Here is a 57086-nt window from a genome sequence, read left to right on the forward strand (position 1 = left end):
GCCCTGGAACAGGTGCACGAGGTCCACGCCGAGTTGCTGGACCTGACGGCGACGATCGGCGAGGGCCACCTCAAGGAGCGCTTCCACGAGGTGTGTTCCCTGCTGGAGTCGGGCTGCTGCTCCGAGCGGGCGTCACATGAGCCGGCGGCGCGCCTGTCGCCGCGCGAAGTGGACGTCCTGGCCGCGGTCGCCGCAGGTTGCACCAACCTGGAGATCTCCGGCCGGCTCGACATCGGCCTGGAGACCGTGAAGGGCTATCTGCGTTCGGTGATGCGCAAGCTCGGCACCGGCACCCGGCTCGAAGCCGTCACCGCGGCCCGCCGGGCGGGACTGCTTCCGTAGAGCCGCGCTCCGTCGGTCCCCTCTCGCGCCGTTCGTCTCAGCCTCCGAAGCGCGACGAGCCGAGCGTCACCTGGTGACCGACGAGGCTGATCTCGACGCCGTCCGCGGTGGCGCGCGCCGCCTCGAAGCCGACGCCCTCCGGGAGGCCGACCCGCCAGACGTTTCCGGCACTCTCCACACCGGGGACCGTCAGGGACAGTTCTGTGCCCTGCGCCAGAAGTGTTCCCGTGGCGTTCAGGGCCGTCCCGCCGACCGTGCCCGAGACCTGGACGCGTGCCGCCTGGCCGTTCGATCCCGGCGCCCGGGAGACCCGCAACGGGCCGCCGTCGCGCGTGAGCCGGGACAACACGCCGGACAGTTCCTCGTACGAGAGGGTCAGGGTGCCGGTGACGAGGTTCGCTTCGGCACTGCGCGCCGTCAGCGACGTCACCCGCACATCACGCAGGTCCAGGTGGAGACGGTCGACGTGCAGATAGCCGCCCTGGAGGTTGGCCGTGGTGTCGATGGTGAACCGGCTCGCGGTCAGCTTCACATGGCCGAAGTTCTCGCCGGCCGCCTGGGTCAGGAAGGGAAAGCCCTGGATCGTCACGTCCACATGGCCGTCGGTGGTGTTGGCGTAGCCGTACTTCTGCTCGGCGAGCCGCGTCGCTTCCTTGTGGGCGTAGTGCACCGCGGTGCGGTCGGCGGCCGTGAACAGCGCGGCGAGCACCACGACCGTGATCAGCAGAACCTTCACCCATCGACGTCTCACGCCGATCCCCCCGTGTTGTGGTGAGCCGAGTACAGGGCGCTCACACGGAGGCCGGAGGAGACTCCAGGGTGCCGTTGGACATGGGCGGACGTCCGGTTGTTCAAAGCAGCGTCAAGGCGTCCGTCGTCGATGGAGGGCTCGGCGGGAAACGGCAGGAAACCGCGGGGGACGCCTCGCCTGGGTGGCCGGGAGCCCAGGAGGTGTCAGACGGCGTCCAGCTCGGCCGACTCCTCCGCGGAGAGCACCAGGTCCACGGCAGCCGCCGAGTCACGGATCGTCTCCGGGCGGCTGGCGCCGGGGATCGGCACGACCACCGGCGACTTGGCGAGCATCCAGGCCAGGCACACGCGCTGCGGGCTGACGCCGTGGGCCGAGGCGATGCGGGCGAACGGGGCGTACGCCGAACCGAGACCGCCGGCCCGGGAGATGCCGCCGAGCGGACTCCAGGGCAGGAACGCGATGCCCAGCTCGTCGCACAGCCGCAGTTCCGGCTCGCTGGAGCGGAAGGCCGGGGAGAACTGGTTCTGCACGGAGACCAGGCGTCCGCCGAGGATCTCGTTCGCCTGCCGGATCTGGTCCGGGTCGGCGTTGGAGACTCCGGCCATACGGATCTTGCCCTCGTCCAGCAGGTCCCGGACCGCGCCGACCGACTCCGCGTACGGGACCTTGGGGTCGGGGCGGTGGAACTGGTACAGCCCGATGGCCTCCACGCCCAGGCGGCGCAGCGAGGCCTCGCACGCCTCCTTGATGTGCGCGGGGGAGCCGTCCAGGGTCCAACTGCCGTCGCCGGGACGGAGATGTCCGCCCTTGGTGGCGACCAGGACGTCCGGGCCGCGCTCGTGGGAGGCGAGCGCCTTGGCGATGAGGCTCTCGTTGTGACCGACCTCGTCGGCGCCCCGGTGGTAGGCGTCCGCGGTGTCGATCAGTGTCAGACCTGCGTCGAGCGCGGCGTGGATGGTGGCGAGGGAACGGGCCTCGTCCGGCCGTCCCTCGATCGACATGGGCATCCCGCCCAGACCGATCGCGCTGACCTCCACGTCACCGATGCGTCGAGTGTGCATGTGCTCGTGACCTCTTCCGGGTGTCGCGAAGTAAGGGTGCGCGCTCCAGCCTTGCTCGCCGACGCCCTGAGGTCCAATAGAGGAATACGAACGCATTCAGCACCCGCGCAGCTGAATCGGGGTGCCGCCGCTGATAAAATGGGGTTCACGCTTCGACACCGCCGGGGCCCGTGCCAAGGGGTACGGGCCCCGGGGCGTTGCGGGCGTCAGACCAGGAAGGTTCCTCATGAACGCCAGACCGTCGGGCCCCGGACACTCCCGCGCGGGCAAGCCTCAGCAGGCTGCTCTGTCGCAGGGTGAGCTCTCCACCCCGAAGACGGTGGCCCCGGGTCTGCCGCCGGCCGCCTCGTTCGGCGCGCTCGGGCTGCCGCCGGAGCTCATGGAGACGATGACGGGCCTCGGGGTCACGGAGCCGTTCCCGATCCAGGCGGCGACGCTGCCCAACGCGCTGGCCGGCCGTGACGTCCTGGGCCGCGCGCGAACCGGCTCCGGCAAGACGCTCGCCTTCGGGCTCGCGCTGCTCGTCCGTACGGCCGGCCGGCGTGCGGAGTCCAAGCGGCCGCTCGCGCTGGTGCTGGTGCCGACCCGGGAACTCGCGCAGCAGGTCGGCGACGCGCTGGCACCGTACGCACGGACACTGAACGTACGACTGGCGACGGTGGTCGGCGGGCTGTCGATCAACCGGCAGCAGGCGGAGCTGCGGACCGGCGCCGAGGTGCTCATCGCGACCCCGGGACGGCTGACCGACCTGGTGTCGCGCCGGGACTGCGTCCTGAACCATGTGCGGGTCACGGTGCTGGACGAGGCGGACCAGATGTGCGACCTGGGGTTCCTGCCCCAGGTGTCGGAGATCATGGACCAGATCCCCTCCGACGGACAGCGGCTGCTGTTCTCGGCGACGCTCGACCGTAACGTCGACCAGCTGGTACGCGACCACCTGCACGACCCGGTGGTCGCCACGGTCGACCGGGTGGCGGGCTCGGTCACCACGATGGAACACCACGTGTTGAACATCCACGCCGCCGACAAGTACGCGACCGCGACGGAGATCGCCGCGCGCGACGGCCGGGTACTGATGTTCCTGGACACCAAGACCGGCGTGGACCAGTTCACCCGTCACCTGCGTGCCAGCGGGGTACGGGCCGGCGCCCTGCACAGCGGGAAGTCGCAGCCGCAGCGCACGCACACGCTGGGCCAGTTCAAGGACGGTGCGATCACCGTGCTGGTGGCCACCAACGTCGCTGCGCGGGGCATTCACATCGACGCCCTCGACCTGGTCGTCAACGTCGACCCGCCGGCCGACGCCAAGGACTACCTGCACCGCGGCGGGCGCACGGCGCGCGCGGGGGAGTCCGGGAAGGTGGTCACCCTGGTCACCCCCAACCAGCGGCGCGACGTCAACCGGATGATGACCGACGCCGGGATTCGCCCGACGGTCGCACAAGTGCACTCCGGTGAGGAGAAGCTGACCGCCATCACCGGCGCGAAGCGCCCGCCGACCGAGACGAAGACCACCACCGGCAACGCCCCCTTCCGCGGCATCGGCACCCGCCCGGGCCGCCCCGTTGCCAAGGAGTCCCGTAAAGCCACCGAGGCCCGCAAGATCGCGGACGCCCGGGCCGCGGCCCGAGTCCGCAAGGGACGCTGACGCGGAGGTGAGGGAGGGGGCACCCTCGTTCCTCAGCCGTAGACCGGAAAGGATGCCTGGAACGCCAGGCGCCGGTCGGCCTCGTCGCCGATGCGGGCGAGGACCTCGTCGAGCGCGATGAACTCCTCCCATGCCGCTCGGCCACTGGCTTCGGTCAGCCGGGCCACGACGAGATCCTCCAGGTCGGGGACACGCTTGTTCTTCCAGATCTTGTCGGCGAGGCTGACCAGCAAGTCCTCCAGGCCGACAGGCGTGTCCGACCATGACGCGTGCGTCGCGGCGAAGCGCGCCAGGTCCGGGCTGACGCCGTGGCCCAGCAGAAGAGTCTGCCCGGCCTCCTCGTGAGCCGATCCGGGCCCGGAGAGTTCGCCGTGGTGCACTGTCTTTCCCACGTCATGAGTGGCTGCCCCGAAGAGCACCGCCTCGCGGTCGAAGTGCACAGCGGGGCAGTGCTGCTCCACCCAGTCGACCAACTGGTGCGCGACGTCGTGGACAGCGCGCAGATGAGCCGCCAGCCGGGGCGGACTTCCCAGCTCCGACAGAATTCCCGAGACACGGTCCGGCAGCGGAAGCAGGGGCGGGTCGACGGCGCCGCTCACGGCTTTCGACAGGAGTGTGTTGGTCATCACCGCGCCAGGGTACTGACGGACCGCGGTGCCCTCTTGTGGTTTCCCGGCCGGCGGCGATCCGGAGGGCGAGGATCGGTGTTCGGGCTGCTGACCGGTCGTCAGAGGGCGAACGCCTCGGTCAGGCGCACGCTGTAGCCGTCCTCCTCCATCAGGACGACGGTGACGCCGAAGGGGGAGGGGTGGTCGATGTCGAGCGGGATGAAGGAGTAGTCGACCGCGGCCCGGACCGGCGGGATCAGTTCGCCGCCAGGCTGGGGCTCTGGCGCGGGGAGCCACTGCGGTTCGAGCATGGCCTGGTCCGAGGGGGCGCCGGTGGTGGCCTGCTCGGCGTAAGGGAAGCGGTGCAGGGTGTGGCCGTCCTTCGTGGCGTGCACCAGGTTCAGGCACGGCGCTGGGTCGGTGACCGGCAACTCGCAGGTGGCGGCGACGTCCTGGGTCTCCCACGCGAGGACGACCTCGTCGGCACCGGCCGCCGCGGCGATGTTCGACAGCTGGGCGATACCGGTGAGCGCGTCCTTGCCGGTCTCGACGGGACGCAGCCAGATCAGGCCGACCAGTTCACCGCGGACCAGCGGCATGATGACCGGGCGGGGCACACCCCCCTCGCCCGGGCCCGCGATGTACGCGTTCCTCATCGAGGCGGCCAAGTCGTCCCAGGTCTGCGTATCCACGAACTTCCTCTCACCAACAGCACGTTCACGACTCGGGCGACCCTGCCATGGCAGCCGCGCCGACGCCACCTCGCTCGTACGGGACCAGCGGCAGGAGCGGTCGGGCCGGCAGGACCCGCGGAATCCGCTCCAGGACGCCGCCCGCGAACACGTCGTACAACGGCAGCGTCTCCAGGTGCACGTATCCGATGTGGCAGTCGCACACCTCCGAAGGACAGACCCGCGGGCGAAGCGCGGCACGGTAGGAACCGTCGTACAGATTTCCCAGCTCGGCGCGGACGAAATGGCAGCGGCGCACCGCGCCCTCACCGTCCACCGAGAGCACCGACTCACCCGTGCGGCATGGCAGGCCCGCCGAGCGGTGCGGGTGGCGGCTGAACGGGAAGAGCGGGTCCAGCGCACTCCACTCGCCGGCCTGCTCGTCCGTGTAGATGTGTCCTTCGGCCGCGTTCACCCACAGGTAGACATGCTCCGGCAGTTCGGCGCGCAGCCGTCGCGCGTGCTCCAGATGGTCCGGTACGCCGACGATGCCGACGCTGAAGCGGACCCCGAGGGCGGACAGCTCGTACGTCTTGGCCAGGAACCGTTCGTAGGGCGTCTGCCCGGGATGGTAGGTACACCACAGGGCGACGGTGTCGCAGTCCGCGTCCGCGAGCCAGTCGGTGCGGCAGCTCAGGTTGGTCTGAATCGCGACCCGGCGTACGTGCGGCTGGTGCGAGAGCTCCACGAGAGCGCGCCGGTACCAGGAGCGGACCAGTCCCTCGCCCCACGGGGTGAAGAGCACCGACAGCCGGTCATCCTCCCGCTGGTCGCGCGCCCACGCCGTGAACCGCTCCAGTGCCGCGCGGTCGGCGCGCAACTGCGCCGTGGTGTCGCGGCGCTTCGCGAACGGGCAGTAGGGGCAGTCGTAGTCGCAGGAGGAGAGCGGCCCGCGGTACAGCAGTGTCAGATCCATCGCACGCCTCTCACTTCGTCTCGTAGGCGGCCATGGCGTCGCGCACGCCCGGTGAGAAGAAGTCGGGGCCGATGGCGTCCGAGTGGGCCAGCCCCTCGGCGGACAGCCGCAGCCACTCCGCCCGGTCGCCGTCGAGCCAGCCACGGACGGCGAGGGTGTCCAGCTCGGCGGGGAAGTCTTCGTACGGGTCCGAACCGAACCGCAGCCGGTATTCCGCGACGGGCAGGCCCTCGGCCTGGAGCAGCGACTGCAGCAGATGCCGGCGCCGTGCCTCGTCCTCGTCGACCGGGCGCCCGTGCAGCGCGCGGGAGAAGTCCTCGGTGGCGGTGTAGTCGTCGATGATGCCGCGTATCTCCCGCATCGACACCGCGTAGTCGAAGGAGTAGTGCAGCCGCGAGGTGTACGAGCGGGCGCCGCAGCCCAGACCGATCATGCCGTCGGTCTGACAGGCGTAGTCGTCCGGACCCTGCGGCGGCGCGTCCGAGCGCCGGAACATGCGCATCGACACCTGCTCGTAGCCCTGGGAGAGGAGATGGTCGCGGCCCTCCCGGTAGCGGCGCAGGCGTTGCCCGTCCCACTCCCGGTCGGCCGTCGGCGGGTCGGTGTGGCGGCCGAGGCCGGTGAGCGGGCGGATGTAGAGGGGGTACAGGTAGATCTCCTCGGGGCGCCAGGCGAGGGCCGCGTCCAGGGAGTAGCGCCAACTGGCCGCGGTCTGGCCGTCGATGCCGTAGATCAGATCGATGTTGAGGACCGGCACACCGGCCTCGCGGATACGGGTCAGCGCCCCCTCGACATCGGACCTGTGCTGTGGGCGTACGGCGGCCCGAGCCTCCTCCTCGACGAAGCTCTGCACGCCGAGGCTGATACGGGTGGCACCCCGCTCCGCCAGCACTGCCAGCCGGTCGGCCGTGGCCGTGGACGGCGACGCCTCCACGGACAGCGGGACGGCCCGCAGGTCCACGCCCATCTCGCGCTCGGCGATGTCGCACAGCCGCTCCAGCTCTGCGGCCTCCAGGAAGGTCGGAGTGCCGCCGCCGAACGCGGCGTTGACGAACCGCGGGGGCTGTGAGTCGCCCAGGGCCTCACGGACGGCGGCGGCCTGGCGCTGCAGGGCGTCCAGGTAGCGGCCCGTCAGATCGTCCGGCGCGCCGATACGGGTGAAGAGGTTGCAGAAGCCGCAGCGGACCTCGCAGAACGGGATGTGCAGATACAGCGACAGTGAGTGCCGCGATTCCCCGGCCCACAGGTCCACGAGCCGGGGCCGGGGCGTGAGCGGCCGGTAGGCGGTCTTGTGCGGGTACGCGTACGTATAGCTCTGGTACGGCCGCGGCGGGCGGTCGGAGGTGTCTTCCGGGTTGTCCGCCGAGGTGACGGTCGGGCTGCTCATACGGACGGCTCCAGGAAGAAGTGGCCGTAGGGCACGGTCCACACGGACTCGTGACCGAGGCGGTGACCGGTGTAGCCGTCGTCCCCGTAGGCGGTGCCGTGGTCGGAGCAGACGATGGCGAAGCAGCGGCGGCGTGAACTCATCGCCGCGAACAGCCGCCCGACATGACGGTCGACGTACTCCAGCGCAGCGGCGTGGGTGAGCCGGCTGTCGCCCGCCTCGCGGGTCGCACCGGGGAGGTGGAACCAGTTCGGCTGATGCAGCGCGGAGGCGTTCAGGAAGAGGAACAATCGCTGCTCGGGAGGCAGTTCGGACACCGTCTTCTCGGCGCGTGCCACCTGCGCCTCGAAGGAGGTCGGGGAGGCCACCGAGAACTCCGGCTCCCAGTGGCTCTCCTGGAAGAACCCGGGCAGTACGTCGCCCAGGGCGCCCTGCTTGTTGAAGAAGCCGACGCCACCGACGCACACCGTGCGGTAGCCGTGCGCGGCCAGGCCGGACACGAGGTCCGGGGTGTCGAAGACGTACGTCCCCTCCGCTGTCGTCTCGCTGCCCGCGAACCGGGCCGCGAACAAGCGCCGATGCGGCCCCGGAGCCGCCGGTGTGGGCAGGAAGCCCGCGAACATCGCCTGGTGGGAGGCGTAGGTGAAACTCCCTGGCGCGTGCCGCTTCTCCCAGGTGCCGCCCGGCAGGTGCGCGGCCAGGTTGGGCAGCCGTCCGGCGGCGGCGAGTTCGACGGCCACGTCGTGACGGAGGGTGTCCAGGGTGAGCAGCAGCAGATCGTCGCGGCCCACCACCTGGTTCATGTCCGGCCCGGCGGCCGGGGCGGGAAGGGGCTCAGACGGTGGCATGTGTGTTCCTCGGCAACTCGTGCGGTCGTACGGGTGGTGCGAGTGATGTGGGTGGGGCGGCTGATGCGGCCGGACGCCGTGTCGCGGGCAGGCCGCCGGGGGTGAAGGAGACGGCCGCGGCGACCTGGGCGGCGTACGTGTCCAGGCCCTCCGCCCCGCTGCCGGGGAGGCCGGTGAGGCGGGGGAGCAGGTCGCCGAACGCGTTGACCTCGCCGACGGCGAAACGGCGCCAACCGACGGCCGGCAGCAGATCGACACCGACACACAGAGTGCCGGGGAAGCAGGCCGCGGCCCGCTCACTCGTTTCGAGGGCCGCGGCCCACCGGTCACCGGCCAGCGCCCGCACGGCCGCCAGGTCGCCGCGCGCTCCGCCCAGATGCAGATTCGTCAGCGGGAAACGGCTCGTGCGGACCACAGCGTGGGTGGCCCGGCCGCCCACGACCACGATGCGCAGATCCGCCGACCGGCCGCCGAGCGACGCCTTCGGCAGCCACCGCTCGATGTGCAGCCCGTCCGGGGCGAGAGTGTCGACGATCGCGGCGATCTCCCGCTCCTCGGTGTAGCGGCGAACACGCAGGGAGTTGTGGAGCCGGCCCTCCTCGGTCCGCTCCACGGACGTGGTCGCGCGGATGCGGCCCGACGCGGTCGTCTCGATCGCCAGGACACCGGAGGCGGACGAACCGTGCGCGAGCTTGACGAAGACGCGCCGCAGGCCCGCCTCCTCCATGAGGCCCCGTACGTCCGCCCAGTCCCGCACCGGCGAGACGCCCCCGGAGGTCGGGGACGGTGGCACCGGCACACCCGCCCGGAGGAGCCGGTCGTGACACAGTCGTTTGTCGAACATCACGGCCAGATCCACCGTGTCGTCGAGCCGTCGCCCACCGCTCAGCGAGGTCACACACTCCAGGAACCGCCCGTACCAGCGCGCGGACCCCTCCACCCGCGTCGGATCGTCCACATCGCGCAACAGGGCGTCCACCTCGGCGCTCTCCCCGGGAGAGTCGAGGCGGACGAGCTCGTCGTCGGCGAAGTGGTGTCCGCCCTCGCGCAGCACGTCGCCCCACTCGACCACCCGAGGCGTGCCGTGCCCGGCGGCCTCGGTGGCCGCGGCGAACAGACTCACCCGACGATTGTCCCCGTTGGCGACCACCGCCCACCTCGGCCGGGCGCTCCCCGTCTCCGTGTACTGCATGCCGCTCCCCATCCCCCTGCGTGCCTCGGTGTCCTCGTCCGGACGCCGGTGTGCTACTCGCCCACCGAGACGAAACGCCAGACAGTGCCGTCGTCCTCCTCGTCCGAGTCGGCGTCTTCGGGATCCGCGTCGACCTCCACACCGGCGGGCTCCAGCATCTGGAGCAGCCGCGTGCGCAGCGCCTCACTGAGGTAGTTGTGGTGCAGGTCGAGCTTCTTCAGATGCGTCAACGGCTGACCGGTCAGCAGCGCCGTCGCACCGTCGTCGGTGAGCACGCCCATCGACACGTCGAGCACCTCCAGTCGCGCCACCACCGGCGCGGACGCGAGTGCCGTACAGATGGCGTCCTGGATCTCGCTGTTGCGCAGGGCGAGCCGTTTGAGGTTCGGCAGCCTGGTGCCGGCGAAGAAGGGCTCCAGGTCGGCCACGTCGGCATCGCCGCCGTACTCGGACGTGCCCAGCCACAGGTCGAGTTCGACGAGGGCGGGCAGATCGCTGCCCGCGATGCCGCGCACCACCTCGACGGGCATGCCGCCGGTCTCCACGGTCAGTTTGCGCAGCCGCTCGTGACGGACGGCGGGGAAGACCAGCTCGTTGCCCCCGCGGACTCCGAACTCCTCCAGGTCGGGAAAGGCTGTCAGGAGGGGAGCGACATCACCCTGGTTGATCCAGGAGATCTCGCACTCCTCCGACAGGATGTCGGCCAGGAACAGCCCGCGCAGGGAGGGCAGTCGGTCGCCGGCCGCCACCAGCGCCCCGATCACACTGTCGGGGGCGTTGTCGTACACATCGCTCCACGCGCCGACGATCAGCGCGCGGACCTGCTTGGTGTCAACGACCTCCAGGAAGCGGGCGAAGGCCTCCTCCCACTGCTCCTTGGCATCGTAGGAGTCCACAGCGATGCGCCAGGCGACGGACTCGGGCGACGGAAGGGCGGACATGTCCGCCGGGGTGTCACCGGCGTCGGGAAAGGTGAAGGCCGGGAGGCCGTGGAGTTCCCCGAGGTGGCTGCCGAGTGTCATGCGTGCCTGCTCCCTGATGCTGAGACCGGTGGATCGGCTGTCGTGCTGCTCGTCCTGGCGCGCGCCGATCGCATCCAGGTAATGGAGTTCTACCAAGCCGCACTGACAACGCCGCGAACAGGGGCCTCCCAGGCGGCCCAAGGGCCCTTCGGCGCGCCGCGGCTGACCACCCGCCAGCACGGCCACGACGGCCCGGACCGGGCGCGAGGACCGATTGTCAGTGCCCGCCTCTACGGTCGTTCCATGGCACTTGGCGTGCCGCGAACGGGAGGGAGACCCATGTACCGGCAAGGAGATGTTCTGATCGTGGCGCTGGCCGAGGGCGCGGTGCCGGAGTACGCGGTCGACGCCGCGTCCGAACCGCGTGACGGCCGCGGCAGACTCGTCCTGGCCCTCGGTGAGGTCACCGGACACGCCCATGCGGTGGCCGGTCCGGGACGCCTGATCCGGGAGGCCGGGGTGTTCGGCCCGATGCTGCTGCATGTGCCCGAGGGCGCGCGTGTCGTGCACGAGGAGCACGCGGCGATCCCGCTCCCGAAGGGCTGGTACCGGGTGATCCGGCAGCGGGAGTACATCCCGGGTTCGGTGCGCGTCGTCGCCGACTGACAGCACCGGGGCACACGGGACGCGAAGGACCGGGCGGCACGGGGATGTGGCCCGGCACAGCACCACTGGGGAGAGGAACGGCGTTGAAGGATCAGGCCAGTTGGCGGGCGGCGGCGGCAGCGACGGGGCCGGGGGACCGGGCGGCGGCCGAGGAAGGCGTCCGACTCGCCTACCGGCGCGCGGGACTGCCGGAACCCGACCGCATCCTGTGGGCACGCTCGCCCCGCGAGGCGGTGCGGATGCTCATGACGGCCACTCAACCGGACGGTTCTGCACTGGGCCCTCTCGGCGCGGGTGTCCGCGATGCCGTGCTGGGCGCGCCCTGGGCCGCCGAACGGGCCCTGCTGCACGCGCGGTTGGGGCCGGAGCGGTGGAGCGGGCACTGGCGGGCCACGGGAGCGAGCCTGTGGGAGTCGACCCGCACCCTGGTCGACCGGGTGCGGGCGGGAATCGTCGAGGAACTCGCCGCCGACCGTCGGGAGGAGTCACAGGTCCGCCTGCTGCTTCTGGACGCCGCGCTGGGGCAGCACGATGCGGCCTGGCTGTGCGCGTTCGAGTCCGGCGGCGACAGTGCCCTGGCGGGCCTCGCCGCGGTGGCGCGCGACGCGGGCTGGTGGTGGCCCTACGAGAGGACGGCGATCGTCAGCGAACGCCCCCTGACCCTGCACCGCGACGAAGCGGGCCGTCTGGACCGCGGCGACGGACCGGCGCTCGGCTACGCGGACGGGTTCGAGCTGTACGCCTGGCGCGGTATGCCCGTGCCACGGGACTTCCTGGACGAGCTGACCGCGCTGACCCCGGAGCGGATCCGTGCCGAGGAGAACGCCGAGCTCCGCCGGGTGATGCTGGAGTACTACGGCTACGACCGGTACCTGGACGAGTCCGGCGCGAAACCCGTCCACCGTGACGAGACAGGCGTGCTGTGGCGGGTCGAACTCGTCGGCGACGAGGACGTGGTCATGGTCGAGGTCGTCAACTCCACACCGGAACCGGACGGTACGAGCCGCACGTACTGGCTGAGGGTGCCGCCGACGACCCGCACGGCCCGTGAGGGAGTTGCCTGGACGTTCGGTATAGGAGCGGACGTGTACGAGCCGTTGCGGCAGACATGACCCGGGCCGATGCCCACCGAGGGCGTCGACCCGCTGGTCCTAGGCCTGTTCCAGCTTCTTGATCTGGGCGGAGACCAGTTCCCCCGGTACCTCGGCGGAAGAGCCGGTGCCGCTCACGGTGTAGAACAGGACGACCGTGGCGCCGCTGCGCACGACGACCAAGGCGTCCGAGGAGTCGTCCTGGGTGTGCAGATCGAAGGCGACGGCGTCGTCGCCCGCGTCGGGCGCGGTGCCCGCCTTGGCGGTGGTACGGGCGGGTACGCCGCCCTCGTAGGCGGTGCACTTCTCAAGGGCGGTACGCAGGCCGTCGAGGATGCCCTCGGCGCCCGGCCGGTCGTAGGCCATCAGTCCGATGGTGGTGGCGGAGCCGGCCGACGAACCGGCGGTGGCGTAGGCGAGGAGGCCTAGGAAGTGCTTCGGGGCCGGGTCGGGGGAGGCGGTCCGCATGTTCTCCAGCGGCTGACAGGCGGCGGGCCGGGCGGTGCCACCGCCGGCGGGCTTCGCGGGGAAGTCGGTGATCTGGAAGCCGTCCACCTCGGTGCCGGACAGCGCCGCGGACTTCAACTGAGCGGCGCCGAGCGGGTCGGCGGGCGCCTCGGAGGTCGGCGCGGGCGACGACGCCGACGTGTCCGCGGGCCCGGAAACGGACGGTGATTCGGACGGGGAGACCTTCGCATCGGAACCGCCGTCACTGCCGCCGCCCCCGCATCCGGCCACCAGAACGGCTGTGGACAGGAAGGCCGCCAACTTGACCTGTCTGATGCGCACTTGATGACTCCTGAGCTCGATTCCGGTCGAGTGGATCATCATTGCGTCATGTGTACGGCCATGGGATGGTTTTACCGACACGTGACCTTTGTGCGGGACCTGTCGTCGCTCGCGTCAGGGCACCTGTACCGGTGTGGTCTCCAGGAGTTCGGTGGCCATCCGGCGGGCGGGGGCCTCGGTCTGTTCCGCGATGCGGTGGAAGGTCGCCTGGGCCGAGCGGGCCGGCCAGTCGGGGGGCAGGTGGCCGGCGGGGAGCCGTGGGTCCGTGCGGATGGTGTCCAGCCATTCGCTGATCACGCGCAGCCGGACACCGAGCGGGTCGTCGGAACCGGTACCGGGCCAGGTGGACCAGCGCCTGTCGAAGTCCGCGTACCGGGCGCCGACGCTGCCCAGGTCCCAGGTGTCACGGATCATCAGGCCGATGTCGGTGGCCTCGTCCGCCGAGGCATGGAAGATCTTGACGTGGGCGGCCAGGCCGAGCTCCGAGACGAGCGGGGAGGCGTCGACATCGCCGGGCGCGATCCACAGGCCGCTGTACAGGGCGCCGAAGCCCGACCAGGTGAGCCGGGAGCGCAGATCGTGCCGCTGGCGCTGCCAGGACTCGGGCAGCGAGAAGCCGAGCAGTGTCCAGGAGCCGTCCCAGTCCTCGTTGACGGCATCGGTCTGCCAGAGGCGTCGCCTGCCGTCCCAGAGGATCTGTTCCGTCTGGGCGGTCAGGCCGAAGTACATCCTGCGTCCCTGGCGCTGGCGCCGCAGCAGACCCCGGTTGACCATGCGGGTGAGGGTGGACCTGGCGGCGTGTTCCCCGACTCCGGCGCGGGCGAGTACGTCGATGACGCTGCCCGAGTACACATGGCCGAGTTCCTCCTCCAGTACGTAGCTGCCGAACAGGGCGAACATGAGTGACTGGGGGCGCGGCTGCGGTCCGGCGGGGGTCTCCTCCGCGGCCTGGGTGATCTCGTCGTGCACGTCGGAAAGGGTACGGCCGCCCGATGGTTCCCCGACGTCAGGGGGCACGGGCGGGATCACGGTGATGTCGGGCCGACGGGGCCACGGATTCGCATACGGGGCTGCACGGACGGAACTCCCTTTCGGCTGTGCCTCGTTGGCGGCGGCGGCCGTCGCTCGTCGAAGTTGTCGGGGCCTCTCTTGTCCTGAGTGCTGACATCGCGAACATAGGTGTGTACATTGCGGCCGTCAAGAAAGTGCACAACATTGGGGTCACGCAGGTCCGCGCGACTCGTTCCGTCACCTCGGAGCGTTCACCCATCCAGCGTTGCTTCCGTCAGGAGAGGCCCATGCAAAGGCGCATTCTCGGGCTTGCCGCAGTAGTGATCACGGTCGTCGGCGCGGCCGGATGCGGGTCGTCGGACCCGGCAGACAGTGGTTCGCCGTCCTCCGGCGGCACCAAGACCACGCAGGTCAAGGTCGGCATCATCCCCATCATCGATGTGGCCCCGCTCTATCTGGGCCAGAAAAAGGGGTTCTTCAGCAGCCGGGGCATCGAACTGGAGATGGTGAGCGCCCAGGGCGGCGCGGCGATCATCCCCGGTGTGGTGAGCGATCAGTTCCAGTTCGGGTTCAGCAACACCACGTCGCTGATGATCGCCCAGGTCAAGGGCGTACCGATCAAGTCCGTGGTCAACGGCGCGGCCTCCAACGGCAAGGTCGGTGGCGACGTCACCGGTGTGGCCGTCAAGAAGGACAGCGCGATCAAGTCGGCCAAGGATCTCGCCGGGCGCACGGTCGCCGTCAACACCCTGCAGAACATCGGGTCCACCACGGTGCGCGAGTCGGTCCGGCTGGCCGGCGGCGACCCGTCGAAGGTCAAGTTCGTCGAAATGCCGTTCGACCAGATGCCGGCCGCACTGGACGGCGGGCGGGTGGACGCCGCCTGGATGGGCGATCCCGCGATGACGATCGCCAAGGCGCAGGGCGCCCGCGTGGTGGCCTCGCCGTTCGCCGAGACGGACCCGAAGCTGACCGTGGCGACCTACTTCACCTCCACCCAGCTCGTGAAACAGAAGCCTGACCTGGTCAAGAAGTTCGCCGCCGCCATGAGCGAGTCGCTCCAGTACGCCACCGACCATCCGGACGAGGCACGCCAGATCCTCACCACGTACACCAAGCTCAGCGGCGATGTCCTGACCAAGGTCACGCTGCCCAACTGGCCGGCGGAGGTCGACATGGCCTCGCTGGAGAAGCTCGCCTCCCTCGGTGAGCAGGACGGACTCTTCGACGGCAAGAAGCCCGACCTGAACGCCCTGTTCTCATGACCCGCACCGCCACCACCGAGGTGAGTGGCTCCGCCGGGACCGGCACCGGTCCCGGCGGAGCCTCCGCCCGGCGGCTACCGGAGCGCGCCGTCGCCCCGCTGCGCGGCCTGGCCGGACTCGCCGGGCTCGTCGTGGTGCTCGAAGTACTGCCGCACACCGGCCTGGTGTCGGCCGACTATCTGCCCCCGGCCTCGGAGACCGTCCGCGCCCTGTGGCACCTGCTCGCCGAACAGACGTTCTGGACCGCGCTCGGTGACACCCTCACCGGCTGGGGCCTGGGCCTGGCCATCTCCGTCGTGGCGGGTGTGGCCGCCGGGCTGGTCATCGGCTCCGTACCCGTACTGCGCGCGGTCGCCGCCTCCACCATCGAGTTCCTGCGCCCCATCCCGTCCGTCGCCCTGATCCCCATAGCCGTCCTGCTGTACGGCGCCGACCTCAGATCGAAGCTGCTGCTCGTGGTGTACGCCTCCTTCTGGCAGGTCCTCGTCCAGGTCCTGGCCGGCATCCAGGACGTCGACCCGGTCGCGGACGACACCGCCCGCAGCTATCAGCTCGGCACCTGGGGGCGGCTGCGCCACGTCATGTGGCCCACCGCCCTGCCGTACGTGATGACGGGCATACGGCTGGCCGCCACCGTCGCGCTCATCCTCGCCGTCACCGCCGAACTCGTCATCGGCGCACCCGGTCTCGGCCAGGAGATCGCCGTCGCGCAGACGTCCGGCGCCGTGCCGCAGGTCTACGCCCTGGTCCTGGTCACCGGGCTGCTCGGCGTCGCCGTCAACCTGGTCGCGCGAGCGGTCGAGCGACGGGCGCTGCACTGGCACCAGTCCGTACGCACAGAGGTGGCCGTATGAGCGTCCTCACCGTCCTGCGGCGCGCTCTGCTCCTCCTGGGCCTGCCCGCCGTCCTCTTCGCCGTGTGGTGGTACGCCACCGCCGACAGCACCGACTTCTACGTCCCGCCGCTGTCCGCCATCCTGGAGGCCTTCGGGAAGGTCTGGACGGGAGAGCGGCTGCTGTCCGACGTCGTACCGAGTCTCCTGCGCCTCGCGACCGGCTATCTCCTCGCCGTGGTGGTCGGAGTGGGGCTCGGCCTGCTGGTCGGTTTGCGGCGGGTCGTGCGGGACGTCCTGGAACCGGTCCTGGAACTCTTCCGGGCGATCCCGCCGCCCGTCCTCGTACCGGTGATCATGCTGTTCGCGGGTATCGGCGACACCATGAAGGTGATCGTCATCGTGAGCGGCTGCGTGTGGCCGATCCTGCTCAACACCGTGGAAGGCGTCCGCGCCGTGGACGAGGTGCTCAGCGACACCTGCCGGTCCTACGGCATCACCGGCACCGCACGCCTGCGGCATCTGGTGCTGCGCGCGGCGAGCCCGCAGATCGTCACGGGCATGCGCCAGGCGCTGTCGATCGGGATCATCCTCATGGTCATCAGCGAGATGTTCGCCGCCACCAACGGCCTGGGCTTCACGATCGTGCAGTTCCAGCGCTCGTTCGCCATCCCTGAGATGTGGAGCGGCGTCCTGCTCCTCGGCATCCTCGGCTTCCTCCTCTCCCTGCTCTTCCGGTTCACCGAGAACCGGGTCCTGGCCTGGTACCACGGCCTGCGCCGCGCCCAGCGCAACCCCTGAAACGGAGCCGTCGATGCTCGACGTACGCAACCTGCAGAAGATCTACACCGGACGGAACCGCAACGTCGAAGCCCTGCGGAACCTGACGTTCCATATCGGTGCCGGTGAACTCGTCTGCCTGGTCGGGCCGTCGGGCTGCGGCAAGACGACGCTGCTGAAGTGCATGGCGGGACTGCTCGCCCCCACCGACGGCGAGGTGCTCCTGGACGGAAGCCCGGTCGCCGGGCCCCCGCCCGGGATGGCGGTCGTCTTCCAGGAGTACGGCCGCTCCCTGTTCGCCTGGATGAACGTCCGCGACAACGTGGCCCTGCCCCTGCGCCGCAAGAAGCTCGGCAAGGCGCGGACACGGGAGCTGGTGGACCACGCACTCGAAGTCGTGGGACTGGCCGATGCCCACCAGGCCTACCCCTGGCAGCTGTCGGGCGGTATGCAGCAGCGCGTCGCCATCGCCCGAGCCGTCGCCTTCGAACCGAAGGTGCTGCTGATGGACGAGCCCTTCGCAGCCGTCGACGCCCAGACCCGCGCCGAACTCGAGGACCTCATCCGGCAGTTGTGGCGGGAGTTGGGGGTCACCGTCCTGTTCGTCACCCACGACATCGACGAGGCGGTCTACCTCGGCCAGCGCACCGTCATCCTGTCCAAGTCGCCGACCGTCGTGCAGGAGGACCTGACCATCGACCTCCCCGACGAACGCGACCAGTTGCACACCCGCTCCAGCCCCCGCTTCGCCGAACTGCGCGCCCACGTCTACGAGCAGATCCAGCGGGCAAAACACCAGAGCGGCGACACGGCCCCTCAGGTCGCGGACCGGACACCCGAGCCGACGCTGCAGAAGACCGAACGCTGAGCGGCGTCTTGGGGGGAGCGGGAGATGGAGCAGCCGACCGGGATCGAGGAGCTCGCGGAACGGGTCGCCCTGGTCGACGCGGCTGTCCGGCCCATCGCGGAGCAGCCGGTGGACGTCACCGATCCCGACTGGGTGAAGAAGATGGGGCAGCGGCCGGCCCCGCTGGACGAGGCGGGTGTCCGGGCGGAGGCCGAGTCGGCACTGCGTGCGCTGATCGCCGTCTACGCACAGGGCGACGAGGCGCTTCGCGCTTCCGTACGGGGGCTCTTCTCCCGCTGCACCTCCTTCCGTTGGGCCACCCACCTGCCCGTCGAACCCACCCCCGAAGGCTTCCGGCAGCGCCTGCTTCATATGTCCGCCGTCGACCAGGGCTCCGACACCCGTGACGAGCTGCTCTCGCTGCGCGATCTGTGCGCGGACGCGCGGACGGCGGGGATCGACCTCGGACCGATCCTGCGTGAGGTGGCGGAACTCTCCAGCAGGGAGGACAAGTACGGGATGGGCTCCATGCGCGACATCCTGCTCGGTGTGGCGTACCCCTGACCGATTGAAGGCATTGCCGCACCTCACCGGCCGTGCGACCGGCTGACCGGTCCGCAGCGACTCTTAGGCGGCCGGCACGATCTGCAGGGTCCGCAGGCCCGCCTCGCTGTCGAGGGACGGCCGCCGACGCGTTCGAGGGGTTTGCCGGACCGCCTTCGGAGCCGTCGGCGCCCCCGGCACGGGCTCCGGGTTCGGGGCGGCGGGCGAGTCGGCGGAACGCCGGTCTCGGCGCCCGGGCGTCGCGTCTGAGCCGGGGTGTGCCGCCCGGGCGGCATCCCTCACCCGTGGTGCTCCAACTGCCGCACGGGCGACTGTGCTTGGCGTGCGGCAACCATCATGACGATGACCGCGACCAGGACGATGCCGGCGCCTACGTAGAGCGGTGCGGTGTAGCCGAGGCCCGCCGTGATGGCCAGGCCGCCGAGCCAGGCGCCGAGGGCGTTGCCGAGGTTGGACGCGGACACGTTGGCACTGGCGGCCAGTGCCGCTCCGCGGGCGTAGTCGGTGACACGGGTGATCAGGCCGGGCACACCGGCGAACCCGAACAGGCCCATCAGGAACACCAGCACCACCGACGCGGCGGCGCTGGTGGCCAGCAGTCCGAACACGGCCAGGGTGACGGCGAGTCCGAGCAGGGCGATGATCAGGGCGCGGTCACGGTCGCGGTCGGCCGCTCGCCCGCCGACCAGGTTCCCGACGACCAGTCCGGCGCCGTACACCATCAGCAGCCAGGGGACGTCCGCCGACGCGAAGCCGCCGACCTCGGTGAACGTGTAGGCGATGTAGGTGAACGCACCGAACATCCCGCCGTAGCCGAGCGCGGTGGCCGCCAGCGTCAGCCAGACCTGCCAGGACCGGAACGCGCGCAACTGGGCCCGCAAGGCGCTGGGTGGTGCAGGCTCCGAGTGGCCCGTCACCGCCGACGGCCGTGTCTCTCCCGCGTCACCGGGGACCAGGGCGACGATGCCCGCCAGCGCGAGCACACCGATCGCGGTGACCGCCCAGAAGGCCGCCCGCCAGCCCCACCGCTCACCGACCAGCGCGCCGAACGGCACGCCCAGCACGTTCGACACCGTCAGCCCGGCGAACATGACCGCCACCGCACGGGACTTCCGCTCCGGCGCGACCAGACCGCGCGCGACGAGCGAGCCGATTCCGAAGAACGAACCGTGGCACAACGCGGCGACGATCCGCCCGAGCAGCATCACCTCGTAGTTCGGCGCGACAGCGGACATCAGGTTGCCGACGACGAACAACGCCACCAGACCGACCAGCACCTGCTTGCGAGGCAGCCGCGCCGTCGCCGCGGTCAACGCGATCGCGCCGACCGCGACACTCAACGCGTACCCGGAGATCAGCCGGCCCGCTGCCGCCTCGGACACGTCGAAACTCGACGCCACCTGCGGCAGCAGCCCGGCGATCAGGAACTCGGTCAGGCCGATACCGAAACCGCCCAGTGCCAGCGCGATCAGTCCACTCGGCATCCGTCGCATGGCCATACCCTCGCCCCTGGCGCCGGACGTGTCCATGGACAAAGAGCGAGGGTGCTTGGACGGAAGTCGAGGGAGCCCGAGGGCCCTTCAGCCTGCGGTGATGCAGGCGTTCACCCGCCGAATCCAGTCCTGGTCGATTCCAGTTCCGCCCCTCGCCGGCGGTGTGGATCGACTCTCCACGGCTCTGGTCGCGGCCGGTTGTGGATCGTCTTCCTGGACGCCGATGTGGCACCGCCCCGTGGCCGCGCGCCTTCCGACCCGCACACACCATTGGCTACGCCTCAGAACATCGCCCGGATGATCCCCACAGTGCGCGCCAGGTGCGGTTCCGCGCGGTCGGCGCGGTGGGCGACGGCCAGCTCGATGCGGGCGTCGGCCCCGGCCAGCGGCAGGTAGGTGACGCCTTCGAGGGCCAGCGCGGTCACGGGCTCGGGCACGACCGCGACGCCGAGGCCGCCCGCCACGAGCGTGACCAGCGTCGAGGTCTCGCCGACCTCGTGGCGGATGTGCGGCTCGACCCCGGCGTCGCGCAGGAGGCCCAGTACGACGTCGTACATCACCGACCGGCGGCCGGCGGAGTGGACGATCAGGTCGGCACCGGCGAGGTCCGCGACGCGCAGCCGTGACCGGCGGGCGAGGCGATGGCCGACCGGTACGGCGACCACGAGCGGGTCCCGGCGCAGCGTGTGCACGGTGAGGGAGACGTCGGCCGCCGGGGGGCGCAGCAGCGCGACGTCGATCGCGCCCGTGCGCAGCGCCTCGACCTGGTCGGGCGCGAGCATCTCGCCGCGGAAGGAGAACTCGACGCCGGGAAGCTCGTCCGCGAGCCGCCGTGAGAGCGCGGGCAGGAGGCTGTACGTCGCCGAGCCCACGCACCCGATCGCGAGGTGGCCCACTGAGCCCGACGCGACGAGCCGTGCGTGGTGAGTGGCCTCTTCGACGCCGGCGAGGATCGCGCGCGCCCGATCGAGGTAGGCCCTGCCCGCCTCCGTGAGATCGACACGGCGTGTGGTGCGGTGGAGCAGCTCGACACCCAGTTCGGTTTCCAGCTGGCGGATCTGCTGGGAGAGCGGCGGCTGGGCCATGTGGAGCCGCTCGGCGGCGCGACCGAAGTGGAGCTCCTCGGCCACCGCCACGAAGTACCGGAGATGACGCAGATCCATATCTCACCCATATCAATCAGCTCGGATATGTGTACTTCAGAATATCGCGGCACGGTACTAACGTCGGTGCCATGAGTGCTTATCTGTACGCCGCGACGCGGACGCCGTTCGGCCGCTTCAACGGCGCGCTGGCCGGTGTCCGCCCCGACGACCTCGCCGCCGCCGCGATCACCTCGACGCTCGCCGGCGTCCCGGACCTCGATCCTGCCGCGATCGGCGACGTGGTGTGGGGCAACGCCAACGGCGCCGGTGAGGAGAACCGCAACGTCGGCCGTATGGCCGCGCTGCTCGCCGGGCTCCCGGTGAGCGTGCCCGGCACCACGGTGAACCGGCTGTGCGGTTCGAGCCTCGACGCGGCGATGACGGCCAGCCGGACGATCGAGTCCGGCGATGCCGAGGTGGTGCTGACCGGCGGCGTGGAGTCCATGACGCGTGCGCCGTGGGTGCTGCCCAAGTCGGCGAAGCCGTTCCCGGTCGGTGACGTCACCGCGGTCTCGACCACGCTCGGGTGGCGGCTGGTCAACCCACGCATGCCGAAGGAGTGGACGGTCAGCCTCGGCGAGGCCAACGAGCGGCTCCGGGAGCGCTTCGGCATCTCCCGTGAGCGGCAGGACGAGTTCGCCGCCCGCTCACACCAACTCGCCGACCTTGCTTGGGAGTCGGGCTTCTACGACGGACTGGTGGTGCCGGTCGAGGGTGTCGACCTGACGCGCGACGAGGGCATCCGGGCCGGCTCCACGCCCGAGACGCTGGCCGGGCTCCAGCCCGTCTTCCGTACCCCGGAGCAGGGCGGCACCATCACCGCAGGTAACGCCAGTCCGCTCAACGACGGTGCCTCCGCGGTGCTGCTGGGCAGCGAGCGGGCGGCGGTCACGATCGGGGCCGACCCGATCGCGCGTATCGCCGGCCGGGGCGTGATGGCGCTGGAGCCGCAGGCTTTCGGCTACGCCCCGGTCGAGGCCGCGAACCGGGCGCTGGCCCGGGCCGGGATCGGCTGGGACCAGGTGGGCGCGGTCGAGCTCAATGAGGCCTTCGCCGTGCAGTCGCTCGCCTGTCTCGACGCGTGGAAGATCGACCCCGCCATCGTGAACCAGAAGGGTGGCGCCATCGCGATCGGGCACCCGCTGGGCGCCTCGGGCGGTCGGGTCCTCGCCACGCTGGCCAAGGTGCTGCGCGTCACGAAGCAGCGCTACGGCGTCGCCGCGATCTGCATCGGGGTCGGCCAGGGGCTGGCCGTCGTACTCGAGAACTGCGGCGTCACGGAGGCGGGCCGGTGAGCCGGGCGGAGATCGTCGAGAGCGCCGACGCGGCGGTCGCCGGGATCGAGGACGGGGCGACCGTCCTCGTCGGCGGCTTCGGCCTGGCCGGGATGCCGTTCGACCTGATCGACGCGCTCATCCGGCAGGGGGCGAAAGACCTCACGATCGTGTCCAACAACGCGGGCAACGGCGAGGTCGGTCTGGCCGCACTGCTGGCCGCCGGCCGGGTGCGCAAGGTGCTCTGCTCCTTTCCGCGCCAGGCGGACTCCTGGGTCTTCGACGGCCTCTACCGCGAGGGGAAGATCGAGCTGGAGGTGGTGCCGCAGGGCAACCTCGCCGAGCGGATGCGCGCCGCCGGTGCCGGCATCGGCGCGTTCTACTGCCCGACCGCGGTCGGCACACCGCTGGCCGAGGGCAAGGAGGAGCGGGAGATCGACGGCCGGAAGTACCTGCTGGAGTACCCCATCAAGGGCGACTACGCGCTGATCGGCGCACATGTCGCGGATGCGCTGGGCAACCTCGTCTACCGCAAGACGGCCCGCAACTTCGGACCGGTCATGGCCACGGCCGCGACGACCACCATCGTCCAGGTCGGCGAGGTCGTCGAGCCCGGGACGCTCGATCCCGAGGCCGTCGTCACCCCGTCCATCTACGTCGACCGGATCGTCCAGGTGGCGGCCCGGCACTACACCGTCCAGGGGGCACGATGACCACCACGCCGACCGCCCGGGCGTACGCCGAGGCGCCGAGGAGCGCCGACCACCAGCTCTCGATGGAGGAGCTGGCCGCCGTCATCGCACGCGACATCCCGGCCGGCGCCTTCGTCAACCTCGGGATCGGGCAGCCCACCAGGATCGCCGACCATCTGCCGGCCGACTCCGGGGTGGTGCTGCACACCGAGAACGGCATGCTCAACATGGGCCCGAAGGCCGAGGGTGACGCGGTCGACCCCGACCTGACCAATGCCGGCAAGGTCCCGGTGACCGAGCTGCCGGGAACTGCGTACTTCCACCACGCCGACTCCTTCGCGATGATGCGTGGCGGGCACCTGGACGTCTGTGTCCTCGGGGCGTACCAGGTCGCCTTCGACGGCGATCTCGCCAACTGGACCACCGGGAAGCCCGACGACATCCCCGCAGTCGGCGGCGCCATGGACCTCGCCATCGGTGCCAAGGACGTCTACGTGATGATGACGCTCTTCACCCGCTCCGGTGAGCCGAAGCTCGTACCGCGGTGCGCCTACCCGCTCACCGGCATCGGCTGCGTCAGCCGCGTCTACACGGACCACGGCGTCTTCGACGTGGGCCCCGACGGCGTCCGGATCCGGGAGACGTACGGTATCGGCGCCAAGGAACTGGCGGAGCGCCTCGGCATCACGCTGTCGTAGGAAGCCGGGTTCACTCATGTGCTCTGAGCGTTGGGTCCCGGTGGCCGGCCACAGAGGCCGGCCACAGATGCCGCCCGGTGTCGCCCGACGTGGAGCCGGGCCGGATCTCGACGGAGATCCGGCCCGGTCCTGTGCGGGACTGCGTCTACTAGCCGATGACGCGGCCCAGTTCGATCCGGTCGATGTTCGGCGCCCACGCGCTCGCGTTCCCGAACGTCACCTTGTTGGAGCCCGCCTTCAGGTCGACGGGGACGCCCAGCGTCCAGTAGTCGTCCCAGCCCCAGGTGTTCTTGAAGGTGACCGTCCGGGGTGCAGCCGTCCCCACCGTGAGGTCCGCCGTACGGGACATGATGTCCGTGTTGTACGAGTGGCCGTTGTCGCGCCGCTCGTTGTGCGCGTAGCTGATCACCAGCAGGTAGCGGCCCGACTTGGGCGCCTGCACCGTGAACTCGGCTGTACTGGCGGCGCTGTTGCCGAGCCAGCCGATGTAGGAACCGGCGGAGGCGTACGCCGAGTCGACGAGCTTGGCGCCGCCCGCGAGGGTGGCCGAGGGACCCTCGTAGGAGAGGACGCCGGACATCGAGCCGGTGCCCGAGACGTCGAGGGAGCGGACGGAAGTGGCCTTGGCCGTCAGCGCGATGCGGTTGTTGCCCGCCACCAGATACAGCCGCAGAGCCTTGCCCGGTACCGCCGTCACCTTCTGGCCGTGCAGCTCCAGCCGCACCGGCGCCGAGGATCGCGGCACCACCGAGTAGTAGCCGTCACGCGGTGCGTAGACGTCGAAGACCGCCTTGTCGCCGGAGCGCAGTACGAGGGCGCCCGTGCCGACCCCGGTGGACGAGGAGTAGTCGTAGGAAGGCCGGCCGCTGATGTCCGCGAGCGTGGCCTCGTACGACGCCGAGGGCACGGCGGAGGTACGGGCGGTCAGGTCGATGCGGTCGAGGGTGACCTCGGTGTCTCCCTTGGCCAGTGTCAGGACGTGCTTGCCGGCCGGGAGGTCGACGGTGACGTCTTTCTTCGCGCGGTAGGTCCAGTTCTCGGTGGAGGGGTAGGAGACGGTGACCGCGGCCTGGCCGTCGACCGAGAGCTTCTGCGTGGCCGGTGTTCCGGACTGGTTGCCGTACAGGATCGCCAGGTCGTAGGTGCCGGCCTTGGGCACGTCGACCGTGAAGTCGACCTTGCTGGTGGCCTGGTTCAGCGAGCCGACGTCCTTCGTCCCGGAGGCCGCGTAGCCGTTGGCGTTGCTGACCGTGCCCTGTGTGTAGACCTGGCCGCCGGTGATGGCCGCGTCCTCGGCCTCGTACGACGCCGACCAGGGGACGGACGCGGCGGACGGGGTGCCGGAGCCGCCGGGGGTCAGGACGATCCGGTACGCGGACATCTTGTGCAGGCCGCGCAGCGGGACGGTCACCGTGCCGTCCGCCGCGACCTTCACCTTGGTGCGGGCGAGGACGCGGGGCGTCGCGTGCTGACCCTCGTAGCCGGACCAGGCGGCCTCGGCGACGGTCGCGGTGACCGTCCGGCCGAAGGCCGACCGGGAGACGTTGCGTACGACGACGTCGGCGTCACCGGCCGAGCCGCCCAGCAGCACCTGTGCCTGGCGGCGCTTCTTGTCGTACGAGGCGAGACCCTGGAGGGTGTCGACGGTGTTGGCCTGCGGCGGGGTCACCTTGACGGTGTCGCCGGTCAGCCCCGCGTACCAACGGAAGAACCACCAGCCGCCGTTGGGGATGTTGCTGCGTACGACATTGCCGTCGAGGTTGCCGGCCGCGTCCCAGTAGGCCTGGTTGGCGTACACCTTGTTCCGCTCGAACATCGCGACCCACTGGGCGAGTTGGCCCGGGACGGACAGGTCGCGGCGGTTCGCGTACTCGTCGATATTGATCTTCAGGGGCGCGATGCCGAGTTGGCGTTCGATCGAGCGGTAGTTGTCGTAGTTGCCCTGGAAGTTCTTCAGTGAGCTGGAGTCCAACTCGTGCCACGTCATGACCTGCGGCAGGACGTTCTCCCGCTTGGCGAAGGCGAGGAAGTCGGTCAGCAGGCGGGAGTGGTAGCCGGACTCGTTCGGGCCCGCGATCCTGGCGTCCGGGTCGATCGCCCGGATGCGCTCGTACACCGTCTTCCAGTCCTTGAAGAAGCGGTCGCGATTGATCTCGTACTGCGCCTGGTCGGACGTGCCGAGGTTGTACCAGATCTGGTCGGGCTCGTTGAAGGGGATGTAGACGAAGTGCTCGCTGTTGGGATCGGCCGCCACCTGCTTGACGATCTTGTCGACCTTGGGGAGGTAGTCCTCGATGCCGAGATCCTCGTACGGCCACTTCGCGTAGATGTCCTGCATCATCACGTTGATCTCGCCGCCGCCGTTGCGGAAGAACGACTTGGAGACCGTGAGTGCGTCCCCGTTGGGATGCTGGGCGCCGCCCTCCGGCTTCTGCGAGATGCTGGTGATCTTCAGGGGTGCCAGCATGGCGTCGCTGGGCACGCCGTCGTCGCTGAGCCCGTACAGGGTGCCGTTGGCTCCGAGCGTCACCCGGCCCTCGGACGCTGCCAGGTCGACGGTGAGCCGCTGCGCGGCGGCTGCTGCCGCGGGTCCCGCGGCGGGAAGGGTGCCTGCCATGGCGGCTGCTCCAAGTACGGCTGTGGCAAGGACAGTTGCGGCACGGGAACGGGATTTCGTGCGGGCTCGCGTGGGGGTGGGGGTGCTCACGCTGAGGGACCTCCGGTCATTTGACGGCTCCACTGGTGATTCCGGACACGATCTTTCGCTGGGCCACCAGGAAGATGGCGACCATGGGCAGGCTCATCACCACGACGTACGCGAAGACGAGATGCCAGTTGTTGAGGTACAGCTGGGCGCTCGCGACCTTGTAGAGGTTGAGCGGCAGGGTCGCCTTCTCTCCGCCGCCGAGGACGAAGAAGGCGTAGAAGATGTCGCTCCAGGCGTAGAGCATCACCATGATCGTCGCGGTGGCGATGACCGGCCTGAGCAGCGGCAGAATGATCTGCCGGAAGATCCGCAGCGGCGACGCGCCGTCCATCCGCGCGGCCTCCTCCAGCTCCACCGGGATGGCCCGGATGAAGCCGGTCATGAAGAAGACCGACGTGGACAGGTACATCCCGGTGTAGACGGCGATCATCCCGGGCCGGGTGCCCGCGAGCCCGAGCTGCCGCAGCTCCATGACGATGGTGATGACGGCGGGCGGCAGCAGCAGCCCGCTGATGCAGATCGCGTACGCCGCCGAGACCAGCTTCGACTTGCGGCGCGCGAAGACCCAGGCGGCGCCGGCGCCCAGGATCAGGACGAGGGCGACCGAAGGCACCACGACGAGGAGGGAGTTGAGGAAGCCGTGCAGCATCTCGCCCTGGCTGACGGCCTCCTTGTAGTTGCTGCCAGGCTGCCAGTGCCGTGGCAGGTCGAGGTTCGGGGTGATCGCCTCGGCCTGCGGCTTGGCGGAGGTGACGGCGACCAGCCACAGCGGTACGCCGACGGCGAGCCCCGCGAGCAGCAGGACGAGCGCCGGACGGCCGTAGCGCCAGGCGGGGTTGACGTCGGACGAGCGCCGGACGGCGGATGTCCGACGCGCGGCGGACACGGGATTCACGGCGGTGCTCACAGCAGTTGCTCCCTTCGGCGCAGTCCGATGACGAGCGGGATCGCGACGGCGACCACGACCAGGAAGAGGACGAGGCTCATCGCGGAGGCTTGGGCGTACAGGCCCTGTCCGAAGATCCGGAACATGTAGATGTTGAAGACCTCCGTGGAGCCCGCGGGCCCGCCGCCCGTCGTGGCCTGCACGATGTCGAAGGTGTTCATCGAGCCGATCAGCGCCGTGGTGATGTTGAAGGTGAGGGCGGGCGCCAGCATCGGCCAGCGCACCGACCAGAAGGTCCGCCACGGCCCGGCGCCGTCGCACTTCGCGGCCTCCAGCATCTCGCCGGGGATGCCTTTGAGGCCGGCGAGATAGATCAGCATGGACAGGCCCATCCACTTCCAGCCGTGGATGACGGTGACCAGGACCAGCGTCCAGGACGTCGAGCCGAGCCACGGGATGTCCGTGCCCAGGAGGCCGTTGACGGCGCCGTCCTGGTTGAACAGGGACTGGAAGATGTAGCCGGTGGCGAGCGCGGAGATGAGCACGGGCAGGAAGAAGACGGCGCGGAAGAACCGGTTGAACCGGCTGTCCGCCTCCAGCAGCAGTGCCAGACCGAGCCCGAAGCCGTTCTGGAAGACCGCCGCCAGAAGGGCGTAGAGCAGGGTCGTACGGATCGCCCGCAGCAGCGAGCCGTCGTGAGCGATGGTCGTGAAGTTGTCGAGGCCGGTGAAGGCGATGTCCGGGTGGTACGAGGACCAGTTGGTGAACGGGTAGTAGAAGTTGAGCAGGTTCGGCACCAGGAAGAAGGCCGCGAAGACGACGATCGCGGGGAGGGCGAACCACCAGGGGTGATGGACGGCGGCGCGGGGCAGCCGTCCCGCCTTTCTTGCCCGGCCCTTGGCGGGCGCCGGTTTCTGAGTGCGCGTGCGAATGGCCGTGTCCGCCATCGGGAATTCCTTGCCAGTCGGTCGGTCCGGAGGCCGGTGCGGAGGTCGACTAGAAGCCGGGCGCGGCCTGGGCCTTGGCCACCTGCGCGAACTGGTCCTGGATCGCCTGCGCGACCTGCTGCGGACTCTTCTTGCCGTAGAGCATGTCGGCGAGGTACAGGTGGGTGTCGGGCGCGACGATCGCCTTGGCCTGGAAGACACCGATGGCCGTCGGCAGCGCCTTGACCTGCGCCATCGACGCCTCGGGAAGGCCGGCGGGAGTCGGCACGGACGGCTCCACGGAGGGGATCTTCATCGTCTTGATGTAGTCGGCGTAGTCCGGACCGAGCCAGAAGGCCAGGAACTGCCGGGAGGCGTTCTGCCGCTTCTCGTCACCCGTCCTGAAGGCGACCACGCCGTTCGTCTGGTCGGGGGAGTACAGGCCGGTTGCGGAGGAGTTGGCGACCGGGAACCAGCCGATCCTCTTGTCGATCTCGGCCGTGGAGTACTTGGCCTGCAACTGGCTCTGGAACGATGTGACGTTGAGGACCATGCCTGCCTCACCCTTCCAGAGGGAGTCGGCCTGCCCGGTGAACGTGCCGGTCTTGTAGTTCTTCTGCGCGAGCCCGGCGTCGAGCAGCTTCTCCTTGTACTTCTTGATGGCGCCGACGACGACCGGGTCGGTCCACTTGACCTTGTTCTGGTTGAGGTCGGCCCACCACTGCTTGTCGAGGTCGGTGAGCTGGACCTGCATCTGCCACTGGAGCGGCCACTTGTCGCCGCCGGCCTCGTAGAAGCCGGCCGCGTCGGTCTTGTCGGTGATGGTCTTGCCGAGGGCCAGCAACTGGTCGTACGACTTGGGGAAGTCGGCCTCGCTCAGCCCGGCCTTCTTGAAGACGTCCTTGTTGTAGTAGACGCCGAGCATGGCGGGGCTGGTGACGATCGCCGCGTACCGCTTGCCGTCGATCACGCCGAGCGACTTCTCCGTGTCGCCCAGCTTCGACACCCACTCCTCCCCGTCGAGGGTGAGGAGGTTCTGCTTCGGCTGGATGAAGGGCAGCGTGGAGATGGACGGCTGCCAGAACATCAGGTCGGGCTTGTCGCCGGAGGCGAGCTTGGTCGGCACGTTCTGCTCGTACAGGTCGGGGATCGCCTGCGTCTCGACCTCGGCGCCGGTCGCCTTCTCGAAGGCGTCGATGACCTGCTTGGGCGCGTTGAGTGTGTTCTGCGCGGTCCACATGGTCAGCTTCACGCCGTCGAGGCGGGCGGTCGGGTCGACCTTCGTCTGCTTGGCACCCGAGTCGGCGGACGAACCCGAGTCGCCGGCGGTGGGGTCACTGCATGCGGTGACGGACAGGGCGGCGGCGCATATGAACGCCAGCGCGGGGAGGGCTCTTCTCGTCATGACGTGCCTTTCGCGAACGGGCTCAGGTGGGCGGATCGGGAAGCGGTCCGGCTGAGAAGGTGCAAGCGAGCGGGCGGAGCAAGTGGGCGAGGGGTGCGGGCGTGGAGAGAACGGGTTCAGCCGCGTTCGGGCGGCGGCCCCGAGCTCTCCCGCACCACCAGTTCCGGTACGGAGACGGGGTGCGGGGCGATCTGCGCGGACTCCTCCAGCACGCCGTGCAGCAGGGCGAACGCGGACCGGCCGAGGCCGGTGAAGTCCAGGCGTACGGTCGTCAGCGACGGGGTCAGATAGGCGGAGTGCGGGGCGTCGTCGAACCCGGCCACGCTCACCTCACCGGGGACCGCGCGGCCCGCCTCGTGGAGGGCGCGGATCACGCCGAGCGCGAGGTCGTCGTTGCCGCACAGGATCGCGGTGACGCCGGCGTCCTTGGCGAGTTCCAGACCCGCCGTGTGACCGCCCGCGGGGCCCCAACTCCCCTGCAGAGGAAGATGTTCCGGCGCTCCCGCCTCCCGGAGGGCCTGCTGCCAGCCGGTCGTTCGGGCGCTGGTGCGCCGGGTGCTGGAGGGGATGGCGACGTAGTGCACGGTTTCGTGGCCGAGGGAGAGCAGATGGCGGGTCGCCTCGTAGGCGGCCTCGCGGTCGTCCGCCCACACCCAGGGACGGTCGTCGCCGGGTGGGCTGGCGGGGGTCTCGACCACGCCGACGACCGGCAGGTCGGCGGGAACGGCACCCAGGGCCCGTACACCGGCCGGATCGTATGCGATCACGATCAGTCCGCCGCCCGAGTCCGCCGCCCGCTGCACCTGGGCCGCGATGGCGGCCTCGTCGGCTTCGTCGGCCGATTCGAGCACGCCGACCCCGACGCTGTACGCGGCGGCGCGGGCGGCCTCCTCGATGCCCTGGAGGATCGAGGCGTAGCCGTAGTGCGTGGTGTTGGAGGTGAGCACGGTCACGGCACGGCTGCGTCCGCTGGCGAGGGCGAGTGCGGTGGAGTTGCGCCGGAACCCCAGTTCGTCGATGGCGGCGAGCACCCTGTCTCGGGTCGACGGCTTGACGCTGGGGTGGTCGTTGATCACCCGGGAGACGGTCTGATAGGAGACTCCGGCCGCGGTGGCGACATCCCGGATGCTCACTGAGCGCCTTGTGTGACCGGTCACATTCATGCCAGGATTGTGACCGGTCACATGAGAGTCGTCAAGAGACCGTAACCATCAATTCACGCGGCAGAATCAGACCGTCGGCGCAGGCGCCATCGGGAGGGGAAGACGTTGACCGGTACGTCGGATTCGGCGGGCGCGGCCCCCCGCACCACCACTGAGCAGCACTTTGTCTGGGGCCATCGGGCTCTGGAGGCCGAGTTCGCCACCGGTGCCGACGGGGTCCTGCGGTTGGTGCGGCTGACCCGCCCCGACTCCCGGCCTCGGTCGGGCGGGGTGCCCCCCACCAGGGCATCGGCATCGGCGTCGGCGTCGGTATCGGCGTCCGAGCCCGGCCCGGAGGCCCCCCTTCACCTCGTGGAGCTCACTGCGCTCGGTCACGGGAGCGGCTGGTCGGGTCCCCGCTTCACCGGTACGGCCTTCGGCGCCCGACTGCGGCATCGGGGCCACACCGTCCGGGAAGCCGACGGCTGGACGTACCTGACCGTCGAACTCCACGATGCCGAGACCGCGTTGACCGCTTTCGTCGAGCTGTCCTCGCCCGTCGGGCTGCCCGTGCTGCGCTCCCGTGTCCGCCTCCGCAACGGGGGAGCGGAGCCCCTCGTCGTCCAGTCCGTCAGCAGTCTGCTGCTCGGCGCCCTCCCCTCTCCCGACGGTCTCGACGTCCACCGCGCCCGCAACGACTGGCTGGCGGAGTGCCGTTGGCACTCCGAGCCGCTGCGCGACACCGTCAGCGACATCCACGTCGACGTCCACCAGCACGACAGCCGGGCGGCGCTGACCCTGACCGGACGCGGCAGTTGGCCCACCGACGGGCACCTTGCGATGGGCGCGCTCACCGAACGTGGCGGCGACCGGGCCTGGTTGTGGCAGATCGAGTCCCCGGCCGGTTGGCGCTGGGACCTGGGCGAGCGCGACCACGGCACGTATCTGGCGCTGAACGGCCCCACGGACGCGGAACACCAGTGGCGCGTCCGCCTCGCGCCCGGCGTCGAGTTCACCACCGTGTCCGGCGTCCTGGCTCTCGGTTCCGGCCTCGACGACACCTTCGCCGCCCTGACCTCGTACCGCCGTGCCGTACGCCGCCCGCACCCCGACCACACCGCACTGCCGGTCGTCTTCAACGACTACATGAACACCCTGATGGGCGACCCGACGACGGAGAAACTGCTGCCGCTGATCGATGCCGCGGCCCGGGCCGGGTCGGAGTACTTCTGCGTCGACTCCGGCTGGTACGACGACAGCACCGAGGGCTGGTGGGACAGCGTCGGCGAGTGGCTGCCCTCGCCTCGCCGCTTCCCCGACGGCGGAATCCAGGCGGTCCTGGACCGGATCAGGGAGCGCGGGATGGTGCCCGGCCTGTGGCTGGAACCGGAGGTCGTGGGAGTCCGCAGCCCGATCGCCTCCGAGCTTCCCCCGGAGGCCTTCTTCCAGCGGGACGGCGTACGCATCGCCGAACAGGGCCGCCACCAGCTGGACCTGCGGCACCCGGCCGCCCGCGCGCACCTCGACAAGACGGTGGACCGCATCGTCGGCGACTGGGGCGTCGGCTATCTCAAGCTGGACTACAACATCGTGGTCGACCCGGGGACCTGCGCCCCCGGGGACATCGCGCCCGGCGCCGGGCTGCTCGGCCACGCCCAGGCATACCTGGACTGGCTCTCCGAGGTGCTGGACCGGCACCCGGGTCTGGTGATCGAGAACTGCGCCTCGGGCGGGATGCGGATGGACGGGGCCACGCTGGCCGTCGCCCAGCTCCAGTCCACCAGCGACCAGCAGGACCCCCTGCTCTGCCCGCCGATCGCCGCCGCCGCGCCCACGGTGGTCCCGCCCGAGCAGGGCGCCGTCTGGGCCTACCCGCAGCCGGGGTTCGACGACGGCCTGATCACCTTCACCCTGGGCGGGGCGCTGCTCGGCCGGATCCATCTCTCCGGCCATCTGGACCGGATGTCGGAGCGCCAGCTCGCCCTCGTGGGGGACGCGGTGGCCGTGTACAAGTCACTCCGCGGCGATCTCACGGAGGCGGTGCCGTTCTGGCCGCTCGGTCTGCCGGGGTGGACGGACGAGTGGCTGGCCCTGGGCGTGCGGGTGCCGGGTGGCCGTACGTCCTATCTCTCGGTGTGGCGCCGCGGCGGAGAGCCGGAACTCCGCCTGCCGGTGGGGCACTTGGCAGGCCAGGACGTCCGTGCGGAGATCCTGCACCCCTCCGCTCCGGACGCCGGCTCGGCGGTCTGGGAAGGGGACAGGGGCGGACTGCTGGTGTCGCTGCCGAGCACGCCCGCTGTGCTGCTGATCCGGCTCACTTCGGGCGGCTGAGGCGGACCGGAAACAGCGGCAAGCCGGATGGCGTCGGTAGATTTACGCTGATATGGGCCGCTTCGTTCATTGAAGGAAAGCGCAAGTGGCGGTCGTCGGCGACCAGAGTTCCGTCAGGGGCGCATCCGATGCGGGCCCCGGCCCGGAAGTGGTGACCATGAACGTCTCAGTCGTCCTGTTCACCGCCGACCTCCGTCTGCACGACCATCCGCCGCTGCGGGCCGCCCTGGACGGTGGCAGGGGGGTCGTCCCGCTGTTCGTGCGGGACCCGGCGGCGGACGGCGCCGGATTCGCCGTACCCAACCGGCTGGCCTTCCTCGCCGACTGCCTGCGCGACCTCGACACCGGCCTGCGCGATCGGGGCGGACGGCTGGTCGTGCGCCACGGCGACCTCGTCGGCGAGGTGTGCCGGGTCGCCGCCGAGGCGGGCGCCGACGAGGTGCACATGGCGGCCGACGTCAGCGGCCACGCGCGCCGACGCGAGGACCGGCTCCGCCGCGCCCTGGAGGCGGACGGTGTACGGCTGCACGTGCACGACGCGGTGACCGCCGCCGTCGCCCCGGGTGCCGTGGTCCCGGCGGCCTCGGACCACTTCGCCGTCTTCACGCCGTACTTCCGGCACTGGTCGCAGCAGCAACTGCGGGAGCCGCTCGGGGCGCCGCGCACGGTGCGGGTCCCGGAGAGTGTCGGATCCGGCACCCTGCCGTCCCGGAGCGGCCTGCCGGGCCTCTCGGAGGGGCTCGCCGCAGGCGGCGAGACCGAGGGCCGCGCCCGCCTCGCCGCGTGGCTCCGCAACGGGGTCGCGACGTACGAGGACGGCCATGACGACCTGGGCGGTGATGTGACCTCACGGCTCTCCCCGCATCTGCACTTCGGCACCCTCTCCGCCGTCGAACTCGTCCACCGGGCCCGCCGGGCGGGCGGACCGGGCGCCGACGCCTTCGTAAGGCAGCTCGCCTGGCGCGACTTCCACCGTCAGGTGCTCGCGGCCCGCCCGGACGCGGCCGTCTTCGACTACCGCACCAAGAACGACCGTTGGCGCCTGGGGTCGGAGGCACGGGAGGACGTCGAGGCGTGGAAGGAGGGCCGCACCGGCTACCCGATCGTCGACGCGGCGATGCGCCAGCTGCGCTACGAGGGCTGGATGCACAACCGGGGCCGCCTGCTGACCGCGAGCTTCCTCGCCAAGACGCTGTACGTCGACTGGAGGGTCGGCGCCCGGCACTTCCTGGACCTGCTGGTGGACGGCGACGTCGCCAACAACCAGCTCAACTGGCAGTGGATGGCCGGTACCGGGACCGACTCACGGCCCAACCGGGTCCTCAACCCCGTCACCCAGGCCAAGCGGTACGACCCCGACGGCGTGTACGTGCGCCGCTGGGTGCCCGAACTGCGGCCACTGGCAGGGGCGGTGGTGCACGAGCCGTGGAAACTGCGCGGCCTGGACCGCGCCGCCGTCGACTACCCGGACCCGATCGTCGGCCTGCCGGACGGGCTCGACCGCTTCAAGCGCGCCCGCGGTCTCGACTGAGCCACCGCCCGACCGCCGCGGGTGACCTCACCGGTCCTCCGAGTACACGGACTCCAGGGTGTCCAGGGCGTCCTTCAGAGACATGGGCCAGGGCATCCCGGGGTCCGATCGGCCGAGCCAGCCCGGGCCGCACGGCACCACCAGGGGGCTGCGCCGGGCGCCCTTCACACCCCACCGGGCACGCGCGACGCGCCGGGCCAGCGGCAGGCTCGCCGTGGAGCGGGCCTGCGCCCACAGGACGACGGCCGCCGGGCCGAGCCGGTCCACCGCCGCGATCAGTGCCTCCGCGGGGACCGCGGATCCGAACATCCGGGTGGGCAGGCCCCGTTCGCCCAGTCCGGCGTGGAGCGCCTCCAGTGCCAGCGTGTGCTGTTCGTCGGGCATACAGGCGAGAACCACCGGTCCGGGCGCCGAGGCGCCGCCGGATCCGGCCGCCGGGCGCGCGAAGCGGCGCAGCGTGGTGGAGACGTGCCAGGACAGAAGGTGCTCCACCTCGACGTAACGGTCCCCGGAGGAGGCCCATTTGCGGCCCACGGCGTGCAGCGTCGGCAGCATCACCTCCTGCCAGGCGACCACGAGACCGTGGGTGTCGACCGCCGTGGCAAGCTGCTGCTCCACGGCGGGTGCGTCGAGCCGTACGGCGGCACGGGCGAGCCCCCTGCACTCCAGGCGCACATCGCCCAGCGGAAGCGGGCCGGCCGCGCGGGATGCGGGTCCGGGTGCCGGTTCCGGCACCGGGGCAGGCGCCCGGCCCTCGCCCGGAGCCCCGGCCACCGTCTCCCGCGCGGCGCGGGCCGCCTCCGCCGGCGGCACACCGGTGGACGTGAGCCGGCACATCGTCTCCAGTACGGCCACGTCGTGCGGAGCCCATCGGCGGTGCCGGCCGTCGGGGCGGATCGCGGGCCCGATGCCGTAGCGGTGGTCCCAGGAGCGCAGAGTCGTGGGTGACACGCCCAGCCGACGGGCCAGCGCGCCGGTGGTCAGACCCGTCGCGATGTCCTGGGGTACGGCCCCCGAGCGGGCCGCCGCGCTGTCGCCCGTAATGCCGTCCATGGGCCGACTCTACGACCTCGCCCCGGTATACGACGCAGAATCGATGCGAGTTGCTGCCCCGCGCCCGGACTCGGACGATGGCAGGACCGTCGTACGCCGGATCGCGACGCCGGATCCGTTCCGTGCAAGGAGTCACCGTCATGAACATGTCCGAGTGCGCCGCTCCGGTCGCCCCGCCCACCGTGTCACCGGACGACGAGGAGCTGGTCCGGGGCTTTCTCGCGGGCGACGAAGCGTGCCTGGCGGCCGTGTACCGGCGTTGGTCGGCACTGGTGCACAGCCTGGCCTGGCGGTCCCTGGGAGACGTGAAGGAGGCCGAGGACGTCACCCAGCAGGTCTTCCTCGGCGTGTGGCGCGGTCGGCGGGGCTACCGGCCGGAACGCGGGCCGCTCGTCGGCTGGATCGTCGGCATCGCCCGGCACCGGATCGCCGACGCGCTCGCCGCGCGTACCCGCCGCTGCCACCTGATCGCCGCGGCGGACGCCTGGCCCGCGCCCGCCGATCCCGCCGACGACCGGTTCGAGGGGGCCCTGGATCGGGTGGTGGTGCGCGCCGAATTCGCCAAGCTGGCCTCGGCCCAGCAGCGGGTGCTGCGGCTCGCCTTCTACGAGGACCTGAGCCAGAGCCAGATCGCCGAGCGCACGGGCTGGCCGCTGGGCACTGTCAAGAGCCACGCACGGCGCGGCCTGTACCGCCTGAGGCGCGAGCTCGAGGTGGCCTTCGACCCGGAAGCGGTGTGACGGTACGGGCCGCTGACGTCCCCGGCGACGTGGGTGTGGTGGGTGTCCGGGAACAGCCGGGGCCCCGTCCCGTGTTGCCGCGAGCATGACGACGAACACGCCGAGGCCCGAGGTGCTGCGTTACACCGCCTTCTCCACCTCTCCCGACGGCGGAAACCCCGCAGGCGTTGTGCTGGACGCCACCGCCCTGGACGACAGCGACATGCTGGCCATCGCCGCCGACCTCGGATACTCGGAGTCCGCGTTCCTGACCGCGCCGCCGGAGGGTCTGGGCGGCGAGGAGGGCGGGGCGTACAGCATCCGCTACTTCAGCCCCAGGGCCGAGGTGCCGTTCTGCGGGCACGCGACCGTCGCGACCGCCGTCGCCCTCGCCGAGCGCCGGGGCCCCGGTGAGCTGGTGTTCGCGACGCGCGCAGGCATCGTGCCGGTGGTGGTGGCCGAGGAGGGCGGGACGCTCCGCGCCACGCTCACCAGCGTCGAGCCGAAGATCGAGGAGATCGCCGCCGCCGACCTCACGGAGGCACTGGCCGCGCTGGACTGGCCGGCCGCCGATCTCGACCCGGCCTTCCCGCCCCGTATCGCCTTCGCGGGCGCCCGCCATCTCGTTCTCGCGGCGGCGACGCGCGCCCGCCTCGCGGATCTCACGTACGACTTCGAGCGCCTCGACGCCCTGATGCAACGCCTGGACCTGACCACGGTCCAGTTGGTGTGGCGGGAGTCCGCCGCCGTCTTCCACGTCCGTGATCCGTTCCCCGTCGGCGGCGTCGTCGAGGACCCGGCGACCGGCGCGGCAGCTGCCGCGTTCGGGGCGTACGCCCGTGAGCTCGGCCTGGTCCCCGAGGACACCGTCCTCACCCTGCACCAGGGCGAGGATCTGGGCCGCCCCGGCGAACTCACGGTGACACTGCGCGCGGGTGACCCGCGCGTCCGGGTCGGCGGCGCGGGAACACGCATCGGCTGAAGGGTCGGCCATGACGCTGGTGCGGACCTGGGAGAGCAGGCTCCAACCCACCGTCAACGGCCCAACGCTGCCCGTCCGTACGACAGTTGATTCCCGGCTCTCCGTGATCTGCCGTAGCTGATGGTGGGTACCGTTCGAACGGTGTCGGTGGCGGCGTTTAGGCTCCCCTGCATGAGTGAGGCAGACAGAGGCACCGGGCGACGGATCGTCGACGGGCGCTTCGAGCTGGAGGCCCGTCTCGGCGGTGGCGGGATGGGCACCGTCTGGCGGGCCAGGGACGTGGTGCTCCACAGGCTGGTGGCGGTCAAGGAGGTCCGCCCGCCCGACCGGGACCTCGCCGAGTACGACCCCGAGGGCGCGCGCATGCTCCGCGAGAGGGTGCTGCGCGAGGCCAGGGCCCTGGCCCGGATCGACCATCCGAACGTCGTCACCATCCACCACATCGTCGACGGCGGTGAGGGCACCTACCCGTGGATCGTGATGGAGCTGGTCAGCGGAGGTTCGCTGGCCGACCGGCTCGCCCGGGCGCCGATGGCGCCGGCCGAGGCGGCGCGGACCGGCCGGGGAGTACTGGCCGCGCTCACCGCGGCGCACGACGCCGGTATCGAGCACCGGGACGTCAAGCCCGCCAACGTACTCCTGCGGCCGGACGGGCGACCGGTGCTCACCGACTTCGGCATCGCCGCGATCCGCGAGGCGACCAGCCTCACCGCCACGGGCTCCATCATCGGTACGGCCGACTTCATGGCACCCGAGCGCATCTCGGGGCACGAGGGCGGAGCCGCCTCCGACCTGTGGTCGCTGGCGATGATGCTGTACACCGCCGTGGAGGGTCACCACCCGCTTCGCCGGGGCAACACGCTGGCCACCCTCGCAGCGGTCCTCCACGACGACGTGCCGCCACCGGTGCGGGCCGGCGCCCTCGGCGACGTGCTGATGAGCGTCCTCGTGCGGGACCCGGCGGCGAGGCCGACCGCCGCGGCGCTGGACCGCAAGCTGGCCGAGATCGAATCGGCTCCGGACCACTCGACCGCGTCGAGGGACGTGCCCACCTCCTACCCGCTGGGTCCGCCGTCCGCCCCGACGGCACCCTCGGACCCGCGCACCTCTGCTCGGCCCGCCGGGTTCGTCGTGTCCGGTGGGGCTCCTGTCGCGCCGACCACTCCCGTCCGGGCCGGGTTCGGGCCGCCGCCGGTTCTCCCCGGTCCCGTCATGATCCAGCCGGTGACGGCACCCGCGCCCGTACCAGCGGCACGTCGACGCGTCCCTGGCCTGAGGGTCCTGTGGGGCGTCTCGGGATCCTCGCTCGCCGCTGTCCTCGTGTGGTGGCTGGTGCCTCTCGGGGGCGACTCGGGTGACGCGAAGGCGGGCACGGGTGCCTCGACGTCCACGCCGAGAGTGCAGCCGACGGTGTCGCGGACCACGACCACTCCGGCGGCCCAGCAGTCCGAGGAGGCCCGGACCACGACGCTGCTCACCCCGGCCGGCATCCGCACCGCCATCAGGGCGTTCGAGAAGGAGACCGGCCGGAACAGGTTCGGCGACTTCACCGTGTACGAGGAGTACGCCATCGCCGACGTGATGGTCAACGAAAGCAACACCAAGTACGACTCCTACACCTACCGCCCGGGCGAAGGCGTGGAGAAGGACATCATCAGCGGTTCCCTGGCCGGCGGTGACCAGCCGATCGGTCTCGACGGCTTCGACTGGGACAAGGTTCCCGCGCTCCTGAAGGAGGCGGACAAGAAGCTGAACGTCGACGATCCGGAGAACCGCTACCTGGTGGTGAGGATGCCCAACGACACCTTCGACACGCCGGCCGGAATGGCGGTCTACCTGTCCGACGGCTACGGGGGCGGCTATCTGGAGGCGGACACCCGGGGCAGGGTGACGAGGGTGCTGCCCGCCCAGGACTGATCCAGCGGGAAGCCGGTGGTTCCCTGACGCGGCCGGCGGCGACGTACGGCCGGGACTCGCGGCCTACCGAGCCCGTTCCCACTCGCGGTACGCGGCCACGGCTGTCGGCAGGGTGGGGAAGATGAGGCCGGCGCCGACGGACTCCGTCAGGCCGTACGCGTCCAGATCATGACGGAGGTCCTGTTTGACGCGGGCGAGAGCGAAGACGATGCCCCGGCGGGTCAGTTCGCCACGCAGCGCGTCGACGGCGTCCAGGGCGGTGATGTCGACCTCCACATTGGCCTCGGCGTTGAGGACGAACCAGTGGACCGGGTCTTCCTGTCCGTCCACGGAGGCCAGGGCCCGGCGGTGGAAGTTCTCCGCGTTGGCGAAGAAGAGGGGCGAGTCGTAGCGGTAGACCACCAGCCCGGGGATCGTACGGGCCTGCGGATAGTCGTCCACGTCGTGCATGCCGGCCACCCCGGGCACCACCCCCTCGATCGCGTCGTGCGGGCGCGCGACCCGGGTCAGCAGCTCGGCCACCGACAGACCGACGGCGACCAGCACCCCGTACAGGATGTCCAGGGCCAGTACGCCGGCCAGGCAACCGAGCGCCAGCAGCAGCTCGCGGCGCCGGAAGGACGCCAGCCGTCGGAAGCCCGTCAGGTCGATCATGCGCAGGGCGGCGTAGACGACGAGCGCGCCGAGCACGACCGAGGGCATCCGGGTCAGCAGGGGACTCAGGAACAGCAGGACGGCGAGGACGACAACGGCGGCGACCAGGGAGTACGCCTGCGAGCGGGCGCCCGCCGAGGAGGCGAGCGCGGTGCGGCTGGCGCTGCTGCTGACCGGGAAGCCGTGCACCGCCCCGGCACCGAGGTTGGCCGCGCCCAGGGCGAGCAGTTCCTGGTTGGCGTCGAGCCCGGGGCCGTCGTCGTCGGCGGTGCGGCCGGTGAAGGCCCGTGCGGTGAGGATGAAGTCCGTGTAGCCGACGAGGAGGACACCGAGGGCGGGCAGTACCAGGTGGGGCAGCTCGGCCAGGTCCGGGGCGGCCAGGCCGGGCAGCCCCGCCGGGACGTCGCCGATCACCTTGATCCCGTGGTGGTCGTCGAGGCCGAGGACGGCCACGGCCGTCGTGGCGAGGACCACGGCCAGTAGGGGACCGGGCACGGCGGGGAAGAAGCGGGCCACGGCGAGGACGAAGGCGAGCAGGAGCACGGCGAACAGCAGTGTGGCCAGGTGGATCTGCGACAAGTGCCTTACGAACGACCACAGTTGAGGGAAGAAGGCGGAGCCTGTGGTGCTGACGCCGGTGAGCTTCGGCAACTGGTCCACGATCATGATCAGTGCCACCCCCGCCAGGTAGCCGACCAGGACCGGCCGGGAGAGCAGGTCCGCGACGAAACCCAGCCGCACCGCCCAGGCCACGACGCACAGCAGCCCGACCGTGACCGCCAGGGTGGCGGCCAGGGTGGCGGCCAGGGTGGCGTAGCGGCCTGGGTCTCCCGCGGCCAGCGGGCCGACCACGGTCGCCGTCATCAGCGCCGTCGTCGACTCGGGCCCGACCGACAGCAGCCGCGAGGAGCCGAACAGCGCGTACAGGGCGAGCGCCGGCAGGATCGCCCACAGACCGGCGACCGGCGGGAGACCGGCCACACCCGCGTACGCCATCACCTGCGGCACGAGATACGCGGCCACCGTCGCCCCGGCCAGCAGATCGCCACGCAGCCAGGCACGCCGGTAACCGAGGAGCGCGTGGAGCCCCGGCGCCAGACGGTGCCACAGGGGAACGGGTCTGCCCGAGCTCTGGGACATGGGTCTCCTTCTGCCGAATGACCTCATGATCCACGGTCGTCGCGCACGGCTGATCATCCCCGAGGCGGACGTCCTGAAGGCAGCGGCCTTATGGACCTTGCGGTGCCCCGCGCACGAGACCGCCGGCCACCCCTTGCTCGCGCGCCCGCGAGGTGCTCAACCGGCGTGAACGGGTTCAGAGGTCCGCCGCGTGATCGGGAACGTATGTCTGCAGATCACGCGGTGGACGCACGTACCCGGTCGACGGTGGCCGGTGCGGCAGCTTGAGCACCGGCGGCGGGACCTCGTGGTAGGGGAGCGTGCTCAACAGGTGGGCGATCATGTTCAGCCGCGCCCGGCGCTTGTCGTCGCTCTCGACGACGTACCAGGGCGCCTCGGAGGTGTCGGTGTGGACCAGCATCGCGTCCTTGGCCCGGGAGTACGCCTCCCAGCGGGTGATCGACTCCAGGTCCATCGGCGAGAGCTTCCAGCGCCGGGTCGGGTCGTCGAGACGCTGGCGGAACCGCTCCTGCTGTACCTCGTCGCTCACCGAGAACCAGTACTTGCGCAGCACAATGCCCGCCTCGGTCAGCATCCGCTCGAAGGCCGGGCACTGCCGGAGGAAGAGCTGGTACTCCTCTTTCGTGCAGAAGCCCATCACATGCTCGACGCCCGCCCGGTTGTACCAACTACGGTCGAACAGCACGATCTCCCCGGCCGCCGGGAGCTGCTCGACGTACCGCTGGAAGTACCACTGCGTGCGCTCCCGTTCCGTCGGCTTCGGCAGTGCCGCGATCCGGGCCACCCGCGGATTGAGGTGTTCCGCGACCCGCTTGATGGTGCCGCCCTTGCCCGCCGCGTCCCGGCCCTCGAACACGACCACCAGCCGGGCGCCCTCCGCCCGTACCCACTCCTGCAGCTTCACCAGCTCCGTCTGCAGGCGCAGCAGCTCCGGCTCGTACACCTTGCGCGGCAGCGTCGTCGTCTTCTTGCCGGCCATACAGCCTCCACCGTCCGGGACCCACGTCGATGACTCGGGGAGTCACGATGCCCGGGCTAACACCAGGACAGCAGCACCGTACTGACCGACGACGAACCGCGCACCCCCGCACACCCGCTGCCGGGCGGCGTCCGCGTGGGCCGCGCCGTGCCGTCGGGTCAGTACGCCGCAGCGGGGACGACGACTGTCTCCGGGAGGTGGGCGAACACCTCGAATACGCCGGCCGGGCCGATGAGAGTCGGCCGGTGCTGGAGCGTGCCGGCGCGGGGACACACCAGCGCTGTGGCGGATTCCGACAACTGCGCATCCGCCCGTACATCCCCCTCGGCCGCGGTCGACAGCCGCGTCCCGAAGAGCACCGAGAACACCGAGAACACCGACCTGGCACCGACGACCCTCGACCACGTCAGCGCCGCGATCGACACCGTGCGCGGCACAGTGTCGACCCCTCACGGTCACCGCGCAGGACCGTCCCACCGTGCCGGGTTGTCGCCTCCGGCACGGTGCGGCTTCGGTGCGTTGTCCGAGGGTGTCCGCCGCCCGGGGCGGCACCCCAGGCTGCCCGCGCCACGGGTGTCAGGTGGCGGAGAGGGTCCAGAGCGTGGCGTGGTAGGGCCCGTTGGGAGTGGAAGGGTCCGGCGGCGCGGTCGCGCTGCTGCCGGTGACGGAGCCGTGCCGGTCGACGCCGCTTGCCGTGGCCTGGATGCCGCCGAGGGCGTGCAGTCGCGTGAGGCGGCGGGTGTCGATGCGGTACACGTAGCAGAAGGGGCCGGGGAAGGCCTCTCCGACGACGAACTGTCCGCCGACAGCGTTGATGCCGGTTCTGCCGGGCCCCGGACCGAAGGGCGTCATGGTCCGGGTGGTGAGGTCCAGGGCGTATGCGGCAGGGCGGTTGCTCGCGACGACGGTGTGCCCGGTGACGAGCGGCTGATAGGCCATCTCGGCGCCGAGGTCGGTCCAGATCCGGGTGCGGATGTCGTAGGCGAAGCCATGGGTGGGAGGCAACTCGCCGGTGTCGCCGCTGGGTTGAGGCTGGGTGATGCCGACGATCGTGTGGCCGCTGAACGAGGTGGCCTTGCTGTAGACGCCGCCGTGGAGGCCGACGTCGGTCATGACGTGGGTGCGCAGGTCGTAGACGAAGGGCCGGCCTCCGTCGTACTGCGCCCCGGGGACGTTCCAGGTTCCCGCGACGAAGCGGCCCTGGGAGATGCCGATCGGGCTGCTGACCCCCGCCGGATCGGCCGGGGTGCCGAGGTCGGTCATGACCTCGGTGCGTATGTCGTACACGAAGGCGTGCGTGCTCTGGTTGCCGGGTGTCCTGGCGCTGCCCACCACGGTGTGGCCGCTGATGGCCCTGACCTGGCTGTCGGTGCCGCCGAAGGTGCCCAGTGCCTGCATGCGGCGGGTGCGCAGGTCGTAGACGAACCCGCGCCGGGTGCCGTCGGGCAGCGTGGCGTTGCCGATGACATGGCGGCCCTGGACGTCGACCGCGTCGCTCGAACTGCCCCCGAGCGTGCCGAGGTCGGTCATGACGCGTGTGGAGCGGTCGTACGCGAAGGCGTGCCACTCGGCGCCGGCGGTCTCGGAATTGCCGACCACCGTGTCGCGGTCGAGCGCGACACCGCGGCTGCCGCTCCCGCCGAGGGTGCCGAGGTCGACAGCGGTGTACTGCGGCGGTGCCGGTGGCTCGGGGGTGTGCGCGAACGCCTGGCCCGAGCCGAATGCGAGCAACACGAGCGTGACTGCGACGGCTGCGGAGCGGGTGCGTAATCGTCCGGATCTCATGGAACTCCCTGCGATCGGAGTGCGCGGACATGCGGGTACATACGGGTACGCGGAAATCAGCAGCGGACGAAGCGTCACCGTCCGGTGTTCGATAGTAGTGAGCTGTACGCCGCTCGGGTGGCTGAAGCGGTCGGACCGAGGCGTCGGCCCGCAACTCGCTTCCTGGCCAAGGGAATCCCTCGGAGCCGTCAAGAACGCTTCAACGTTTGATCATGAACCGGCAACCCGAGCGGAGGGGCGTCGAGCCGGACATACGTTCCCTTCCGTGAACTCTGACCCAGCACCCCACACCGCCGTCCACCCACAGCGGACGGCATCCGTCGCCCCGGTCCCCGGCGCGACACCCCCCGCCCGGCGCTCACTCCTGCGCGCCGCGCTCACCGGGACCGCCGTTCTCGGCACCGGCTTGGCCATCGGCGCCGAACCCGCGGTCGCCGCACCCCCCACCACCGTTCCGCGAAAGCGGCCCACCACCGCCGAGGAGGCTCTGCGGGAGCTGTCCGCGGGCAACCGCCGCTGGCGCACCTTCCGTCAGCAGCATCCCGACGAGTCTCCCGCCGTCCGGCAGGCGCTGACGGCCAGTCAGCACCCCTTCGCCCTCGTCCTCGGCTGCATCGACTCCCGGGTACCTCCGGAGATGGTCTTCGACCAGGGCCTCGGCGATCTGATGACCATACGCAGCGGGGGCCAGGTCCTCGACGAGGCCGTGCTCGGCAGCCTCGCGTACGGCGTGCTCGAACTGGGGATCCCCCTGCTCATGGTCCTCGGCCACCAGTCGTGCGGAGCGGTCAAGGCGACGGTCCAGGCTGACGAGTCGGGCGAGAGACTGCCCGCCCACATCCAGTACCTGGCCGACCAGATCAGCCCGGCCATCGATCTCAGCAAGACGGGCGACGCGCGCGTCGACGCGACGATCGACGCCAACATACGGCTCATACGGGCACGGCTCGCGGCGGAGCCCGACCTCGCCGCGAAGGTGGATTCGGGCGCCCTGACCATCGTCGGCGCCCGCTACGAGCTGACCACCCAGCGAGTGCACCGCATCAGCTGACGGTCGTACGCACAGGAGTTTTACGCAGAGGAGTCGGCCGCGCCGGACAGTCGTCGCGGCCGACTCCCCAGCCCCGGGTTCATCGGGGAGCCTGCCGAGCCGGCCACCCGGTGTTCGTATAGATGTGGAGGCACCGGCGCCCGGCCGGCCGAGGCGAAGGGCTGTGATGAGGATGACCGAGGTACGGACACTGCTCACCGGCAGGGGGCTGGTCGAGTCTCCGCGCTGGCACGGCGACCGGCTGTACTTCTCCGACTGGTCCGCCGGCGAGGTCATCTCCGTCGACCTCGCCGGCCGCAGCGAGGTGATCGCCCAGGTGGCGTCGTTGCCGCTGTGCACCGCCCGGCTCCCGAACGGCCGACTGGTGATCGTCTCGTCCCCCGACGGGCTGCTGCTGCGCCGGGAGCCGGACGGCACCCTGGTCACTCACGCGGACCTCGGCCGGCCGGGCTGGAACGACATCGTGGTGGACGGCCGCGGCAACGCCTACGTCAACCGCGCCGGCTTCAACCCGATGGCGGGCGAAGCGGTCAAGCCCGGGTTCATCCACCTGGCCACACCCGACGGCTCCGTGCGCCAGGTGGCCGACGACATCGCGTTTCCCAACGGTATGGCGGTCACCCCGGACAACTCCACGCTGATCGTCGCGGACTCCTACCGCCACAACCTGCTGGCCTTCGACATCGACACGGACGGCGCGCTGTCCGACCGGCGCGTCTGGGCAGACCTCGGGCAGGGCACCCCGGACGGCATCTGCGTCGACGCGCAGAACGCCGTCTGGTACGCCGACGTCCCCAACCGGCGGTGCGTGCGCGTCGGCGAGGGCGGGACGGTTCTGCAGACCGTGACGCTGGACCGCGGCTGTTTCGCCTGCGCGCTGGGCGGTCCCGACGGGACGACCTTGTTCATCGTGGCGGCGCGATGGCAGGGCATGACCGAGTCCGAGGTGGTGGCGCCCGGCACGGGTCAGGTGCTCACCCTTCAGGTCACCGTGCCGGGAGCGGGCTGGCCGTGACCCGCGGGCGCCGCCGGGCCTTCCGGCTGCACGGGATCAGCTGATGCACACCAGTCCGAGCAGGCAGAGCTCTGACGAGGACGCAGACGTCGAGGAGGAATCGGACGACTCGGACGACCCGGACGGCGAGGGGGTTGCCGACGATGTGTCCGTGCCCGAAGTGGTGGCGCTGTCGGTGGACGCGGGGCCGGGCGAGGCCGTGGTCTCCGTAGCGGTGTCCGTGGCATCGGACACGGTGGAGGCCGACTGCGACTCGGCCGAGGCCGTCACCGCAGTCAGGGGAACCGGGGTGCCCCTCCGCGGGATCACCTGTGTCGCCGGCGTGGCCCGGGGCGTGGCGGCGGACTGTTCACGCGGCGCGTTCGGCGTGGAGGACCGGGTGGCGGGCGAGGTGCGCTTCGCCCGGTGTGTGTCGGCCGGTGTCGACGAGACGGGCGTGGAATCCGTGACCTGCTCCTCCGCGCCCCCCATGGCCTGCCTGTCCGGCGCGGAGGCCGCCTGCGTTCGGTCCGGGGTCTGGCGGTTCAGCGAGGAGACGGTCAAGCCGCCGCCGACCAGGGCGACCGCCGTGGCGACCAGTGCCCTCCGCTGCGTCTTCTTCCAGCGTTCCCGCTGACGGCGCCGCGACGCCCGCCCGTTCGGCGCGAGGGAGGGGGCGTCCGAGGTGTCGTACGGGTGCTCCTGCGGCGGTTGGCCGGCTCCCTCGGCTCCCTTGGTCTTCTCGGTGCCGGGGTCCGCGTCGTTCCACAGGCGGACAGGGTCTTGGCGGGTTGCCGCGTCTGGCGCAGCGGCCGGCGCGGGCGTTCCGTCGGCGAGGGGCGCGATGTCCGGGGCGTAGGCGCCGCAACCGGGGCACACGAGGACGCCGTTGAGATGCCGACAGCACGTGGAGCAGTAGTCCATCTACGGTCTTCCTGTGTTCACACTCGCACGGGTGAGCGAGCCGGGAGTAAACGTAGCGAGGCTTTCGAGAGTGTGTGTGCAGCCTGTGTGATGCTCCTGCGCAGATGCGTCCAGGGTGCGGCCGACGTACGACACATCTCCTTTCGATTGCTGTCACTGACCGGGCGGGCCCTGGACGCCGCTTCCGCCGGGGACGTCGGGCCTGATCAGCCCTTGGCCCCGGAGGTCGTCCCAGAGCGCCTGGGGGACGGCCCTCCCGTGGAGTTCCACGTTCTGTGTCACTTGGTCGCGGTCGCGCATGCCGAGGGTGACGTTGACCGTGCTCGGGTGAGTGGCCGGGAAGGCGATGGCGGCGGCGGGGAGGGTGGTGCCGTGGGCGGTGCAGACGTCGGCGATGGCCCGGGCGCGGGCGACCAGCTCCGGTGGCGCGTCCTGGTAGTCGTACTTCATGCCTTCGGCAGGCCACTCGTGGGAGAGGAGTCCGGAGTTGAAGACGCCGACCGCGACGACGCTCTTGCCCAGTTCTTGTGCGGTGGGGAGCAGGTCGTCGAGGGCGGACTGATCGAGGAGGGTGTAGCGGCCGGCGAGCATGACCAGGTCGGCGGCGGTGTCGCGGAGGAAACGGGTGAGCAGGGCGGACTGGTTCATGCCCGCTCCGATGGCGCCGATCACGCCTTGGTCGCGGAGGTCGGCGAGTGCGGGCATGGCTTCGTCGGCGGCCTGTCGCCAGTGGTTGTCGGGGTCGTGGAGGTAGACGACATCGAGGCGGTCGAGGCCTGTGCGTTCGAGGGTGCTCTCGATGGAACGGAGTACGCCGTCGCGGCTGAAGTTCCATTGCCTGCGGAGGTCGTCGCGTACGACGAAACCCTCGGTGTCGACGCCTCGGGGATGTTCGTTGGGGACGAGGAGTCGGCCGACCTTGGAGGAGACGACGTACTCGTCCCGGGGCCGCTCCCGCAGGGCCGCGCCGAGGCGGCGTTCGGAGAGTCCGAGCCCGTAGTGGGGGGCGGTGTCGAAGTACCGGATGCCCGCGTCCCAGGCCGCGTGGACGGCGGCCGAGGCGTCCTCGGCCGAGGTGGTCCGGTAGAGGTTGCCGATGACTGCGGCGCCGAAGCCGAGTGCGGTGAGTTCGACGGGGGTGTGGTGAATCTTCCGGCGCTCCATGACGCCCTCCTCGGGGATGTGGATCGGCGTGCCGTCAGCGCTGTACGTGGCTGATCCGCCTGCGACGAGTGCTTCGACTTCGGTGAGGGTGGCCATCGAGACGTCGCCGGGGGTGGTCATGGTGAGCACGCCGTGGGCGGCGCCGGAGGCGAGGAAGACGGTGGCGCCCGCGAGGTCGTCGGCGTTGCCCCGTCGTCCGGCGGGGATACGGTCCAGGATCGCCCGGCTGCGTGCGGGGTCGTCCTGGAGTGCCTGGGTGTTGTCGGTGGCGATGGGGTCGGGTGTCCATGTCACCGTGGAAGATGTGCAGGTCGGTGCCGCAGATGCCGACGAAGGCGGGAGCGAGTTCCACCTCGCCGGGGCCAGGTATCGCACTGCGAGCGTCATCGCGGTGTGAGGGTCCTTTCAGGGCGCAGGTAGTCAGAGGTGGGTGGGAAGGCGGTAGAAGGCGGTCGCGGTGCCGGCGAGGAGCGCGTGGATCTCGTACTCGGCACAGTCGGTGAGCAGTTCGTCCACGGTGGCTGCCCAGCGGTTCCAGCCGCCCGCGAGGTTCGCGACCGGCCAGTCGGAGCCGAACATCAACCGGCCGGGTCCGAAGGCGGTGAGCAGGGTGTCCCAGACGGGGCGGATGTCGGCGGTGGTCCAGGTGTCGTGGTCGGCCTCGGTGATCAGTCCCGACAGTTTGCAGACCACCTGTGGGTGCGCGGCCAGCTGCTGCAACTGGCTCTGCCAGTCTGCCAGTTCGCCCCGGGCGATGGGTGGCTTGCCCGCGTGGTCGAGCACCTGGGGCAGTTCAGGAAACCGTTCGGCGAGGCGGATCGCCTGGTCGAGCTGGTGGCTGCGGACCAGTACGTCGTAGGAGAGCCCTCGGTCCCTGACCGCCGCCAACCCCCGCTCCACATCCGGGCGTTGCAGCCACCGCGGGTTCACTTCCCCTTGGACGAGATGGCGCAGGGAGCGGAGAAAGGCGCCGCCCGGTCCGGCGAGCAGCCGGTCCAGCACCTCGCCGATCGCCGGGGACGTCAGGTCCGCCCAGCCGACCACGGCCCCGATCAGCGGCTCCTGTTCCGCTAGGGCGAGCAGGTCCTCGGTCTCGGGCACCTCGGGCATGCACTGCACGACCACCGTGCTGTGCAGGTGACGGCCCGCGATCGGGGCGGTGGCGGTGGAGCGCAGGTCGCCGGGGGTGAAGGTACGGCTGATCGACGCCAGCGCGGGATCGTCGAGCCAGGGCTGCGGGCGCCGGCCGAGGTTCCACAGGTGGTGGTGGGCATCGATGAGGACGGGGGCTGGGGTGGAGGTCACGGAGGGCTCCATGTCGGGTCGGTCTGACGCGGGCCGGGTCAGGTGGTGGCGTCCGCGCCGGGCGGGTCGAGGTGCCAGATCTCGGTGAGTTCCGTCCACTGGCGGGAGTCGCCCCGGTCGGGCCAGGGCTCCTGGCAGGGGTCGGTGAGTTTCCACCATTCCTGGGTCTCGGGGTCGGCTTCCAGGGCGGCCATGTCGGCCTCGAAGTCGGCGCCGTGATATTCGAGGTAGGCGAACAGCACGTCACCGTGGAGGAAGATGCCGAAGTTGCGGATCTGGGCCCGGTGCATGGCCGCTTCGACGCCGGGCCGGACGGCGGAGTGGAGTTCGAGGTACTCCTGCCGGCGTTCGGGACGGAGCCTGATGGTCTGGGCGATGCGTTTCATGTCGGGTTCTCCTCCGTGGCCGAGGAGGACTCGTCGGCCTGGGTGTCGAACGGGGTGCGGTAGCTTGGGGTGTTGGCGCGCAGGCGCAGCCGTAGGACGAGCCGGATGCGGGTGGACGCGGGCAGTCGTACCGTCAGGAAGGCGCTGTCGCAGGACGTCTCCGCCTCGGTGACGACCGGCTCGGTGTGGCCGTAGTCGTACATGTCACCGATCCAGTCGTCGTCCGCACAGGTCGTGTAGCGGACGCCGGTGATGGTGTGCTCGGCGAAGGCGCCCGCCTGGACGATCACTGTGCGGTCCGTCTCGGGGGCAAGGTTGACCAGTTCGACGGTGGTCGCCTCGGGGGCGATGGAGGTGACCAGTGCGGCCACGTCCGGCGGCAGGCCGGCACGGCGGGCCTCGGCGTCGTGGTAGCGCAGCCGGGCCTGCTGCAGACCGCCGTTGTACAGCACCTGGGGGCCGCCCCAGGTGAGCTGGACGAGGGCCTCGGTGGCGACGGGGTTGCACTGCTGCCACACGTGGATGTCGGCCTCGGGCACGTCCAGGTCGCGGTAGCGGTCGATGCGCCTGAGGCGGTGGCGGATCTGGGCCTGGGCGGCGGCGAGGATGCGTTCCGGGTAGTCGGGGTCGTCACCGGCGAGGAAGGCGAACCACGCCTTCTCGTGTCCGGACTCTTCCTTGGCGCGGAACGGCCGGACGGTGCGCCAGTCGATGCCGCTCGCCTCGCGCAGCCCCTCCAGCCGGGCGCGGTCGGTGTCGGAGGCCGTGTGGTGCCACAGTGCGACCGGTACGGGCGCGGTGGCCGGGTTGTAGTCGAACCAGCCCGAGTCGTTGTGCCGGAACGGCAGGTGCAGCGTGGGCGTGTGGGCGTCCGGGCCGAGTTCGGCCGCCCACTTGGAGGGCAGACTGGAGTCCGCCTCGGTGTGGGGCATCACCTTGCCGCGTTCGATCAGGGCGTCGAGCGAGGTCGCGACCAGGGAGAGGTGGTCGTCGTCCCCGGTGACCGTCGCCGCTGCGAGGGCCGCCACGCAGACCGCGTGACCGACGCTGTGCCAGCCGTGCGGCCAGGACCAGCCGTAGTGGCCGCCGTACCAGCGGCCCTCCAGCCGACTGCCGACGACCCCGTCCGGGCCCGCGTTGTCCGGGACGATCCCCTGGTTCGCCCGGGTGCGCTCGCGCCACGCGCCCACGTACTCGACGATCCAGTCGCGGTAGCGCTCGTCGCCGGACAGGATCCAGGCGTTGAGGACCAGTCCCGCCGCGCCGAGGTTGACCGCGGTGTCGCCGGTGCCCATCCGGTCCCGCATCTGCGGGCCGAGACGCGGATCCGCGGAGAGGGGGAACGGACCGCCGTCCGCCTCGGGGATCCACTCGAGCGGAAAGCCGTACGTCTCGGCCTCCTTGAGCATCCAGGGATAGACGTCGCCGTCGAACAGGCCCTGGCGGTCGGGGTCGCTGCCGTTGTGCGGGCCGGTGATGACGCGGTGTTCGGGATCGTAGTTGCCCTTGGTCGGGTCTACGTACAACTCGGCGAAGCGCAGGGCGCGTTCGGACCAGCGCTCGGGCGCGGCCATGCACAGGAAGTAGAGCAGGAGGAGGCTCTCGCCCTGGTGGAACCAGTCGTAGCCGCGTTCGTACTCGTCGCGCAGCATGTCCAGTTCGGTGAGCTGCCGGGTCACGCCCTCCCAGTGCTTCTCACTGGCGGGCAGCAGGTCGTCGGCGCCGCCGAGGAGGTACAACTGCGGCCAGTTGAAGAACACTTCGTAGAAGTCGTCCACGCCGTCGCGGGTGGTGAGCCGGCCGGAGTAGTTGAGGCGGCCGTCCGGGCCGGTGAAGTCGCGGGCGAAGCGGCGCCAGGCGTGGTCGAGGAGCTCGAACAGGGCCCGCTGGGACACGGCCCAGCCCGGTGGTTCGAGCACCGGGACCCGGGCCTGGACCTCGGGCGGCGCGGCCGGGTGGGCGGGGGCCGGAGCGTCCTCACCCGACGTGCGGTCGGAAGAGCTGAGGGGCATGGGAAGGATCTCCGTTCGGGGTGGTGGCGAGGTGCGCACGCAGGGGACGACGGGCCGGGCGGACGGGTATCGGCTCGGGCGTCATGAGTGGAGCCGTGGTCCGGGGTCTACTCCTTGGTGGCTCCGGCGAGCATTCCGCTGACCAGGAAGCGCTGGGCGAACAGGAAGACGACCAGTACCGGTGTGATGGCCAGCAGCGTGGCCAGTGCCAGCTGCGGGCGCTCGATCGCGGTCGTACCGACGGCCGGGTTGAAGGACGGCACGTTGCTGAGCAGGCTTCCGACCCCCACCTGGATCGGCATCTGGTCGCTCTCGGGGAGCATCACGTACGGCAGGAAGTAGTTGGTCCAGTTGGCGACGAAGCTGAAGAAGCCCACAAGGGCGATGACGGGGGTCGCCAGCGGCAGCGCGATGTGCCGGAAGACGCCGAACTCCGAGCAGCCGTCCATCCGTGCCGCCGCCAGGAGATCCTTCGGTACGGCGGTGCTGAAGTAGATGTACGTCAGATACACGCCGAACGGGTAGAACGAGTACGGCAGGATGATCGACCACATCGACCCGATCAGGTGCACCGCGTTGATCTCCAGGAACAGCGGCACCACCAGCGTCGCGGTCGGCATGAGCATCACGACCAGGGTCGAGACGAGCAGCGCGTGCCGGCCACGGAACTCCGTCATGGCCAGGGCGTACCCCGCCGGTACGGCCACGCAGAGCGTGATGACCAGCGAGATCACCGCGTAGAGCGTGGAGTTGCCGAGCCACTGCAGGACGGCGTGGTCCTGGAACGCCGTGAGGGCGTCCCAGTTGGTCTTGAAGGCGTGCCAGGAGCCGAAGGACAGCGGGCTGCCGTGCACGAGTTGCTGGTCGGTCTTGGTCGCCGCGAGGGCGAGCCACAGCACCGGCAGCACGAAGAACACCATGAACACGGCCAGTACGGAGCCGGTCAGCAGGCGGGGCGCGAGGCGGCTCGGGGAGCGGGGGCGCCGCCGCTCGGAGGCCTGGTGGTGCGCTCGGCTCATGACGCTTGGTTCCCGTTCCGTGCGTGGTGTGACGGTGGCCGGTCCGGCAGGGGTCCTAGTCGGCATCGAAGAACCCCGACCGTGCGACGAAGACCGCGGCGGCCGACACACTGACGACCAGAAGCTCCACCGAGACCGCGGCGGCACCGTTGATGTTGTTCATCTGGAAGGCGAAGTCGTACGTCAGCTGGTTCAGCGAGTAGTCGCGTCCGGCGACGCCCACGCTGGCGAGGGAGAGCAACTGCGGTTCCACGAACAGCTGGGCGCCGCCCGCGAAGGCCAGGATCACCATGTACACGATCCACTTGCGGAGCATGGGGATCTGCACACGCCAGGCGGTCTGCCAGGCGCTCGCGCCGTCGATGCGGGCGGCTTCCATGACGTCCTTGGGGATGTTGTTCAGCGCGCCGTAGATGACGACGATCCAGCCGCCCGCGCCGGTCCAGAACGCGATGACCGTGAACAACAGCGGCAGGTTCCCGGGTGCGATGACCTCACCGAAGGTGTGGAATCCCAGCGTGCCCAGCAGTGAGCTGACCGGGCTCACCGCGGGGTCGAGCATGAACAGCCACACCAGCACGCTCGCGGCCCCGGCGAGGGCACCGGGGATGTAGAAGAGGAAGCGCAGGGACTTGCTGACGGCGCCCGAGGCGAGACGGTGCAGCAGCAGCGCCAGGGCCACCACGAACACCACGAGCGAGACCAGCCAGAACAGGAGGTACAGCGCGACATGGCCGACGGCGTCCAGGAAGCGGAAGTCCTGTGCCGTGGTGATGAAGTTGGTGAAGCCGGTGAAAGTGCCGCCGGCGTCGGTGAAGGCGAAGTAGACGGCGTATCCGGTCGGCAGGATGCCGAACGCGATCAGCAGGAGCACGTAGCAGGCGACGAAGGCGACGCCGGCCCGGCTCTGCCGGGCGACGCCGCGAGGGCGCCGCCGGGCAGAGCCGGCCGAAGGGTGGGCGGCGGTCACTGGGAGACCTTGTATCCGTTGGACTTGGCGTACTTGGTGATGGAGTCCTGCCAGGCGGGCAGCATCGAGGCGATGGACTTGCCCTGGGTGATGCCGGGCTTGACGGTGGCCGCCCAGATCGCCTCCTGGCTGAACTGGCCCGAGCCCCACTGCGGCCAGACCTGGGAGGAGGCGTCCTTGAGCGCGCCCAGGTCACTGGCGAAGTAGCCGGAGGCGTCCTGCCCCTTCAGCCAGGCCTCGGCCGCGGGTGCGTAGGCCGGGTAGCCGGGTGCCTTCTCGCCCTGGTAGGCGTTGTCGGTGGTGACCCACTTGAGGAAGTCGGTGGCCGCCTTGATGTGGGTGGAGTGCTGGGACAGCAGCCAGGTGCCGCCGCCGACGTTGCCGGTGGAGGGCGAGCCGTCTCCCTGCCACTGCGGTATGGGAGCCGCCGCGATCTGCTTGGCGGGGACCTTGAGGGTGTCCCGGAACATCGCGCCGCCGAACCAGGCAGGGCCAGGCATGAGCAGGACCTTGTCGGCCTGGTTCTTGCCGAAGTCGGTGCTGAAGACGCCGCTGATGGACATGGACTTGTTCTTGATCAGCACGTCCAGCAGCTCGGCCATCTTGGTGCAGGCCTCGCTGGTGGTGTTCACCGAGACGGACTTGGGCCCGGTGATGTCGTTGGCGCCGCACTTGCTCGCCCAGAGGTAGATCTCGGGGGTGAAGGAGTCACCGGCGTCGCCGACGAGGTACCCGGGGTGCTCCTTGGCGACCTTCTCACCGAGCTTCTGGTACTCCTCCCAGGTCGTCGGCAGCGTGTAGCCGAACTGCTTCAGCAGCGGCGCGTTGTACCAGAGCACCGCCTGGGAGAGGTCGTTGCGCAGGCAGTAGACGGTGCCGTCGACCGTGCAGACGTCGTTGGCGCCCTTCGCGAACTGCCCGACCGTCGCCCCGTCGACCAGGCCCTTGTTGAGGGGGGCGGCGAAGCCCGCGTCGACCGCCCAGCTGGCCTCGTTGTTCTGGGAACTGAAGACGACGTCCGGCCAGCCCTTGCCGGTGCGGTTGAAGAGCTGGACCTTTGTCTGCAGATAGTTCGAGCCGTTGGCGTCACCGTCGTAGCTGACGATGTCCAGCTGCACCTCGGGGTGCAGCTTCTGGTACAGCTTCGCGGCGTCCATACGGGTCGCGTCCACCCAGACGGTCAACGCGCCGTCCTTCTGCGGCGCCTGGGCGAAGCCGTCCTTGTCGGTCGTGCCGCCGGTGCCGCCGCCACAGGCGGAAACGGTCAGCAGCACGATGGCGGCGCACCCGGCCGGCAACGCCGTACGTCGGCGGCTGACGGCTCTTGGCCGGCTGGACGAAGCCTTGTTGACGGTCATGAGTGACTCCACTGAGTGTGCATGGATGGGGTGACGCCGAGCCGTCCCGGGCGGGCGTCGGGCGCTGAAGGTGACGGGACCAACACCTCGCGGTGAAATTAGCCGCCTTATCGATGGGTACGTCAAGGGGGTGTGCAGCGTTCTTTTCCTGGGTTCTGGTCGATGACGTAGGGGTTGAGCGGCTTTATGTCCCATAAATCGCTTATTTTCTCACCCTTCCCCGGACTTACGGCGGGGCTTCCTTGTGAAATGAGTACGACTTATTGTGGGCCTGGGGTACGATCAGCGAGGCTCCTCGGCGATCAGTCGCGTTCGCCGCAGTCACCCCGGAGGCAGCACACATGAACGACACGCCAGCGACCGAAGCGGCCGCGCCGGCGCAGACCCTTCCCGCCCCGGCAACAGCGGTGAACGGCTCGGACGAACGGCGTGACTACCGCCCCGGGTACGAGATCGTGGCGGAGCGGATCCTCGAGTACATCGCCGAGGCGCGGATGGTGGCGGGTGACCGGCTGCCCACGGAGATCGATCTGGCCCAGACGCTGAACACCAGCCGAGCAGTGGTGCGGGAAGCCGTGAAGATCCTCTCGGCGCTCGGCCGCGTGCGGGCCCACAAGGGGCGGGGGCTGTTCGTCGCGGACGACGAGGGCATGCTCATCACCAGCCGGTGGGGAGGTTTCTTCCGTCCCGTCGACATCGACCACGTCCTGATGCTGTTCGAGTTCCGCAGGGTCCAGGAGATGGCCGCCAGCAGCCTCGCGGCCACCCGTGCCACCCCTTCCGAGCTGCGTGCCATCGAGGTCGCCATGCAGCAGTGCCGGCACGGATTCGTCCACGGCCAGGTCGACGTCTTCAACCAGGCGGACGACGACTTCCACGCGGCCGTGACCGCCGCCTCGCACAACACCTTCCTCGCCAGTGCCGTGCGCGACGCACGACGACTGCAGCGGCAGTCCAGCGCCATCGGCATCCACGACACGCTGGGCGAGAACACCGAGTTCGCTGTCGAGGAACACGAGGCGATCTACCGGGCCATCCGCGACGGCCGCCCCGAGGAAGCCGCCGAGGCCACCGCGGCACACCTCGACAGGACCCTGGAGGATTACCGGCGTGAGATCCAGCGGCGCCTGTTCGGATAACAGCTGAACATGTGAGCCCCGCCCCGGCGGCCGGAAGCCGACAGCGGCAGAAAGCGCCCCCGGGCGCTCTCGCCTCTGCGGCTTCGCCGGAACGGGGGAAATCTCCGTACGCTTTCCACGCAAAAAAATCGCGGCGGCATCGTACTCCGGCTGGTCCGGGAACGCCCGAGTCGTCGTGCCGGTGAGTGCCCGCCGTACGCGGGGCGGCCCCGCGAGTCACCAGCGCGACGGCAGCAACGCCCTGAACAGGACTTTCTTTCCCTCGTCCGCGCCCAGCGGCTGTTCCGCCACGGCCTGGAACGCCTCGCGTGCGGCGGTCGGAAGGGAGACGCGAAGTCTCCTCGCCGGATCGGGACTCGGGCCGTTCGGCCGCTGTGGAGAACACGGGCCTCCTGACGCCCGTACCCTTTCCATGTCTACGGCGTCACATAGCGGGCGCCAAACCACTGGAGGCAACACCCCGTGCTGATTGCTCAGCGTCCATCCCTGACCGAAGAAGTCGTCGACGAGTTCCGCTCCCGGTTCGTCATCGAGCCGCTGGAGCCGGGCTTCGGCTACACCCTCGGGAACTCTCTGCGTCGTACGCTCCTCTCCTCGATCCCGGGTGCGGCGGTCACGTCCATCCGCGTCGACGGTGTCCTGCACGAGTTCACCACCGTGCCGGGCGTCAAGGAGGACGTCACCGACCTGATCCTCAACATCAAGCAGCTGGTCGTCTCCTCGGAGCAGGACGAGCCGGTCGTGATGTACCTGCGCAAGCAGGGCCCGGGCGTCGTCACGGCCGCGGACATCGCGCCGCCGGCCGGTGTCGAGGTGCACAACCCCGACCTCGTCCTCGCCACGCTCAACGGCAAGGGCAAGCTGGAGATGGAGCTGACCGTCGAGCGCGGTCGCGGCTACGTCTCCGCCGTGCAGAACAAGCAGGTCGGTCAGGAGATCGGGCGTATCCCGGTCGACTCGATCTACTCGCCGGTTCTCAAGGTCACGTACAAGGTCGAGGCCACGCGTGTCGAG

52 protein-coding genes (2 of these 52 only partly in view) are annotated in these 57086 nt (G+C 70.5%); 22 read left to right on the forward strand and 30 right to left on the reverse strand.

Translation table 11 applies throughout. The features are described 5' to 3' along the window. Positions 1–342, forward strand: the 3' end of a protein-coding gene (locus G3I56_RS27110) for a LuxR C-terminal-related transcriptional regulator (RefSeq protein ID WP_343240060.1). It extends 540 nt beyond the left edge of the window; the window shows 342 of its 882 coding nt (coding positions 541–882); its start codon lies beyond the left edge, outside the window; it ends in the stop codon at positions 340–342. 37 nt (positions 343–379) lie between these two features. Here G3I56_RS27110 and G3I56_RS27115 read toward each other — a convergent pair whose 3' ends face one another. Together G3I56_RS27115 and G3I56_RS27120 are read right to left on the reverse strand one after the other, a co-directional pair. Then, positions 380–1093, reverse strand: a complete 714-nt coding sequence (locus tag G3I56_RS27115; protein WP_343240061.1) for a DUF2993 domain-containing protein — start codon at positions 1091–1093, stop codon at positions 380–382. A gap of 203 nt (positions 1094–1296) precedes the next feature. Further along, a complete protein-coding gene (locus G3I56_RS27120) occupies positions 1297–2154 on the reverse strand; it encodes an aldo/keto reductase (RefSeq protein ID WP_164413332.1) in 858 nt (285 codons plus the stop codon). 226 nt (positions 2155–2380) lie between these two features. Between G3I56_RS27120 and G3I56_RS27125 the strand changes: the two genes are divergently transcribed. Next, entirely contained in the window at positions 2381–3802 is a 1422-nt protein-coding gene (locus tag G3I56_RS27125; protein ID WP_239135116.1) for a DEAD/DEAH box helicase, read from the forward strand. A 32-nt stretch (positions 3803–3834) separates the two neighbouring features. On the opposite strand, the gene G3I56_RS27130 is transcribed toward G3I56_RS27125, so the two are convergent. The 7 genes from G3I56_RS27130 to G3I56_RS27160 all read right to left on the reverse strand — a co-directional run bounded on the left by G3I56_RS27130 (position 3835) and on the right by G3I56_RS27160 (position 10506). Then, positions 3835–4428, reverse strand: a complete 594-nt coding sequence (locus G3I56_RS27130) for an HD domain-containing protein (RefSeq protein WP_164413334.1) — start codon at positions 4426–4428, stop codon at positions 3835–3837. A 101-nt stretch (positions 4429–4529) separates the two neighbouring features. Further along, positions 4530–5102: a hypothetical protein gene (locus G3I56_RS27135; RefSeq protein ID WP_164413336.1), complete on the reverse strand. Its 573-nt coding sequence runs from the start codon at positions 5100–5102 to the stop codon at positions 4530–4532. 25 nt (positions 5103–5127) lie between these two features. Beyond that, complete coding sequence (locus G3I56_RS27140; RefSeq protein ID WP_164413338.1) at positions 5128–6057, reverse strand: STM4011 family radical SAM protein; 930 nt, start codon at positions 6055–6057, stop codon at positions 5128–5130. Between the two features lie 10 nt (positions 6058–6067). After that, complete coding sequence (locus tag G3I56_RS27145) at positions 6068–7444, reverse strand: STM4012 family radical SAM protein (protein WP_164413340.1); 1377 nt, start codon at positions 7442–7444, stop codon at positions 6068–6070. After that, positions 7441–8247, reverse strand: a complete 807-nt coding sequence (locus G3I56_RS27150; protein ID WP_203690804.1) for an STM4013/SEN3800 family hydrolase — start codon at positions 8245–8247, stop codon at positions 7441–7443. Before G3I56_RS27150 ends, G3I56_RS27145 begins: the two co-directional genes overlap by 4 nt. Positions 8248–8278: 31 nt before the next feature. Beyond that, complete coding sequence (locus tag G3I56_RS27155; protein WP_164413343.1) at positions 8279–9484, reverse strand: STM4014 family protein; 1206 nt, start codon at positions 9482–9484, stop codon at positions 8279–8281. A 53-nt stretch (positions 9485–9537) separates the two neighbouring features. Continuing rightward, a complete protein-coding gene (locus G3I56_RS27160; RefSeq protein WP_164413345.1) occupies positions 9538–10506 on the reverse strand; it encodes an STM4015 family protein in 969 nt (322 codons plus the stop codon). 279 nt (positions 10507–10785) lie between these two features. On the opposite strand from G3I56_RS27160, the gene G3I56_RS27165 reads away from it, so the two are divergent. Next, positions 10786–11112 (forward strand): hypothetical protein, encoded by a 327-nt coding sequence (locus G3I56_RS27165; RefSeq protein ID WP_164413347.1) that lies wholly within the window; start codon positions 10786–10788, stop codon positions 11110–11112. A gap of 83 nt (positions 11113–11195) precedes the next feature. Next, positions 11196–12224 (forward strand): DUF6745 domain-containing protein, encoded by a 1029-nt coding sequence (locus G3I56_RS27170; RefSeq protein WP_164413349.1) that lies wholly within the window; start codon positions 11196–11198, stop codon positions 12222–12224. A gap of 39 nt (positions 12225–12263) precedes the next feature. On the opposite strand, the gene G3I56_RS27175 is transcribed toward G3I56_RS27170, so the two are convergent. Together G3I56_RS27175 and G3I56_RS27180 are read right to left on the reverse strand one after the other, a co-directional pair. After that, positions 12264–12992 (reverse strand): hypothetical protein, encoded by a 729-nt coding sequence (locus G3I56_RS27175; RefSeq protein WP_164413351.1) that lies wholly within the window; start codon positions 12990–12992, stop codon positions 12264–12266. Between the two features lie 114 nt (positions 12993–13106). After that, on the reverse strand, positions 13107–13892 hold the full coding sequence (locus tag G3I56_RS27180) for a PaaX family transcriptional regulator C-terminal domain-containing protein (RefSeq protein WP_164413506.1): 786 nt from the start codon (positions 13890–13892) through the stop codon (positions 13107–13109). A 398-nt stretch (positions 13893–14290) separates the two neighbouring features. Between G3I56_RS27180 and G3I56_RS27185 the strand changes: the two genes are divergently transcribed. The 5 genes from G3I56_RS27185 to G3I56_RS27205 are packed head-to-tail and all read left to right on the forward strand — an operon-like array spanning position 14291 to position 18291. After that, positions 14291–15268 (forward strand): ABC transporter substrate-binding protein, encoded by a 978-nt coding sequence (locus G3I56_RS27185; RefSeq protein WP_164413353.1) that lies wholly within the window; start codon positions 14291–14293, stop codon positions 15266–15268. Further along, a complete protein-coding gene (locus tag G3I56_RS27190; RefSeq protein WP_239135117.1) occupies positions 15265–16122 on the forward strand; it encodes an ABC transporter permease in 858 nt (285 codons plus the stop codon). Before G3I56_RS27185 ends, G3I56_RS27190 begins: the two co-directional genes overlap by 4 nt. Then, positions 16119–16901 carry an ABC transporter permease subunit gene (locus G3I56_RS27195; RefSeq protein WP_164413355.1) on the forward strand — a complete coding sequence of 261 codons (783 nt, stop codon included), beginning with the start codon at positions 16119–16121 and terminating at the stop codon, positions 16899–16901. The genes G3I56_RS27190 and G3I56_RS27195 overlap by 4 nt, the downstream gene beginning before the upstream one ends. 13 nt (positions 16902–16914) lie before the next feature. Continuing rightward, on the forward strand, positions 16915–17748 hold the full coding sequence (locus G3I56_RS27200) for an ABC transporter ATP-binding protein (RefSeq protein ID WP_164413357.1): 834 nt from the start codon (positions 16915–16917) through the stop codon (positions 17746–17748). Positions 17749–17772: 24 nt separating this feature from the next. Continuing rightward, entirely contained in the window at positions 17773–18291 is a 519-nt protein-coding gene (locus G3I56_RS27205) for a hypothetical protein (protein WP_164413359.1), read from the forward strand. A gap of 278 nt (positions 18292–18569) precedes the next feature. On the opposite strand, the gene G3I56_RS27210 is transcribed toward G3I56_RS27205, so the two are convergent. Continuing rightward, positions 18570–19775 carry an MFS transporter gene (locus tag G3I56_RS27210; protein ID WP_164413509.1) on the reverse strand — a complete coding sequence of 402 codons (1206 nt, stop codon included), beginning with the start codon at positions 19773–19775 and terminating at the stop codon, positions 18570–18572. A 290-nt stretch (positions 19776–20065) separates the two neighbouring features. Beyond that, a complete protein-coding gene (locus G3I56_RS27215) occupies positions 20066–20947 on the reverse strand; it encodes a LysR substrate-binding domain-containing protein (protein ID WP_164413361.1) in 882 nt (293 codons plus the stop codon). Positions 20948–21018: 71 nt separating this feature from the next. On the opposite strand from G3I56_RS27215, the gene G3I56_RS27220 reads away from it, so the two are divergent. From G3I56_RS27220 to G3I56_RS27230, 3 genes are read left to right on the forward strand one after another with little or no spacing between them, the layout of a single operon-like run. Further along, entirely contained in the window at positions 21019–22224 is a 1206-nt protein-coding gene (locus G3I56_RS27220; protein ID WP_164413363.1) for a thiolase family protein, read from the forward strand. Beyond that, positions 22221–22916 carry a 3-oxoacid CoA-transferase subunit A gene (locus tag G3I56_RS27225; protein WP_164413365.1) on the forward strand — a complete coding sequence of 232 codons (696 nt, stop codon included), beginning with the start codon at positions 22221–22223 and terminating at the stop codon, positions 22914–22916. The genes G3I56_RS27220 and G3I56_RS27225 overlap by 4 nt, the downstream gene beginning before the upstream one ends. Further along, the gene (locus tag G3I56_RS27230; protein WP_164413367.1) at positions 22913–23593 is read left to right on the forward strand and encodes a 3-oxoacid CoA-transferase subunit B; all 681 of its coding nucleotides are present in this window, start codon (positions 22913–22915) and stop codon (positions 23591–23593) included. Before G3I56_RS27225 ends, G3I56_RS27230 begins: the two co-directional genes overlap by 4 nt. Positions 23594–23741: 148 nt before the next feature. On the opposite strand, the gene G3I56_RS27235 is transcribed toward G3I56_RS27230, so the two are convergent. From G3I56_RS27235 to G3I56_RS27255, 5 genes are all read right to left on the reverse strand, one after another. Further along, a complete protein-coding gene (locus G3I56_RS27235) occupies positions 23742–26210 on the reverse strand; it encodes a CBM35 domain-containing protein (RefSeq protein ID WP_164413368.1) in 2469 nt (822 codons plus the stop codon). Between the two features lie 106 nt (positions 26211–26316). Beyond that, the gene (locus G3I56_RS27240; RefSeq protein ID WP_164413511.1) at positions 26317–27186 is read right to left on the reverse strand and encodes a carbohydrate ABC transporter permease; all 870 of its coding nucleotides are present in this window, start codon (positions 27184–27186) and stop codon (positions 26317–26319) included. 17 nt (positions 27187–27203) lie between these two features. Beyond that, positions 27204–28133 carry a sugar ABC transporter permease gene (locus G3I56_RS27245; protein WP_164413369.1) on the reverse strand — a complete coding sequence of 310 codons (930 nt, stop codon included), beginning with the start codon at positions 28131–28133 and terminating at the stop codon, positions 27204–27206. Positions 28134–28182: 49 nt separating this feature from the next. Then, positions 28183–29517: an extracellular solute-binding protein gene (locus G3I56_RS27250; protein WP_164413370.1), complete on the reverse strand. Its 1335-nt coding sequence runs from the start codon at positions 29515–29517 to the stop codon at positions 28183–28185. A gap of 116 nt (positions 29518–29633) precedes the next feature. Continuing rightward, positions 29634–30680 (reverse strand): LacI family DNA-binding transcriptional regulator, encoded by a 1047-nt coding sequence (locus G3I56_RS27255; RefSeq protein ID WP_164413371.1) that lies wholly within the window; start codon positions 30678–30680, stop codon positions 29634–29636. Between the two features lie 105 nt (positions 30681–30785). Between G3I56_RS27255 and G3I56_RS27260 the strand changes: the two genes are divergently transcribed. Both G3I56_RS27260 and G3I56_RS27265 read left to right on the forward strand, forming a co-directional pair. Further along, on the forward strand, positions 30786–32990 hold the full coding sequence (locus tag G3I56_RS27260) for a glycoside hydrolase family 36 protein (RefSeq protein ID WP_164413372.1): 2205 nt from the start codon (positions 30786–30788) through the stop codon (positions 32988–32990). A 157-nt stretch (positions 32991–33147) separates the two neighbouring features. After that, positions 33148–34521 (forward strand): deoxyribodipyrimidine photo-lyase, encoded by a 1374-nt coding sequence (locus G3I56_RS27265; RefSeq protein WP_164413373.1) that lies wholly within the window; start codon positions 33148–33150, stop codon positions 34519–34521. Between the two features lie 27 nt (positions 34522–34548). Here G3I56_RS27265 and G3I56_RS27270 read toward each other — a convergent pair whose 3' ends face one another. Next, positions 34549–35574 carry a MerR family transcriptional regulator gene (locus G3I56_RS27270; RefSeq protein WP_164413374.1) on the reverse strand — a complete coding sequence of 342 codons (1026 nt, stop codon included), beginning with the start codon at positions 35572–35574 and terminating at the stop codon, positions 34549–34551. A 146-nt stretch (positions 35575–35720) separates the two neighbouring features. On the opposite strand from G3I56_RS27270, the gene G3I56_RS27275 reads away from it, so the two are divergent. The 3 genes from G3I56_RS27275 to G3I56_RS27285 all read left to right on the forward strand — a co-directional run bounded on the left by G3I56_RS27275 (position 35721) and on the right by G3I56_RS27285 (position 39192). Then, positions 35721–36314 carry a sigma-70 family RNA polymerase sigma factor gene (locus tag G3I56_RS27275; protein WP_164413513.1) on the forward strand — a complete coding sequence of 198 codons (594 nt, stop codon included), beginning with the start codon at positions 35721–35723 and terminating at the stop codon, positions 36312–36314. Positions 36315–36399: 85 nt separating this feature from the next. Then, on the forward strand, positions 36400–37275 hold the full coding sequence (locus G3I56_RS27280; RefSeq protein ID WP_164413375.1) for a PhzF family phenazine biosynthesis isomerase: 876 nt from the start codon (positions 36400–36402) through the stop codon (positions 37273–37275). Between the two features lie 171 nt (positions 37276–37446). Beyond that, positions 37447–39192, forward strand: coding sequence for a serine/threonine-protein kinase (locus tag G3I56_RS27285; RefSeq protein ID WP_164413376.1), 1746 nt, complete (start codon positions 37447–37449; stop codon positions 39190–39192). A gap of 63 nt (positions 39193–39255) precedes the next feature. Here the strand turns inward: G3I56_RS27285 and sulP are convergent, their stop codons facing one another. The 4 genes from sulP to G3I56_RS27305 all read right to left on the reverse strand — a co-directional run bounded on the left by sulP (position 39256) and on the right by G3I56_RS27305 (position 43699). Beyond that, a complete protein-coding gene (sulP, locus tag G3I56_RS27290; protein WP_164413378.1) occupies positions 39256–40986 on the reverse strand; it encodes a sulfate permease in 1731 nt (576 codons plus the stop codon). A gap of 175 nt (positions 40987–41161) precedes the next feature. Further along, positions 41162–41965 (reverse strand): polyphosphate kinase 2, encoded by an 804-nt coding sequence (ppk2, locus tag G3I56_RS27295; protein ID WP_164413380.1) that lies wholly within the window; start codon positions 41963–41965, stop codon positions 41162–41164. Between the two features lie 158 nt (positions 41966–42123). After that, a complete protein-coding gene (locus tag G3I56_RS27300; protein ID WP_164413382.1) occupies positions 42124–42402 on the reverse strand; it encodes a hypothetical protein in 279 nt (92 codons plus the stop codon). Positions 42403–42541: 139 nt separating this feature from the next. Beyond that, on the reverse strand, positions 42542–43699 hold the full coding sequence (locus tag G3I56_RS27305; protein ID WP_164413383.1) for a hypothetical protein: 1158 nt from the start codon (positions 43697–43699) through the stop codon (positions 42542–42544). A 316-nt stretch (positions 43700–44015) separates the two neighbouring features. Between G3I56_RS27305 and G3I56_RS27310 the strand changes: the two genes are divergently transcribed. From G3I56_RS27310 to G3I56_RS27320, 3 genes are all read left to right on the forward strand, one after another. Continuing rightward, positions 44016–44801, forward strand: coding sequence for a carbonic anhydrase (locus G3I56_RS27310; RefSeq protein WP_164413385.1), 786 nt, complete (start codon positions 44016–44018; stop codon positions 44799–44801). A 172-nt stretch (positions 44802–44973) separates the two neighbouring features. After that, positions 44974–45816 (forward strand): SMP-30/gluconolactonase/LRE family protein, encoded by an 843-nt coding sequence (locus G3I56_RS27315; protein WP_164413515.1) that lies wholly within the window; start codon positions 44974–44976, stop codon positions 45814–45816. A gap of 43 nt (positions 45817–45859) precedes the next feature. Next, a complete protein-coding gene (locus G3I56_RS27320) occupies positions 45860–46432 on the forward strand; it encodes a hypothetical protein (RefSeq protein WP_164413387.1) in 573 nt (190 codons plus the stop codon). Positions 46433–46872: 440 nt separating this feature from the next. Here the strand turns inward: G3I56_RS27320 and G3I56_RS27325 are convergent, their stop codons facing one another. The 7 genes from G3I56_RS27325 to G3I56_RS27355 form a co-directional block, all read right to left on the reverse strand. After that, complete coding sequence (locus tag G3I56_RS27325; RefSeq protein WP_164413517.1) at positions 46873–47883, reverse strand: aldo/keto reductase; 1011 nt, start codon at positions 47881–47883, stop codon at positions 46873–46875. 420 nt (positions 47884–48303) lie between these two features. After that, positions 48304–49200, reverse strand: a complete 897-nt coding sequence (locus G3I56_RS27330) for an amidohydrolase family protein (RefSeq protein WP_164413389.1) — start codon at positions 49198–49200, stop codon at positions 48304–48306. Between the two features lie 26 nt (positions 49201–49226). Beyond that, positions 49227–49574 (reverse strand): L-rhamnose mutarotase, encoded by a 348-nt coding sequence (locus G3I56_RS27335; protein ID WP_164413391.1) that lies wholly within the window; start codon positions 49572–49574, stop codon positions 49227–49229. Next, the gene (locus G3I56_RS27340) at positions 49571–51586 is read right to left on the reverse strand and encodes a hypothetical protein (RefSeq protein WP_164413393.1); all 2016 of its coding nucleotides are present in this window, start codon (positions 51584–51586) and stop codon (positions 49571–49573) included. Before G3I56_RS27340 ends, G3I56_RS27335 begins: the two co-directional genes overlap by 4 nt. Positions 51587–51693: 107 nt before the next feature. After that, positions 51694–52506: a carbohydrate ABC transporter permease gene (locus tag G3I56_RS27345; RefSeq protein ID WP_164413519.1), complete on the reverse strand. Its 813-nt coding sequence runs from the start codon at positions 52504–52506 to the stop codon at positions 51694–51696. Positions 52507–52660: 154 nt separating this feature from the next. Continuing rightward, positions 52661–53575, reverse strand: a complete 915-nt coding sequence (locus G3I56_RS27350) for a sugar ABC transporter permease (protein ID WP_164413395.1) — start codon at positions 53573–53575, stop codon at positions 52661–52663. Beyond that, a complete protein-coding gene (locus G3I56_RS27355) occupies positions 53572–54933 on the reverse strand; it encodes an extracellular solute-binding protein (protein WP_164413397.1) in 1362 nt (453 codons plus the stop codon). Before G3I56_RS27355 ends, G3I56_RS27350 begins: the two co-directional genes overlap by 4 nt. Before the next feature lie 341 nt (positions 54934–55274). On the opposite strand from G3I56_RS27355, the gene G3I56_RS27360 reads away from it, so the two are divergent. Both G3I56_RS27360 and G3I56_RS27365 read left to right on the forward strand, forming a co-directional pair. Next, positions 55275–56072: an FCD domain-containing protein gene (locus tag G3I56_RS27360; RefSeq protein WP_203690780.1), complete on the forward strand. Its 798-nt coding sequence runs from the start codon at positions 55275–55277 to the stop codon at positions 56070–56072. Between the two features lie 462 nt (positions 56073–56534). Next, on the forward strand, positions 56535–57086 hold the 5' portion of the coding sequence (locus tag G3I56_RS27365; RefSeq protein ID WP_055531818.1) for a DNA-directed RNA polymerase subunit alpha. 471 nt of this gene lie beyond the right edge of the window; 552 of the gene's 1023 nt are visible here — the first part of the coding sequence; the start codon lies at positions 56535–56537; the stop codon falls past the right edge of the window.

Origin of the sequence: Streptomyces sp. SID12488, from assembly GCF_010548275.1 — a bacterium.
GTDB lineage: Bacteria > Actinomycetota > Actinomycetes > Streptomycetales > Streptomycetaceae > Streptomyces.

Coding starts and splice junctions, on each gene's coding strand:
- G3I56_RS27120 (WP_164413332.1), bottom strand. CDS start 2,154: ATGCACACTCGACGCATCGGTGACGTGGAGGTCAGCGCGATCGGTCTG.
- G3I56_RS27125 (WP_239135116.1), top strand. CDS start 2,381: ATGAACGCCAGACCGTCGGGCCCCGGACACTCCCGCGCGGGCAAGCCT.
- G3I56_RS27130 (WP_164413334.1), bottom strand. CDS start 4,428: ATGACCAACACACTCCTGTCGAAAGCCGTGAGCGGCGCCGTCGACCCG.
- G3I56_RS27140 (WP_164413338.1), bottom strand. CDS start 6,057: ATGGATCTGACACTGCTGTACCGCGGGCCGCTCTCCTCCTGCGACTAC.
- G3I56_RS27145 (WP_164413340.1), bottom strand. CDS start 7,444: ATGAGCAGCCCGACCGTCACCTCGGCGGACAACCCGGAAGACACCTCC.
- G3I56_RS27150 (WP_203690804.1), bottom strand. CDS start 8,247: ATGAACCAGGTGGTGGGCCGCGACGATCTGCTGCTGCTCACCCTGGAC.
- G3I56_RS27155 (WP_164413343.1), bottom strand. CDS start 9,484: ATGCAGTACACGGAGACGGGGAGCGCCCGGCCGAGGTGGGCGGTGGTC.
- G3I56_RS27160 (WP_164413345.1), bottom strand. CDS start 10,506: ATGACACTCGGCAGCCACCTCGGGGAACTCCACGGCCTCCCGGCCTTC.
- G3I56_RS27165 (WP_164413347.1), top strand. CDS start 10,786: ATGTACCGGCAAGGAGATGTTCTGATCGTGGCGCTGGCCGAGGGCGCG.
- G3I56_RS27180 (WP_164413506.1), bottom strand. CDS start 13,892: ATGTTCGCCCTGTTCGGCAGCTACGTACTGGAGGAGGAACTCGGCCAT.
- G3I56_RS27185 (WP_164413353.1), top strand. CDS start 14,291: ATGCAAAGGCGCATTCTCGGGCTTGCCGCAGTAGTGATCACGGTCGTC.
- G3I56_RS27190 (WP_239135117.1), top strand. CDS start 15,265: ATGACCCGCACCGCCACCACCGAGGTGAGTGGCTCCGCCGGGACCGGC.
- G3I56_RS27195 (WP_164413355.1), top strand. CDS start 16,119: ATGAGCGTCCTCACCGTCCTGCGGCGCGCTCTGCTCCTCCTGGGCCTG.
- G3I56_RS27200 (WP_164413357.1), top strand. CDS start 16,915: ATGCTCGACGTACGCAACCTGCAGAAGATCTACACCGGACGGAACCGC.
- G3I56_RS27205 (WP_164413359.1), top strand. CDS start 17,773: ATGGAGCAGCCGACCGGGATCGAGGAGCTCGCGGAACGGGTCGCCCTG.
- G3I56_RS27210 (WP_164413509.1), bottom strand. CDS start 19,775: ATGCCGAGTGGACTGATCGCGCTGGCACTGGGCGGTTTCGGTATCGGC.
- G3I56_RS27215 (WP_164413361.1), bottom strand. CDS start 20,947: ATGGATCTGCGTCATCTCCGGTACTTCGTGGCGGTGGCCGAGGAGCTC.
- G3I56_RS27220 (WP_164413363.1), top strand. CDS start 21,019: ATGAGTGCTTATCTGTACGCCGCGACGCGGACGCCGTTCGGCCGCTTC.
- G3I56_RS27230 (WP_164413367.1), top strand. CDS start 22,913: ATGACCACCACGCCGACCGCCCGGGCGTACGCCGAGGCGCCGAGGAGC.
- G3I56_RS27235 (WP_164413368.1), bottom strand. CDS start 26,210: ATGGCAGGCACCCTTCCCGCCGCGGGACCCGCGGCAGCAGCCGCCGCG.
- G3I56_RS27245 (WP_164413369.1), bottom strand. CDS start 28,133: ATGGCGGACACGGCCATTCGCACGCGCACTCAGAAACCGGCGCCCGCC.
- G3I56_RS27250 (WP_164413370.1), bottom strand. CDS start 29,517: ATGACGAGAAGAGCCCTCCCCGCGCTGGCGTTCATATGCGCCGCCGCC.
- G3I56_RS27255 (WP_164413371.1), bottom strand. CDS start 30,680: ATGAATGTGACCGGTCACACAAGGCGCTCAGTGAGCATCCGGGATGTC.
- G3I56_RS27265 (WP_164413373.1), top strand. CDS start 33,148: ATGAACGTCTCAGTCGTCCTGTTCACCGCCGACCTCCGTCTGCACGAC.
- G3I56_RS27270 (WP_164413374.1), bottom strand. CDS start 35,574: ATGGACGGCATTACGGGCGACAGCGCGGCGGCCCGCTCGGGGGCCGTA.
- G3I56_RS27275 (WP_164413513.1), top strand. CDS start 35,721: ATGTCCGAGTGCGCCGCTCCGGTCGCCCCGCCCACCGTGTCACCGGAC.
- G3I56_RS27280 (WP_164413375.1), top strand. CDS start 36,400: ATGACGACGAACACGCCGAGGCCCGAGGTGCTGCGTTACACCGCCTTC.
- G3I56_RS27285 (WP_164413376.1), top strand. CDS start 37,447: ATGAGTGAGGCAGACAGAGGCACCGGGCGACGGATCGTCGACGGGCGC.
- sulP (WP_164413378.1), bottom strand. CDS start 40,986: ATGTCCCAGAGCTCGGGCAGACCCGTTCCCCTGTGGCACCGTCTGGCG.
- ppk2 (WP_164413380.1), bottom strand. CDS start 41,965: ATGGCCGGCAAGAAGACGACGACGCTGCCGCGCAAGGTGTACGAGCCG.
- G3I56_RS27315 (WP_164413515.1), top strand. CDS start 44,974: ATGACCGAGGTACGGACACTGCTCACCGGCAGGGGGCTGGTCGAGTCT.
- G3I56_RS27320 (WP_164413387.1), top strand. CDS start 45,860: ATGCACACCAGTCCGAGCAGGCAGAGCTCTGACGAGGACGCAGACGTC.
- G3I56_RS27325 (WP_164413517.1), bottom strand. CDS start 47,883: ATGGAGCGCCGGAAGATTCACCACACCCCCGTCGAACTCACCGCACTC.
- G3I56_RS27330 (WP_164413389.1), bottom strand. CDS start 49,200: ATGGAGCCCTCCGTGACCTCCACCCCAGCCCCCGTCCTCATCGATGCC.
- G3I56_RS27335 (WP_164413391.1), bottom strand. CDS start 49,574: ATGAAACGCATCGCCCAGACCATCAGGCTCCGTCCCGAACGCCGGCAG.
- G3I56_RS27340 (WP_164413393.1), bottom strand. CDS start 51,586: ATGCCCCTCAGCTCTTCCGACCGCACGTCGGGTGAGGACGCTCCGGCC.
- G3I56_RS27345 (WP_164413519.1), bottom strand. CDS start 52,506: ATGGTGTTCTTCGTGCTGCCGGTGCTGTGGCTCGCCCTCGCGGCGACC.
- G3I56_RS27355 (WP_164413397.1), bottom strand. CDS start 54,933: ATGACCGTCAACAAGGCTTCGTCCAGCCGGCCAAGAGCCGTCAGCCGC.
- G3I56_RS27360 (WP_203690780.1), top strand. CDS start 55,275: ATGAACGACACGCCAGCGACCGAAGCGGCCGCGCCGGCGCAGACCCTT.